We start from the raw sequence: 57,671 nt of genomic DNA, 5'->3' as shown, positions 1-57,671 counted from the left end.
ACGAAATGACCACCGAGGCAACGAGATACAGCGGGGCGACGATTGCGCGAAGCAGCGCGATCAAGGTCAGCAAGACCACGAGGAGGGTTACCGCGATGATGAACCGGATGTCGTGGTTGTAGTAGTCGCGGGTGTCCTGCAAGCCGACGGTGAAGCCTGCCATCGATATCGTGGCGTCCGCCAATGCGGTGTTCGGTTGCGCTCCGCGCGCGGTCGCACTGATCGCGTTGATCTGATCCATGGCTTCGGTACCGAATGGATTGAGTTTGGTCTGCACCAAGTACCGCACCGAGTGGCCGTCCGGGGAGATGAATGCTTTGGCGGCCTTCTGGAACTCCTGTAGATGGAGCAGCTGAGGCGGAATATTGAACCCGGCCATCGCCGGTTGTGCCGCGTCGCGTTTCAGCGACAACAGAAACGCCGCTGAATCACTGAGCCCGGCGCCGAGCTGTTTGACTTGGTCGACGAGTTGAGCCACGGCGTCGGCGATCTGCCGGCTGCCACCGGCGAATCGGTCTGCGCCCTGTTGCAGGGTGTTCAGGTTCGACTGCAGGCCGCCGGGTTTGTCCATTCCCATGGAATGCATCACCTTGGTGACGTTGGTCAGGGCGCCCCGCAGTCGGTCGATGGAAGCGTTCAGGGTTTGCCGGTCCGAAAAGGTCTGCATCTGCCGAACGAGATCGTCGATCGCGTCGAGGTCTCCTTGGTCGCGTGCCCCCATCAGTCGCTCGAACTGCCCGCGGGTGGCGCTGCAGGACGCGTCGATGTCACACACCGGGTTGCCCTGCAGCGCCGTCAGCACCGGGCCGATCCAGCCGAACATGTCTCGGACGGTGGAGAAGTTCCAGCCCATGGAGTTGCCGAGGGAGTTGACGTGGTCGACGAGCTTGGCTGCGGTGTCGACCTCCCTGACCAGCGTGTCACCACTGTGCTGGGCTTTCATCGACGAGAAGGCGTCGATGAGGCCCTGGATGCTGGTGGCCAGCATGCTGACTTGGCTGCGGACGGCGCCGAGGTTATCGGCCAGTGTGTCGGCGCCGTCGGTCAGCCGGTTGAGGTCATTGGTGTGGTCGTTGATCAGGTCGGAGCCGCTGGCCAGCAAGCTGCCGACAGCGCCTGCCTGATAGGTGGCTCGGAACTGTTCGGGCACGGTTCCGGTGGGCCGGGTGACGCCGGTGACGGCGGCGATGTTGGGCAGCTGGCTGACTCGGTCCGCCATCTGTTCCAAATCGGCGAGGGCCTGCGGGGTGCGCAGGTCATGCGGCGATTGGATGAGAATGTAGGACGGAATGGACTGGTTCACGGGGAAGTGGCGATCCAGCGTGGCATACCCCACCGAGCTGGGAGCAGAACTCTTCAGAGCCTTGCGGTCGTCATAGTTGTAGCGCACCAACCCGGCGCAGCTGGCCAGCACAACCAACACCAGCACGCTGGCCACCAGATGGGCCCGCGGCCTGCGCACAATTCGTATGCCCGACCGCCGCCAGAACCGGGCGGTCAGTTCGCGTCGCGGCTTGACCCAGCCGCGTGGCCCGGCGAGCACCAGGATTGCCGGTAGCAAGGTCAGCGCGGCCAGGAAGGCCACGCCGATCCCGATCGCCGACGACGCCCCGACCGTTTTGAACACGCCCATTCGGGCGAAGCTGATGAGCAGGAATGTGATTCCCACCGTGGTGGCCGATGCGGCGATCACTTTCCCGATGGACGTCATCGCCCGTCTGACCGCCTCGTCGCAATCCGCTCCCGACCTCAGGTAGTCGTGATAGCGGCTGATGAGGAAGACCGCGTAATCCGTGCCGGCGCCGGCCATGATGGCGCTCAGAAAAACGATGGACTGGTTGGAGACGCCGGTGCCGGTCAGTTGCGAGTAACTGGCCGCCAGCGCCTGCGCGATCACCAGTGACAAGCCGATCGTCAGCAACGGCAGCAACATGGTGATCGCGCTGCGGTAAACCAGCAGCAACACGATGAGCACCAGGACGGCGATGGCGAGTTCGATGGGCAGCCGATCATGATTGCCGGCGACGGTGAGGTCGGCGACCGTTGCTGCGGGGCCGGTGAGGTTTGCCGTCAAGGGTGTGCCAGCAACGGTGCGTGCGACGGTGTCACCGATCGTCTTGAAGGCCGCATATGAGCGCGGCGTCCCCAACTCGCCCGCGACGCCCACCGGTAGCACCCACGACTTGTGATCCTTGCTGGTCAACACCGAACGCAGGGGTGGCGTGCTGATGAAATCCTGCAGCATGACCACGTTGCGGCTGTCCGCGCGCAGCGCGTCCACCACTTTGCGGTACGCGGCTTCGTCGTCGGGGCCGAGCCCCTTCTCGTCGGTCAGTACCACCAAGAGCAGGTCCTCGGTGCCCGATTCGTGAAACGCTTCGGTCATCTTTCGGGCGGTGACGCTCGACGGAGCGTCGCTGGGCAGTATCGCCAGCGGATGCTTCTGAGCCATCTCGTTCAGCGATGGGCAACTCAGTGGTAGCGCGATCGCGACCGCAACCCAAAGTCCGATGACTGCCCAGGGCCACCGCACCACAAAGTCGGTTAGCCGTCGCATATCGCCCTCACCCCCGCTTCGCGCAGTCGTGTGCGCTCGCCGGCGAGCTTCGCCGACGTCCTGTCAAACCGCGCAATGTCACTTACGAGCCCCGGAACAATCACGCGCTACGCAACGCGTCCCCAATGCCCGCTGGCGGCGACGCGCGCACATACCGACCTCATCGCTTCCATATAGCGGACAACGGATTTCTGGGCAATTGGATTGTCCGGAAACATGATCGCCATTGCCGTGCCCTCGGCGTACCGGAATACGTAGATGGTCAGCTGATACGAGTACCTGCCGTCAGAATAGATCCCGATGTTGTTCGCATAGCCCAAGTCGGCCGCAGCAAGAACGGCGTTCAGCGGAGCCGCGCCGCCATGCAGGAAGTTGAACACCGGAAAGTTCGGCTGCGGCCACCTCAGCCACGGCGCCAATTCCAAGACGCGGTAATACGGCACTTTGGCCATGTGCAGGCCCGAGTCGAATCCGGTTTGCGCTGCCCAAGCGGCATCGGCGAAAGAGGCCGCAGCTATCGGCACGGTGATCGGGAGTAAGCCGGTAAACCAGCCCTGGGTCATGAAGTTGTCCGACGCTCTGCGGGAGTCTCGGGGAGTGAGGCCGTAATACGTGAGAGCGCCAGTGAACTCGTGCTCTACCAAGGCGAAGCAGGCCGACAAGCCGCCGACGAAGCGGGCGCCGACCGATGTGCAGGCCGCCTCGAATCGCTCCGTCTCTTGAGCATTCATCAGGAGTTCGGAAACCATGTCGCTGCGACTGGACTCCAGCGGGTTGCCCAGTGGCAACGGAAATTCCGGGAAGCCGCCATTGTTGTTCTCGGCGAAGTCAATCCACGCGCGGACGTGAGGCGAATCCACCGTCAACGTCGATGTGTATTGGCGCTCGCGGGTGCAGAAATCCTCGAAGCTGCCGGCATCGGGAAGGGCCAGAGGTGCACCGCCTCCGCTCAACGCCGCGTACATCCCGTTGGCCTCGAGCATCGTGGTGCCGATCAGCGTCGCGTCACCGTGAACATGGTCCATTGCGGCGAAGAACGTGAAATGACTCTCGCTTTGCACTATCCCGAAGGTGAAGCAAGCCCACTCCAGCGGATTCGGGATCGCCACCACATGGGCACGAATCTCGTCAGCGGTCATCTTGCCGTGGTCGATCGCCGTGAATTCGATATCAGCGGGGTCTTCGATGCTGTGCCGGATGAACTGTCCATCACCGGTGTGTTCGAACCAGCTGCGGAACGTGTCATGCCGGCGCAGATAGGCGTTGACCGCGTGATCCATCGCAGAAACATCGCACGTGCCGGGCACTTCACAGGTCGCGATGATTTGCCGCGAGAAGTTCAGCCCCGCCGCGGTCCGTTCGTGATAGTTACGAAGATGTTGGCTCTGCATGTAGCTGACCGGCACGGGACTGACCGGTGCTTGGCGGGCCTTCTCCCGGGCCTGCGGCGTCGGGTGCCAGGAGATGACCGACCCCGGCATCGGCTTCCAGTCCCCGAGCGAGCCGATTGTGATCTGCCCGATTCGCAATACGATTTCTCCCCAATGTCCGTGGACGCTGCTCGGCGGCAGTCCCGGCCGCTGATAGCCACATCAACATATCCTCTGCGGCGAGCACCGTCGGCGGTATCCGAGGATACGGGCTCGCCCACCAGGTCACTGGCCCGGCGGGTGGTGTGCTGGCGAGCGGCCCGCCGTCGGACACCCGTTCCGGCGGCACTCGCACCGCAGCGTGCGCGCGCGGCCGCGCAAGGACGCATCTTGGGCGTCGCGGTGATTCGGCTGCGACAATGGGCCCGCACTGTGTAAATTCGCCACGACGGTTGCTGGAGGCGTCACGCCCGGAGCAAGTCCGCCAATCTGGTGCTGGACGCGTGCAATGCTGCGCGACCCAGGATGTGCTTCGGAGCAACGATGGCCCCCGCCCACTAGGGTCGGCGGGCACAAATCTTCCGAGCGGAATAGGGGAGGACAACCGCATGACATCCGTCGAAGACCCGATGGAGCCCACATCGGGTTTTGCGATAGTTGGCTACGCGGCGCGTTTCCCGGGAGCCGCAGACGCAGACGAGTTCTGGCAGGTGCTGCGAGAAGGCCGGGAAGCGATATCGGAGGTCCCCCCGGACCGGTGGGACGTCGACGAATTCTTCGACCCGGACCCCGATGCGCCCGGAAAGGTCGTGACGCGTCGGGCAGGTTTCGTCGACGACGTAACGGGTTTCGACGCGCCGTTTTTCGGGATGTCGGCGCGCGAGGTGCGGTTGATGGACCCGCAGCACCGGCTCCTGCTGGAGACGGCCTGGCGGGCGGTGGAGCATTCGGGCACCGCGCCAACGGCTTTGGCGAACACCAACACCGGTGTGTTCATCGGCTTGGCCACCCACGATTACCTGGGCATGGCATCCGACGAACTGACGTATCCCGAGATCGAGGCCTATATGGCGATCGGGACGTCCAATGCCGCGGCGGCGGGCCGGATCAGCTACCGGTTGGGACTGCAGGGCCCGGCGGTCGCGGTGGACACGGCGTGCAGTTCGTCGTTGGTGGCGATCCACCAGGCCTGCCAGGCGCTGCGCTTGGGCGAATGTGACCTCGCGCTCGCCGGCGGCGCTAACGTGCTGCTCACCCCGGCGACCATGATCACCTTCTCGCACGCGCACATGCTCGCCCCCGACGGCCGGTGCAAGACGTTCGACGCTGCCGCGGACGGCTACGTGCGGGGCGAGGGCTGCGGTGTGATTGTCGTCAAGCGGCTCGCGGACGCGATCCGAGACGGCGACCGCATCCGCGCCGTGATCCGGGGCAGCGCAATCAACCAGGACGGCGCCTCGGGCGGTCTGACGGTGCCCAATGGCGTTGCGCAGCAACGTGTTATTGCCGAGGCGCTCAAGCGCGCCGGCCTCGCACCCGGCGACATCGGGTACCTGGAGGCGCATGGGACCGGGACATCGCTGGGTGACCCGATCGAGGTGCAGGCCGCCGGCGCGGCGCTCGGTGCCGGCCGCGAGGCGAACCAGCCGCTGCTGATCGGCTCGGTGAAGACGAACATCGGCCATCTGGAAGCCGCCGCGGGCATCGCGGGCGTCATCAAAGTCATCCTTTCGCTCGAAAACCAGCTGCTGCCGCAGCACCTGCATTTCCGCAACCCGTCGCCGCACATTCCGTGGGACCGGCTTGCGGTGCAGGTCGTGCAGGAGGCCACCGAGTGGGAACGCAACGGTCGGCCGCGGATCGCGGGCGTCAGCTCGTTCGGATTCGCCGGGACCAATGCCCACGTCATCATCGAAGAAGCTCCGGTGGCGGATCCGGTCGCGGCGGCACCGGCTCCGGCCGTGCGGCCGGGCAATCGGCGGTTCAGCCTGCTGCCTTTGTCGGCGCGCACCCCCGCCGCGCTCGTGCAGGTCGCCGATCAGTACCGCACCTGGTTGAGCGCGCACCCGGAAGCCGCCTTGGCGGATGTGTGCCTCACCGCCGGAGCGGGACGGGCGCACTTCGAGCACCGGGCCGCGCTGGTGGTCGATTCCAGGGAATCCGCGAGTGAGTTGCTCGGTGCGCTCGCCGATGACCGGCCGGCCCCTGGCCTGGTGCGTGGTGTATCCGACGACGCGCCGAAGACGGCGTGGCTGTTCACCGGTCAAGGCAGCCAGTACCCGGGCATGGCCCGCGAGTTGTTCGACACCGAGCCCGTGTTCGCCGAGACGCTGACCCGCTGCGCCGCGGTGGTCGCCGACGTCCTGGAAAAGCCGCTGCTGGACGTGATCTTCGATGCGGACAGCCCGGGCAGCGAGGAGACGCTGCGCCAGACTTCCTACGCGCAGCCCGCCTTGTTCGCGGTGGAGATGGGCTTGGCCCGACTCTGGCAATCGTGGGGCTTCGAACCCGACGTGGTGCTGGGCCACAGCGTCGGCCAGTATGCAGCGGCGTGCGTCGCGGGGGTGTTGAGCCTTGAGGACGGCGCGCTGCTGATGGCCGAGCGCGGCCGCCTTTTCGGCAGTCTGCCCGCGGGCGGACGCATGGTCGCGGTCTTCGCCGGCGCCGAACGCGTCGAAAGTCTCACCGACGAGTATCCCAACCTGTCGGTTGCGGCGTACAACGGCGCCAACACCGTGCTATCGGGACCCGCGCACGATCTGGACCAGGCGGTGGCCCGGTTGGCGGCCGACGGCGTGCGTTGTGACTGGCTGGACACCAGTCACGCCTTCCACTCGGCGCTGCTGGACCCGATCCTCGACGAGTTCGAGGCCTACGCGAATCAGTTCAACTTCGGTGCGCCGCAACGAGTTCTGGTGTGCAACCGCACCGGTGCCGCGCTGGGCCGCAGTGTGAAGCTCGATGGCGCCTACTGGCGTCGCCACGCGCGCCAGCCGGTGGAATTCGCCAAAAGCGTGCGTACGCTGGCCGAACTGGGCTGCAAGGTGCTGCTGGAAATCGGCCCGCAGCCGGTGCTGACCGCTGCGGCGCTGCGGGCGTGGCCCGATCCGGCCACCGCACCCAAGGCCATCGCGTCACTGCGCCGCAACACCACCGACCACCGGCAGATCACCGAGGCCCTCGCCGATGCCTACGTCCTCGGCCACCTGCCCGATTTCGGCGCTGTCAGCGGGGCCGCGCACAAGCTCGACCTGCCCACCTATCCGTTCCAGCATCGCCAGTACTGGTACCGGGACAACCGCGTCAGCCCCAACCAGCAACAGAACGCGCCCGCGCGGTCCGAAGCCGTCCGCCTTCTGGAGGACGGCCGGATCGAAGAACTCGCGGCCCTGCTCGACGGCGCGGACGCCGACGAGCAGACCATGACTGTGCTGACCAAGCTTGCTGCACAACACAATCAGCAGCGCAAAACCGAAGCGATCGCGGACGCCCGCTACGAGATCCGTTGGGATTTGGCCAAGTTCGCAGGCCTCGGCGCGGGTGAACCCGGCGAGGCCTCAGCCTGGCTCCTCGTCGGCGATGACGCCGGTGCGGTGCAGCCACTGGTCGACACGCTCACCGCCCACGGCCACCGGCATCGGTTCCTCGGGTTGCCGATGTCGGACTCCGACGAGGAACAACTCACCGCGGCGCTGCGCGTCGCGGTGGCAGAGGAACCGTCGCTGCGGATCCTGCACGTCGCGGCGTTGGGCCCGGACAGCGCAGCGTCGATGCAGTCGTTGTTGCGGATGCAGCACCGGGTCCTGGGCGGAACGCGGCGGCTCTTCCGCGCCGCGGCCGCCGCCGAACTGCGCACAGCGATCTGGCTGGTGACGCGCGGCGCGCAGCGAGTCACCGAGGCTGACACCGTGTCGCCGGATCAGAGCTGCCTCTGGGGATTCGGGCGGGCCACCGCGCTGGAGTATCCGCACCTGTGGGGCGGGCTGGCGGATCTCAGTGAAGGCAGCGGCGACGAGTGGTCGGAATTGATCACCGAGGTCATGGCGCCGCGCGAGTCGGCCGCCCGGGAAGACCAGTTCGCGCTGCGCGAGCACGCGGTCTATGTCCCGCGGCTGGTGCGCCGGGCCGAGCAGCCGATCGCCACACCATTGCAACTGCGAAGCGACGCAACGTATCTGGTGACCGGAGGGCTGGGATCGGTCGGGCTCGAGATCGCCGGCTACCTGGCCGCACACGGCGCCGGCCATCTGGTGCTGACCAGCAGGCGCGCGCCCGGTGACGTCGCGCAACGGCGCATCGATGCCATCCGCACAGCCCACGGCTGTGAAGTCCACGTAATCACGGCCGACGTCGCAAATGCGCACGACGTCGCGCGCCTGTTCGCCACGGTCCAGGCCGAACTGCCGCCGATCGCCGGCATCGTTCATGCCGCGGGTGAGATCGGCACCACGCCCCTACGCACCCTCGAGGACACCGAGGTGGACCGGGTGTTCGCCGGGAAGGTCTGGGGTGCTTGGCATCTGACGGAGGCGGCGGCGGACCTGCAGCTGGACTTCTTCCTGAACACGTCTTCCATCGCTTCGGTGTGGGGCGGTTACGGTCAGACTGCCTATGGCGCTGCCAACGCCTTCCTCGACGGGCTGGCCTGGCGGCTGCGCGAGCAGGGCGTCACCGGGATCAGCGTCGATTTCGGTCCCTGGTCGGCGGGCATGGCCGACCAGGAGGCTCGCGCCCGCCTCGACCAGCGCGGGGTGCGGACCCTGTCCCCGGCCGATGCGCTGGCGGGTATGGCCGATCTGCTGGGGGCTGCTTTGGCGCACGGTGCGGCACAAGGTCCCGCGCAAGGCGTGGTGGCCCGCATCGACTGGGCTCGCTTCCTGCCGCTCTATCAGCAGGCGGGGCGGCGGGCGTTCCTGGCCGAAGTAGAGCGCGAGGTGCCCGAGGCGGCGCCGGCGCTCGGGACAACTCTGCCGTCCGGCAAGACCCAGCTGGTCGAGCAGCTCACCAAAGCTCCGGTGCAGCAACGCAAAAAGATCCTGGCGGATTTCCTGCGCCAGGCGGTGGCAGAGGTCACGCGGGTCGACACCGCGGAAATCCGGGCCGACGCCGGATTCTTCGATCTGGGCATGGATTCGCTGATGGCCATCGAATTGCGGCGCCGCATCGAGCAAGCGGTGGGCAAGGAGGTGCCGGCCACCCTGGCGATGGACCACCCGCGGCTCTCCGACGTGGTGGACTACCTGCTCGGCGACGTGCTGGGGCTCGGTGAGCAGGCGGCCGGTTCGGGAACCCAGCCGGCAACCGTGACGACTCGAACGGACGAACCGATCGCCATCATCGCGGTGGCGTGCCGTTTCCCCGGCGCGCCCAACCTCGAGGCATTCTGGGACGTGTTGTCCGAGGGTGTGGATGCGATCCGGGAGATCCCGGAGGACCGGTTCGACGTCGACGAGTTCTACGACCCCGATCCAGAAGCTCCGGGCAAGATCTACAGCCGCTTCGGCGGGTTCCTCGACGAGATCGACGGATTCGATCCGGAGTTCTTCGGTATCTCGCCGCGCGAGGCGATCTGGATCGATCCGCAGCAGCGATTGGTGCTCGAGACCGTCTGGGAAGGCCTGGAACGGGCCGGCTATTCCCCGGCGTCGTTGCGCGGCAGCCGAAGCGGCATCTTCGTGGGGGTCGGTGCCAACGAGTATTCGCACCTGCTGTCCGCCGGCTCGATCGAGAAAATCGAGCCGCACTTCATCACCGGCAACGCGCTGAACGCCATCTCGGGCCGGGTCGCCTTCGCGCTCGGGCTCGAGGGGCCGGCGGTCGCGGTCGACACGGCGTGCAGCTCGTCGTTGGTGGCGGTCCACCAGGCCACCCAGGCCCTGCATTCCGGTGACTGCGACTTGGCGCTGGCCGGCGGGGTCAACGTCCTGCTGAGCCCGGTGACCGTCATCGCCGCGTCGCGCGCCCGGATGCTGTCGCCGGTCGGGCGGTGCAAGACCTTCGACGCCTCCGCCGACGGGTACGTCCGCAGCGAAGGTTGCGGGTTCTTGGTGCTCAAGAGGCTCAGCGACGCGACGCGCGACGGTGACCGCGTGTGCGCGGTGATCCCGAGCACCGCGGTCAACCAGGACGGCGCCTCCAGCGGTTTGACCGTGCCCAACGGTGGTGCGCAGCAACGTCTTATCGGCGCGGCGCTGGCCCGCGCCGGCCTTGTCGGCGGCGACGTCGACTACCTCGAGGCGCACGGGACGGGCACCCCGCTGGGCGATCCGATCGAGGTGCAGGCAGCCGGGGCCATCTACGGTGCGGACCGCGACGCGGACCGGCCGCTGCTGATGGGATCGGTGAAGACCAACATCGGCCACCTCGAGTCGGCATCGGGTGTCGCCGGTCTCATCAAGGTCGTGTTGTCGCTGCAGCACGAAATGCTGCCGCCGAGCCTGCATTTCGACAACCCGTCGCCGCACATCCCCTGGGATTCGCTGCCGGTTCGAGTCGTCGACAAGGCCACTCCGTGGCAGACCAACGGAAAACTGCGACGCGCCGGCATCAGTTCGTTCGGGTTCACCGGCACGAACGCGCACGTGTTGATCGAGGAGGCGCCGGCACGAGCGGCGCACCCCGACGAATACTCGACGGGCGACCCCTCCCCGGATGCCGCCGCGGCACCGGAGTCCGACGTCCAGGACGAACCGGTCGGCGTGCTGCCGCTGTCCGCGCGGTCACCGCAGGCCCTGATGGCGTTGGCGGAGCGCTACGGGGAATGGTTGAACACCCACCCGAAAGTCGACATCGCCGATGTGTGTTTCACGGCCGGAACCGGCCGTTCGCATTTCGAGCATCGGGCCGCACTGGTCGTGGATTCGGTGCAAAGCGCCCGAGAGGCGCTGGCGGAATTGGCCGACAACCGGGTCAGACCGGGCGTGCTGCGTGGCGAGTGCACCGACCCGCCGACCACGGCGTGGTTTTTCACCGGGCAGGGCAGCCAGTATCCGGGGATGGCGCGCGAGCTGTTCGACGCTGAGCCGGTTTTCGCCGACACAGTGACCCGCTGCGCGGACGCGATCAACGGGATGCTGCCGCGTCCGTTGCTCGAGGTGCTGTTCGCCGCCGACCGCGAGGCCGGAGAACTGTTGCGCCACACGTCGTTTGCGCAACCGGCGTTGTTCGCCGTCGAGATGGGCCTGGCCCGGCTGTGGCAGTCGTGGGGTATCGAACCCGACGTGGTGCTGGGGCACAGCGTGGGCCAGTACGCCGCGGCGTGCGTGGCGGGGGTGTTCAGCATCGAGGACGGCGCACGGCTGATGGCCGAGCGCGGCCGGCTGTTCGGCAGCCTGCCCGAAGGCGGGCGGATGGTCGCGGTGTTCGCCGACCCCACCTACGTCGAGGAGGCCGCCAACGAGTGCCCGCGGGTGTCGGTCGCGGCCTACAACGGACCCAACACGGTGCTGTCCGGTCCCGGCGCGGACCTCGAGCAGATCGTCGCTGGGTGCGGCAATGACGGCATTCGCTGCACCTGGCTGGAAACCAGCCACGCTTTCCACTCCGAGTTACTGGAGCCGGTGCTGGACGAATTCGAGTCGTACGCGGCGCGGATGCAGTTCGCTATGCCGACATTGCCGCTGGTGTGCAACCGCACGGGCGCCGTACTCACCGCGGAGACCCCGCTGGACGCGCAATATTGGCGGCGTCATTCCCGTCAGCCGGTGCAGTTCTCCGAAAGCGTGCGCACGGTCGCGGCCCTGGGTTGCTCGGTGTTGATGGAGATCGGTCCACAACCAGTTCTGACCGGGGCCGCGGTGCAAGTCTGGCCCGAACATCTGGCCTCACCGCGTGCCATCGTCTCGTTGCGCAAAGGCATTGCCGACCGGCGTCAGGTCGCCGAGGCGCTGGCCGGGGCCTATGTCAGCGGCCATCGACCCAAATTCGCCGCCTTGCACGGCCAACCCCGCCGCAAGCTCGAACTGCCCACCTATCCGTTTCAGCGGCGCCGCTTCTGGCCCAAGATGTCCGGTGTCGCGGGTGTCGACGGACAGGGTGCCGCCGTTTCCGGAATTCTCGGTGGCGCCAAGGATCTCGCTTCTGGTGACTCGGTCTACACCAGTCGGCTCTCGGTCAAGACGCAGCCGTGGCTTTCCGATCACGTCATCTATGGCACCGTTGTCGTTCCCGGGGCGACATATGCGGCGATGGCCCTGGCGGCCGTCGGCCCGCCGGGGCGGGTCCAAGACGTCTTCTTCTATGAGCCGATCATTCTGCCGGAGAGAGCTTCTCGTGAGGTGCAGTTGACCCTGCATCCGCTGGACGACGGCGGTTGGAGTTTCCGGGTGCACAGCCGCCCATACGGCGTCCGGGACGCCGATTGGTCGTTGAACGCCGACGGCACCGTTATCGCCGGCGTCGAGGACGAGCCGGCCGCGGAACCAGGGGACCCCATCGACGCGGTTATCGAGCGGATGAACCGCATGCGTCCGCAGCAGCTGTTCGAGACTTTCGCCGACATGGAGCTCTCCTGGGGTCCCAACTGGTCGGGTTCGTTGAAGTCGCTGTGGCTCGGCGAGGGCGAGGCGGTAGGGGATATCACCGTCGGCGACGAACTGGCCGAACATCTCGGAACCGAACCGATGCATCCGGTGCTGCTCGACCTGTGCACCGGCGTCGCGTTCCCGGCGTTCCCGGCGCTGCTCGCGGCCGAACAGGGGGTGAGCGATCTGTTCCTGCCGCTGCGGTACGGGCGGGTCGAGTTGCAGGAGAAGATGCCGCGACGGTTCTATTGCCGCGCGCGGTGGCATGCCAACGCTCTGGACAACGAAACCCAGGTCTTCGACTTGGATTTCGTGGATCGGGACGGCCGCCGCCTGGGTGGTATCCGCGAGTTCACGGTCAAACGCGCGCCGCGGGAAGCGTTGCTGCGGGGACTCGGCGGCGACGCCACCCGGCTGCTGTACACCCTCGGCTGGCACGAGGTGCCGCTGCCGACAGCCGATGACGATGCCGGAAACGCGACGGGAACCTTGCTGATCGCCGGCTTCGACGAACTGGCGGCCAACGTGCCCGGCTGCGTCTCTATAGATCGGGCGTCGCTCTCGACGGAGTCGGAGCCCCTGGGACGGCTGCTGGCCCAAGCGCACGAACGCGGGATGCCGTTCTCCGGCATCGTCTGGCGCAGCGCGGGACCGACGGCAGCAGAAACGAGCGCTGAGTCCGCAGCGCGGCTAGAGGATGAAATCGCCCAGCTGCTCAGCGCCGTCCACACTCTGCAGGCCGACGGGTCGTCGCGGCTTCCCGGCGGTTTATGGATCGTCACCGAACGGGCCGTTGCCACCGAATCGGGCGAATCGGTCGACCCGGTGCAGGCGGCGTTGTGGGGACTGGGGCGCACCATCGTCAACGAGGAACCGGGCCTGCGCTGCCGGCTGGTCGATTACGACGGGTCGGGGGAGGCCGTGCACTCGTTGGCCGCACTTCTGCGCGCTCCGCTGAACGAACCGGAACTCGCAGTGCGCCAAGGGAAGTTCCTGGCATCCCGGCTGCTGCAATGGTCGCGCAGCGGTCATCTCGCGGTACCGCGGGCAGCCGATTATGTGCTCGCGCCCACCGAACGCGGCGCGATAGACAACCTACGGCTGACCGAGGCCGAAGTGCCGCCGCCGGGCGAGGGTTACGTGCAGGTGCGGGTGGAGGCCGCCGGGTTGAACTTCCGGGACGTGCTTAACGTGCTGGGGCTTTACCCGGGTGATCCGGGCCCGATCGGCGGTGACTTCGCCGGCGTCGTCACCCAACTGGGCGAGGGCGTCTCCGGACTCGAGATTGGCCAGCGCGTCTATGGCTTCATGCAGGGCGCGTTCTCCAGCAGGTTCAATGTGCCGGCCCATTTGCTGGGGCCGATACCCGACGGGGTGAGCGCGGTGGACGCGGCCACGATCCCCGCGGCGGCGCTCACCGCCCGGCTGGCGTTCGACTGGGCACAGCTGAAGCCCGGCGACCGGGTGCTCATCCACGCCGCCAGCGGCGGCGTCGGATTGGCCGCCATCCAGATGGCGCAACAGCACGGTGCCACGGTCTTCGCCACCGCCAGCACGTACAAACGTGCGACGCTGCGCAAGCTGGGCGTGCAATACGTCTACGACTCGCGCAGCACCGATTTCGCCGACCAGATCCTGGCCGACACCGACGGTGCGGGCGTCGACGTCGTGCTCAACAGCCTGACCAATGAGGGGTTCGTCGAAGCGACAGTGCGGGCCACCGCCCAGCACGGCCGTTTCGCCGAAATCGCCAAGCGCGACATCTGGACACCCGAACAGATGGCTGCCGCCCGTCCCGATATCGCCTACGAGATCGTTGCGCTGGACGTGACCACCCTGCAGGAGCCCGAACGGATCCGTGCGCTGCTGGGTGAAGTGTCGGAGGGGTTGGCCACTGGCGAGTGGGCGCCGCTGCCCGCCGAGATCTATCCGCTGACCGAGGCAAAGACCGCATTTCGCCGGATGCAGCAAGCACGGCACATCGGCAAAATCGTGCTGCGGATGCCGAACCCGCTACAGCCACGCGGTGATCGGAGCTATCTCATCACCGGTGGACTGGGTGCGATCGGCCTGCACACGGCGGCCTATCTGGCCCAACTCGGTGCCGGTGACATCGTATTGACCAGCCGGCGCGCGCCCGATGCGGACGCACAACGAGCAATCGACGACATCACCGAGCGCTACCGGTGCCGCATCCACACCTTCCCGGCCGATGTCGGTGACGAGTCCGAGGTCGCGACCCTGCTGGAGCGGATCCGCGCAGAGTTGCCGCCGCTTGCCGGGGTGGCCCATCTGGCTGGCGTGCTCGACGACGCGCTGCTGTCGCAGCAGAACGTGGAGCGCTTCCGAAACACGTTGGCGCCCAAGGCGTTCGGCGCTTGCTACCTGGACCGGTTGACCAAGGACGACAACCTCGACTTCTTCATCGTGTCGTCCTCGGTGTCCAGCTTGCTCGGTTCACCCGGCCAGGCCAACTACTCGACTGCCAATGCACTGCTCGACGGGCTGGTCGCCGCACGACAGGCGCGGGGCGTGCCCGCGACAGGCGTGAACTTCGGGCCCTGGGCCAAGGGCGGCATGGCGTCATCGGAGGCCGCACGCGCCAATATCGGTGCCCAAGGCCTGATTCCGCTGGAGCCATCGGCTGCGCTGAGCGCGCTCGCCGAGGTGGTCGCCAACGGAACCGCGCAGGCGACCGTGATCAAAGCCAACTGGCAGCGTGCCGCGAAGGTACTGGGCAGTTCTCGTCCACCGATACTGGACCTGGTGTTGCCCAGCGCCGTCACCGAGACAGCCGGTGACAGTGAGTTGCTTCGGCAACTGCAGGAGATTCCGGTGGCGCAGCGCGCCAGTCTCATCACCGAATTCCTGCAGCGTGAAGTGCAGGGCTTCCTGCGGCTGGCGCAACCGCCCGCGGCGACGAGCCGTTTCCTGGACCTGGGCACGGATTCACTGATGGCGGTCGAACTGCGTAACCGGTTGCACAGCCAGTTCGGTGGCGCGTTCACGCTCAATGCGACCGCGGTGTTCGACTATCCAACGATCGGCGGCCTCGCTGAGTACCTGGCCAGTCAGCTTCCCGACGCCGACGCAGCGCCGTCGGACAGGGTGGAGAGGTCCTCGGACGGGGCGGAATCCGGCGGTGCGCCCGAGGACCCGGAACCAGCGCCGGCGGTGGATTCAGTCGCTGATGTCGAACGCGGCGATGACCTTGGTGGGGCGTAGGCGAACCACGACTTCTTCGGGCACGGCGTTGCGGCGGCCGAACTCCTCGGCACGGTCGGCGCCCATGTACCGCCCACCGGTTCGAGTGGCGATGTCGAGAACGTCCTGCTGATCATCGGTCACGTTCGCCACCCCCTGTACCTGTACGAACGAGTACGGCGGATGGGGGTCGTCGACGCAGATGACGATGCGCGGATCCCGTTGAATGGCACGGCCTTTGGACGTGTCACGCCCGGTGGTGAAGACCAGCTCGCCGTTGTCGACGACGAACCACACCGGCGTGACCAGTGGACGGCCATCGGATGCGACGAACCCCAGCATGCCGGTGCGGGTGCCCTCGGACAGGAACGCGACAACTCGGTCCGACAGCTCGGCCATGGCTAGAGCCTGGCCAGGTCGTGATCGTCGATGTGCTCGCTGAGGAACCGGAGGTGGTCTTCGGTCGAACCAAGCGTGTGCTCGATCGCGGTCAACCGGGCGGTGTAGTGACCGACCGGATACTCCGCGGTCATGCCGATGCCACCGTGCAGCTGAATCGCTTCTTGCCCGATATGCCGGCCCGAGCGGCCGATCTGCAGCTTGGCCCGTGATGCGATCACCGGGTCGAGGTTGCCGTCGGCGATCGACATCGCGGCGTAGAAGTTCATGCTGCGCGCCAACTCCAGCGACACATACATGTCGGCGGCGCGCTGCGTCAGCGTCTGGAACTTGTTGAGCGTGACGCCGAACTGCTTGCGCGTCTTGAGGTAGTCGGTGGTCAGGCGCAGCGCTTCTTCCATCGCACCGACCGCTTCCGAACACAACGCCGACTGAATCCTGATGACCGCGTTGCGGATTGCCGGTGAAGCGTCGACCGCTTCACCCAGAGGTTCGGCCGGTGTCTGATCGAAGTCGATCTGAGCGCCGCGCTGCCCATCGAAGGTCCGGTAGGGGTGGCGGGTGAGGGCACCTGCTTCGGCATCGACCAGGAACAAGCCGGTGCCGCCGTCGGGCAACGCCGCGGTGACCACCAGCGTTTGGGCGCTGTCCCCGGCGAGCACCGGGTTCTTGCGGCCGCTCAACGCCCACGAATCACCTTGCTGCACAGCATTGGTGGTGACATCGGTGCCCAGCGTACGGTTGCCCGGCTCCAGGTGGGCGAACGCAAGCAAACGTTGGCCTGCGGCGACCTCGTCCAGCAACTGCACCTGGGCTTCGTTGCCTTGTTCAGCGATCACTGCGCCGGGTGCCAACGCGCCGTGCAGGATCGGCTCTGGCGCCAACCGTCGGCCGACCTCGTTCAGGACCACCATGATCTCGAGTTGGCCGGCTTCCTCCGGCTCGAACCCAAGCCCCAGGATGCCGGTGTCGGCGAGCTGGCTCCACACCTCGCGGTTCCAACCCAATTCGGTGTCGATGATCTTGTTGCGGCTCTCCGCGTCATAACTGCGGGACAGCAGGTCGCGGGTGGTGTCACGGAGCAGCGCCTGCTCTTCGCTCAACTGAAAGTCCATGACTGCCTCACAATCCCAGGATCGTCGACGCGATGATGTTGCGTTGCACTTCGTTACTGCCGCCGTAGATCGACGTCTTGCGGTAGTTGAGGTAATGCGGGGCGCTGGTCTGCGCCCACTCCGGCGTGGCGATCTGGTCACCGTCGACCGGCAGCGCTTCGGGACCGGCGACCTCGACCAGCAGCTCGGTGGCGATCTGTTGCAGTTGGCTGCCACGGAGCTTGAGCACGGACGAGGCCGGGTTCGGCTTTCCGCCCGAGGAGCTGGTCGCCACCCGCGACTGAGTGAGTTCCAGTGCCAGCACCTCGTTTTCGGCTTCGGCCAGGCGCGCCGCGAAAAGCGGGTCACTGAGCAGCCCGGTTTCGGCGGCGTGCCGCTTGACCTCGGCCAGGCGCACCTTGGTGCGGCCCACCCCGGCGATGCCGGTGCGCTCGTTGCCGAGCAGGAACTTGGCGTAGGTCCAGCCCTGATTCTCCTGTCCCACAAGCTGGTCCGCGGGCACTCGAACGTCTTCGAAGAACACCTCGTTGACCTCGACGCCGCCGTCGATCAGCTTGATCGGGCGCATCGTGATGCCCGGTGTGTCCAGGTCGATGAGCAGAAACGAGATTCCGGCCTGGCGCTTGGGTGCCTGCGGGTCGGTGCGCACCAGGCAGAAGATCCAGTCGGCGTATTGGCCCAGCGTCGTCCAGGTCTTCTGACCGTTGACGACGTAGCTTTCGCCGTCCCGCACCGCGGTGGTCCGCAACGAGGCGAGGTCCGAGCCGGCTTCGGGCTCGGAGAAACCTTGACACCACCAGATGTCGATGTTGGCCGTCGGAGGCAGAAAGCGCTCCTTGATCTCTTGCGAGCCGAACTCGGCGATCACCGGGCCCACCATCTTGGTGTTGAAGTTCAACGGCTCAGGCACGCATGCCAATTGCATCTCGTCGGCCCACAGCTGGTGCTGAACCAGGGTCCAGTCCTTGCCGCCCCACTCGACGGGCCAGTTGGGTACCGCCAGCCCGTGTTCGTTGAGGATCCGGTGGTTGGTGACGATTTGGTCCTTGGTGAGCGACCCGCCCTCCCGCACCCGCTCCCGGATGTCGTCCGGGATCTTGGTGCTGTAGAAGGTGCGAAGCTCGTCGCGGAACGCGGCTTCGTCGGGTGTCAGCGCCAGCTTCATCGGCAGCCTCCTTATGTCGGGGTGACTGCCGGTGAGCGCCTCACCGCGGCGGGGCCGGCAGTCCTGCCTTGCACGTTAGGCGTCCAGCGGCGTCACGCGTCAACCGGGTCTCCGGCACGCGGGCGCGACCGGCGATAGGGGTTTCAGCGGCGGCGCCGGCGCCACCAGACGACGGCCACGATCACCAGCCCACCGGCCGCTACCGCCAGCAGCGGTTTGGCGGCCTGCGCCTTCTCGCGGGCGGTCTCGCGGGCACGGTCGACGACGTTGACCTTGTCCGACAGGGCCTGAACGGTTTCACCGAGCTGGTCCCGGGTGCGCTCGATATCGGCTTGGATGTCGTCGATGCTGGCGTCGGAGCCGACTTCGGGTCGCTGGTCTCCGCCGCTCGCGGGGGTGCGTTCAGCTCCGGTCATGACGGGCGTCTTTCACTTCTTGGATGTCCTTTTTGATGTTGGCAGCGGTCTGCGGTGCGGCCGGGGTCACTTCCTTGGCCTGGCGACGACTGATGAGTGCCGCCGCACCGGCCACGGCGAACAACGCCGCACCGACGATCAACGCCGCGGCCCAGACCGGCAGCACCAGCGCGAGCGCAGCGATCGCTGCGGCTATCACGCTGGCCAGTCCGAAGAACGCGAGCAGTCCGGCCGCGCCGAACAGCCCCGCGCCCGCGCCCGCGTGCTTGGCGGACTGCTGAAGTTCCTTCTGCGCCAAGCGCATTTCGTCACGGATGAGCCGCGAGGTTTGCGACGAAAGCTGCGCCATCAGCTCGCCGATCGAGGCGTCCGACGTTCGGTTGGCTTCCAGGCTCATGGCACCCTCCAATCCTGTCTAATTGCCGGCCGGCACCGACATCACCCGGTTGGCCGCCGCTTTCACCGAGTCCGGCAGGAACCGGTTGCTGATCCCCATCACCTTGGTCATCACCGATTCGGCGACGACTTTGCGGTCACCGTTCATCAGCGCCTCGAAGCCCTGCTTGGCGACCGCGGTGGGATCGTCCTTGTGCTTCATCCGTCCCATCCGCGAGTTCGCCATGCCGGCGCGCCGGAAGAAGTTGGTCTCGGTCGGGCCGGGCATCAGTGCGGTGACCGTGACGCTGGTGTGCCGCAGTTCGTCGTGCAACGCCTGGGCAAGCGACTGCACGAAGGATTTCGACGCGGCATACACGGATTGGTGCGAACCGGGCATCGTCGACGCGATCGACGACGTGAAAAGCAGCTTGCCGCTGTTGCGTCGCACCATGTCCGGCAACACCAGCTTGGCCAGATGCACGGTGGACCGGACGTTGAGGTCGACGATGGACAAGTCGGCGTCCAGGTCGCTGTCCACGAAGGCACCGCCGGTGCCCACGCCGGCGTTGAGCGCCACAGCGTCCAGCTCCTGCCCGGATTCGGTGGCTTGCCGATAAAGGTCTTCGACGCCCTTGGCGGTGCGCAGGTCGACGCGCACCGGCCGGACCTTGACACCGGTCGATTTCAGCGACTCGGCCGCCTCCTGGATGCCGTCGTCCTCGGCGGCGATCACCAAGTCATACCCGTGCGAGGCGAATTGTTTGGCGAGCTCGAAGCCGATTCCGCTGGAGGCGCCAGTAATCAAAGCCAAACTCATGGCGACGGGGCTACCCGCACGATCGGTCATCAAACCTATTGGCGGCCGGCCGGCCGGGTTATCCACACCCCGTCGTTGCTGCACAGGCGACCACCCCCGATCGGTCGGCTGGGGCGGATATGACGGTCACCGAACCTACGGTCGGCACATGCGAACAGAACTTCCCGGCGAGCGACTGCATCGCCGGCTCAGCGCCGATCCGGCAACCGGCACGGCTGCGGAATCCGCCGCCGGCGAGGATGACGACGACGCCGAGGACGACCCGAATTCGCTGCTGCCGCGGTGGCTTCCCGACACGGCCGGCCCGCAAGGCTGGGCGGCGCGGCTGCGGGCCGACCCCGGCCGGGCCGGCGCCATCGCGCTGGCGGTCATCGCCGCGCTGGCGGTGCTGATCACCGTCTTCACCTTGCTGCGCAGTCATCCTGCTCCGGTGATGTCAGCGAAACTGCCTGCGGTAGAGCCGGTTTCGTCGATAAGCGCCAGACCTTCAGCCAGCGGCGGTCCGGACCGGCCGGTCGTGGTCAGCGTCGTCGGTCTGGTGCACAAACCCGGTTTGGTCACCCTGGCGCCCGGCGCCCGGATCGCCGATGCGCTGCAGGCGGCCGGCGGAGCCACCGACGGTGCCGACACCATCGGCTTGAACATGGCTCGCCAGCTCGGCGACGGGGAGCAGATCGTGGTTGGGCTGGCCCCGGTTTCGGGTCAGCCGCCCACCCTGGGCAGCTCGGTGAGCACCGGCGCCGCGGGTCCGGCACCGGCGTCTCCGGCGACATCGGGAACGTCGGGGAAGCCGAAACCGGGGCAGTTGGTGGACCTCAACACCGCGACGGTGGAACAGCTGGACGCGCTGCCCGGGGTCGGCCCGGTCACCGCCGCGGCCATCGTGGCGTGGCGGCAAGCCCACGGCAGATTCACCAGCGTCGACCAGCTCGCCGACGTCGAGGGCATCGGCGCCGCGCGCCTGGACAAGTTGCGTGCCCTGGTGCGTGTCTGACAGCCGTGCCGCACTGCGACGACCGCCCACGGCTGGATGTACGCCTGGTGCCGGCGGCGTTGACCAGCTGGACGGTCACCGCCGCCGGGATCGTGTGGTCGACGGGCAGGATGTCGGCTGTCTGCTGCGTCGTGGTGGCCACCGGCTCGGGTGTGCTGTGGTGGCATGCGAGGCGCCGGCCGGGCCCTGCGCTGCGACTGGCCGCCTTCAGCGCCGGCTTGGCGGCCGTCGGCGTGGTGGGCGCCGGTTACGGCGTGGCGATCGCCATGCGCACCCAGGCTGTCGCTCGCCACCCGATCACCGCCGCGTTCGGCAGCGTCGCTCCCGTCACGGTCATCCCCAGCGAAAGTCCGGTGCCGTTGGGGCGCGGCCGGCTGATGTTTCGAGCCACCCTGGCGAGGCTGCGCGGTGACCAAAGCTCCGGCCGCGTCGTCGTTTTCGGTCCCGCTGCGGAATACGCGGAGCTGATGGTGGGGCAGCCGATGCGGTTCAGCGCCCAAATCCGGCGACCGAGCCGCCATGACCTGACGGTGGCCGTCCTCAACGCGACGAGTCGCCCGGTTATCGGCACCGCCGGACCCATGCAGCGGGTCGCCCACACCGTCCGCGGCCGGTTCGCGGCCGTCGTCCGGGAGGTCTTGCCGCCCGATCAGGCCGCGATGCTGCCTGCTCTGGTGCTCGGTGACACGTCTCAGGTCACCACCGCGACCGGGCGGGAGTTCCGTGCCGCCGGGATGACGCACCTGACCGCGGTTTCGGGTGCCAACGTGACGATCGTGTGCGCGGCCGTGTTGTTTTCGGCGCGGCTGGTCGGGCCGCGGGTCGCGGTCGTGTCGGCGGCGGTCGTGCTGGTGGCTTTCGTCATCGTGGTACAGCCGACGGCCAGTGTGTTGCGGGCCGCGGTGATGGGTGCCATCGGCTTGGCGGGAATCCTCACTTCCCGTCGCAGACAAGCGATTCCGGCGCTGTCAACGTCGGTGCTGGTTTTGCTGGCCGTGGCTCCGCAGCTGGCCGTCGACATGGGCTTCGCCCTGTCCGTTGTGGCGACCGCCGCCTTGATCGTAATCGCGCCGGTGTGGTCCCAGCGCCTGACCGTCCGCGGCTGCCCGAAGCCGGTGGCGGACGCCCTCGCCGTCGCGGCGGCCGCACAACTGGTGACCGCGCCGCTGGTCGCCGCCATCTCGGGCCGGTTCAGCGTGATCGCCGCCGTCGCGAATTTGATGGTGGCGGTGGTGATTGCCCCGCTCACCGTCCTGGGCAGCGCGGCTGCCGTGCTGGCGGTCCCGTGGCCGGCCGCGGCGCAGCTGCTGATCCGCTTCACCGCACCGGAAGTGTGGTGGGTGGTGCACGTCGCGCACTGGGCCGCCGCTGTCCCGGCAACAACCGTCCCTGTCCCCGCAGGTATGCCCGGCGTCGTCGTAGTCGGGTGCACGAGCGTGTTCGTCGCCGCGATGTGGCGGTGGCGGTGGTTTCGCGCGGCGGTGCGTTCCGGCGGCGCGGTCGCTGGTCTGTGCTGGTTGGCCTGGTGGCTGTCCGGGCTCGTCGGAGCCTCGTGACACCATCGTGGGGTGACCGAGGTATCGCCGCTGCACCTGGTGCTGGGGGACGAGGAACTGCTGATCGAGCGGGCCGTGGCCGAGGTGCTCCGGGCAGCCCGCAAGCGGGCCAGTCGCGGCTCGGCCATCGACGACGTCCCGGTCAGCCGGATGCGCGCTGGTGACGTCAGCACCTACGAGCTCGCCGAACTGCTGAGCCCGTCGCTGTTCGCCGAGGAGCGCATCGTGGTTCTCGAGGCGGCGGGTGAAGCAGGCAAGGACGCGGCTGCGTTGATCGCCTCGGCCGCGGCCGACCTCCCTGCGGGAACGGTGCTCGTGGTGGTGCATTCCGGCGGCGGGCGGGCCAAAGCGCTGGCTGCTGAACTGAAGTCGCTGGGGGCTCAGGTGCACCCGTGTGCGCGGATCACCAAGGCCAGCGAACGGGCCGACTTCGTCCGCCGGGAATTCCGCGCACTGCGGGTCAAGGTCGACGACAAGACGGTGACAGCGTTGCTCGACGCCGTCGGCTCCGATTTACGGGAACTGGCGTCAGCGTGTTCTCAGCTGGTTGCCGACACCGGCGGCCAGGTCGACGCCGCCGCGGTGCGGCGCTACCACAGCGGCAAAGCCGAGGTGAAGGGCTTTGATATCGCTGACAAAGCCGTCGCCGGCGATGTCGAAGGAGCGGCCGAGGCGCTGCGCTGGGCGATGATGCGCGGTGAGCCGCTGGTGGTACTGGCCGATGCGCTGGCCGAGGCCGTGCACACCATCGGCCGGGTGGGTCCGCTGTCCGGCGACCCGTACCGGCTGGCCGGGCAGCTGGGGATGCCGCCGTGGCGGGTGCAAAAAGCGCAGAAGCAGGCGCGGCGCTGGTCGCGGGACTCGGTGGCGACCGCGATGAAGCTGGTGGCGACGCTCAACGCCGACGTGAAAGGGGCGGCCGCGGACGCGGACTATGCGCTGGAATCGGCGGTCCGCAAGGTCGCCGAACTAGTGGCCGACTGAACTCAGCGGGCTCAGCTGAGCTTGTTCAGGGACCGGGCCAGGGCCGACTTCTTGTTGGCGGCCTGGTTCTTGTGGATCACGCCCTTACTTGCGGCCTTGTCCAGTTTGCGGTTGGTCGACGCGAGCAGCTCGGTGGCCTTGTCCTTGTCGCCGGCGTGGGCGGCCTCGCGGAATGCGCGGATGGCGGTCCGCAGTGAGGACTTCACCGACTTGTTGCGCAGTCGGGCGCGCTCGTTCGTGCGGTTGCGCTTTTGCTGCGACTTGATGTTGGCCACGCGTGAGTTCCCTTTGTCCTTCGGTGTTGATTCGGCATGCGGTCAGGCGCCCCATCCGGCGCCCCTGCGACCTGACGGCCCAAGTTTGCAGTTGCCCAGGTTATCAGTCGGTTACGTTTTCGCCCAAAAGAGGAACCACTGGCCAGGTGAATTCGGCGACTGAGGCAGCATGGCAGAGGTGACTCGCGCAAACCAGCTCGCGGAGGCGAAGCGGCGGACACCGGCCCGCTTTGAACGCATCTTCGACGGTTACGACACGTCAGAGGTGTATTCCAAGGCTTTCGACGAGATGTTTGATGCCCACGGCAACGTTCGCGGACCCTACAAGGGCATCTACGCCGAGCTGGCGCCATCGGACGTCTCCGAACTGAAGGCCCGGGCCGAGGCCCTGGGCCGCGCGTTCATCGATCAGGGCATCACCTTCTCCCTGTCCGGCCAGGAGCGACCGTTTCCGCTGGACCTGGTGCCGCGAGTCATCTCCGCCGCCGAATGGACCCGGCTGGAGCGCGGGATCACTCAGCGCGTCAAGGCGCTCGAGATGTACCTCGACGACATCTACGGCGACCAGGAGATCCTGCGCGACGGCGTCATCCCGCGCCGGCTGATCACCTCCTGCGAACACTTCCACCGTCAAGCCGTGGGCATCGTCCCGCCTAACGGGGTGCGAATCCACGTCGCGGGCATCGACCTGATCCGGGATGACCGCGGTGATTTCCGGGTGCTCGAGGACAACCTGCGCTCGCCGTCGGGGGTGTCCTATGTCATGGAGAACCGGCGCACGATGGCCCGTGTCTTCCCTAACCTGTTCGCCACCCACCGGGTGCGTGCGGTGGACGATTACTCCTCACACCTGCTGCAGGCCCTGCGCAATTCGGCCGCCACCAACGAGGCCGACCCCACGGTGGTGGTGTTGACCCCCGGCGTCTACAACTCCGCCTACTTCGAGCACTCGCTGCTGGCCCGTCAGATGGGCGTCGAGCTGGTCGAGGGCCGCGACCTGTTCTGCCGCGACAACCAGGTCTACATGCGCACCACCGACGGGGAGCGGCAGGTCGACGTCATTTACCGGCGCATCGACGACGCCTTCCTGGACCCGCTGCAATTTCGCGCCGACTCGGTGCTCGGGGTCGCCGGACTGGTCAACGCCGCCCGCGCCGGCAATGTCGTCATCTCCAGCGCGATCGGCAACGGCGTCGGCGACGACAAACTCGTCTACACCTACGTGCCGACCATGATCGAGTACTACCTGCGCGAGAAGCCGCTGCTGGCCAACGTGGAGACACTGCGGTGCTGGCTCGACGACGAGCGCGAGGAGGTCCTCGACCGCATCCGCGAGCTGGTCATCAAGCCGGTCGAGGGTTCCGGCGGCTACGGCATCGTGTTCGGGCCCGACGCCTCCGACAAGGAGCTGGCCACCGTCAGCAAGAAGATCCGCGACGACCCGCGCAGCTGGATCGCGCAGCCCATGATGGAACTGTCCACGGTGCCCACCCGCATCGAGGACAAACTGGCGCCGCGCTACGTCGATCTGCGGCCCTTCGCGGTCAACGACGGCAACGACGTGTGGGTGCTGCCCGGCGGGCTGACCCGGGTGGCCCTGGTCGACGGTTCCCGGGTGGTCAACTCCAGCCAGGGCGGCGGCTCCAAGGACACCTGGGTGTTGGCGCCGCGGACGTCGACCAGCGCCCGGGAACTGGGTGCCGCGGAGGTGGTGCGCTCGCTGCCGGTGACCGACGGCCACCCTGACGGCGCCCGGCCGGACCAGACCTCCGCGCAGCATGGCGAACAGCCCAAGCAGCGACAGCAGCAGGCGATGCGCTGATGCTCGCTCGCAACGCCGAAGCGCTGTTCTGGATCGGCCGCTACGTCGAGCGCGCCGACGACACCGCCCGCATCCTGGACGTCGCCGTACACCAACTGCTCGAGGATTCCAGCGTCGATCCCGACCACGCATCCCGGCTGCTGTTGCAGGTGTTGGGCATTCAACCGCCCGACCACGAGCTCGACGTGTGGTCGTTGACCGACCTGGTCGCCTTCAACCCCAACACCCAGGGCGGTTGTTCGATCGTCGACGCGATCTCGGCGGCTCGGGAGAACGCCAGATCCGCGCGTGAAGTGACCTCCAGCGAGACCTGGGAATGCATCAACACCACCTACCACGCGCTGCCCGAACGGGAACGGGCCGCCAAGCGCTTGGGCCCGCACGAATTCCTGTCGTTCATCGAGGGCCGAGCGGCGATGTTCGCCGGTCTGGCCGATTCCACCCTGTCCCGCGACGACGGGTACCGGTTCATGGTGCTCGGTCGCGCGATCGAGCGGGTCGACATGACCGTGCGGCTGCTGCTGTCGCGGGTGGGGGACAGCGCGTCCTCACCGGCGTGGGTGACCCTGCTGCGCTCGGCCGGCGCGCACGACACTTACCTGCGCACCTACCGCGGCGTGCTGGATGCGGCGCGGGTGGTGGAGTTCATGATGCTCGACCGGCTCTTCCCGCGTTCGGTCTACTACTCGCTGAAGCTGGCCGAACACAACCTCGACGAGCTGATGCACAATCCGCAGAGCCGGATCGGGGCCACCACCGAAGCGCAGCGATTGCTCGGGCAGGCGCGCAGTGAACTGGAGTTCGTGCAACCCGGCGTCTTGCTGGAATCGCTGGAGACCCGGCTGGCCGGCCTGCAGCAAACCTGCCACGCCGTCGGAGATGCGCTGGCGGTGCAGTATTTTCACGTCGCGCCGTGGGTCGCGTGGTCAGATGTGGGCCAGCGCGGCCTGTCGGTCACCAAGCCGGGGGAGTCCTGATGTGGCGGATGCGGGTGGTTCATACAACCGGGTACGCCTACCAGTCCCCGGTGACCGCCTCCTACAACGAAGCCCGCCTGACCCCGCGCTCGAACACTCGACAAAACGTCATCCTCAACCGCGTCGAGACCGTTCCGGCCACCCGCTCCTACCGCTACGTCGACTACTGGGGCACCGCGGTCACAGCGTTCGACCTGCACGCTCCGCATCTGGAGCTGACCGTCACGTCGTCCTCGGTGGTCGAGACCGAGCGTCCGGAACCCCCGGCGGCCAAAGCGAGCTGGGCTGAGCTGGAATCGCCCGCGGTCATCGACCGGTTCGACGAGGTGTTGCGCCCCACTTCCTACACCCCGGCCAGTAAACGGGTCGCGGCCGTGGGCAAGCGGATCATGAAGGCACACGATCCCAGCGAAGCCGTCATCGCCGCGGCGCAGTGGGTCCGCGGCGAACTGGACTACCTACCGGGCACCACCGGAGTCAACTGGTCGGGACTGGACGCCCTGGAACAGGGCCAAGGTGTCTGCCAGGACTTTGCGCACTTGAACCTGATGCTGTTGCGCAGCATGGGAATTCCCGCTCGATACGTCTCCGGATACCTGCACCCCGTCGGTGACGCGGCCGTCGGCAAGACGGTTGAAGGGCGCAGCCACGCCTGGATCCAGGCGTGGACGGGAGGCTGGTGGTACTACGACCCCACCAATGACACCGACATCACCGAGCAGTACGTCAGCGTGGGGGCCGGCCGCGACTACGCGGACGTGTCCCCGCTCAAAGGCATCTACTCCGGGCAAGGGGCTACCGACCTCGACGTGGACGTGGAGATCACCCGGCTCGCATAGGAGCTTTCGGCGGCCGGTCGCCGGCTACTGGTGGCCGAGCAAGGACTGGACGGGCGCATTGACCGCCCCGGAGGCGATCTGCGCGGCGTTGGCGGCTTCGGAGGTGGCGTACGCACCCGCGCCGCTGATCAGGTTCTGCACGATCTGGTCGTGCACGGCCGCCATCTGGCTGCCGATGGCCTGGTATTCCTGCGCGTGCGTTCCGAACAGGGAGGCCACCAGCGCCGAAACCTGGTCGGCAGCCGCCGGGGGCACCTCGGTGGTGTCGGCGGCGATGTTGGAGTTCACCTCAGCGATTGAGTTGCCGATGCCAGCCAGGTCGGCAGCCTTCGCCAGCATTGCCTCCGGCCCCGACACTACGTAGGACATCCGGCACCTCTCATCAAGACAACCTGGCTTTGCCCGATTGTGAGCCCGATCATCAGATGGTATGGCGATACGGGCGCCCCGTCCCAGGTTTAACCGACATTCTACCGACGGATTGGCGTGGACACTTGCCTCAATCACAATCTGCCTCGGCCTGCTGTTCGACGGGCTGGCCGTCGGCGTCGCAATGGGCGGCATGCTGCCGCTGCCGTACGGCCCGGCGGCTGCGGTGGTGGGCTATGTGCGCGCCGAACCGGTCGCGGTGCAGACCATCGCGACCTCGGTGTTCGTGTCGTCGGTGCCGCTTGCGGTCTTCGCCGCAGCGGCTGCGGCCCGATTGCGCCAGCTCGGTGTCTGCGTGCCGCTGACGACGGTCGCCCTGGTCGGCGGGGCCCTGGCGGCGGGCGCGTTGGGTCTGACCGGCCTGCTGGGTTGGACGCTGTCGCGGCGCGACGTCACCACCGACGCGGCGCTAATTCGAGCGATCTATTACCTGGCGTTTCTCATCGGCGGTCCGGGTCACCTGGTCGCGCTGGGTCTGCTGGTCGCCGCCATCGCCCTGCCCGGACGGGCCCGGGCGCTGTTGCCCGCCCCGGTGGCCTGGGCGGGGCTGGCTGTTGCCCTGGGTGCCGAGCTGACCGCCCTGGTCCTGGTATGGCCGCCGCTGGGGCCGCTGCTGCCGGTGGCGCGGGCGTCGGCACTGGTCTGGCTCCTGGTGGCCGGCGCCTTACTGCCGCGGGCGCACTTGCACTCGGAGTAAGTCGTCGCCGAGTGCGATCTGGCCACTGAACTCGGTGGCGGCCAACGCCCGCCACTGCTCCTCTTGTCCGGGCGCCAGCGGCGGCACGTAATGGGTCAGGATCAACGTGCTGACCCCGGCTCGCTGCGCGGTTGCGGCGGCTTCCTGCACCGACGAGTGGTAATCGCACACGTCTTTGATGCGCTGCTGCGGTACTCGGCTCAGGATGTCTTTGCGAATCGCGGTGTGCACCAACGCATCCGCGCCGGCTGCCAATTGGTCGAGGGTGGCGCACGGCACCGTGTCGCCGGCCAGCACCACCGCCGCGCCGGCTGCTTCGACGCGGAATCCGATGGTCGGCGCCACCGGCCGGTGATCGGTGGGGGCCACCCGGATCGTCACGCCGTCGCGGTCCCAGGCCTGTCCCTCGGTGTACTCGTGCACGTCGATCGGCGGTGGGGCGGTCAGGTCGGCGTGGTGGGCGATGCGATAGCTGATGTCGTGCCCGAAAGCCTTGAGCATGGCCTGTACCACCTCAGTGGTGCCGGGTGGCCCGATGATGGGCAGGGGTGTGGGGTCAGGCGCGAAGTCGGTCACCCAGCGGGTGATGAGCAGATCGCCGAGTTCGGCGATGTGATCGCTGTGTAAGTGGGTGAGCAGCAGGGCCGACAGTCCCGCCGCACCCACGCCGGCGGCGGTGGCGCGTTGCAGCACGCCGCGTCCGCAGTCGACCAAGAACACCTATCCGCCGGCCCGGACCAGCGTCGCCGGTCCGGCGCGGTTGGCGTCGGGGATCGGGCTTCCGGTTCCCAGCAACGTGACCTCGATCATGGGCTTATCTTCGCAAGCCGCAGCGGTGCTCAGTGGCCGATCGTGGTGTTTGGTGGCTTCCGCGCCACGAGAGATAGCCGTAGCCTGGTGTGAACTAGGTCACCACCCGGGCGGGAGGGTTTGATGCGGATCGCGGACGTCTTGCGGAACAAGGGTGCGGCGGTGGTGACGATCAACCCGGATGCGACCGTCCGGGAACTGCTTGCCGGCTTGGCCGAACAGAACATCGGCGCCATGGTGGTGGTCGGCGCCGAAGGTGTGGTAGGCATCGTCTCCGAACGAGATGTGGTGCGGGAGCTGCATACACACGGCGCCAGCGTGCTATCGCGTCCGGTCTCGAAGATCATGACCAGTGACGTCGCCACCTGCACGAAAAACGACACCGTGGACGCCATCAGCGTGTTGATGACCGAGAACCGGGTGCGCCACGTGCCGGTCCTCGACGAGAACAAACTGATCGGCATCGTCAGCATCGGCGACGTGGTGAAGACCCGGATGGGTGAACTCGAGGCCGAACAACAGCAGCTGCAGTCCTACATCACCCAGGGCTGAGCCGCCCCGGGGTTCGGCCGGCGTCGACCGTGCTCTTGTGGCGTCGGGTGGGACGTGAGGGCGGCAAATGGGCCGACTGGCCGCCATGCGCGCACACTCGACGCCGCTGATACCCGCCCGAGCGAGCGGCTGACTAGCGCCAGGAGTACTCGGCGCGCAGTCGCGCGGCCACCACGTTGAACGTCTCCCGCGCCAGGACGGCGCCCTCGCGCCGGATGCTCTCCTCCGGCACGTCGAGCACCCGATCCAGCCGTACCCAGCTGGTCCGGCCCTCGTAATCCCAATCACCGGAACCTATTTCGACCCAGTTGCGGTCGGCGGCGTGGTCTTGCTGGCTGGACAGCATCAGGCCCAGCAGGACGTTGCGCTCTCGCCCCACCACCAGCACCGGGCGGTCCTTGCCGCGAGTGGGATCGTCCTCGTAAACCACCCAGGTCCACACGATCTCCCCTGGGTCGGCGCGGCCGTCGAGGTCGGGAGCGTAGACCACCTTTCGGGCCCGCTGCGCTGTCGGGAAGCTGGTCTTGGTCACCGGACGGCCGGCGGTGAGCTCGGCCGGCGGGGGCGGCACGGCCATGGCCATGACGTTCACCGTGACCTTGACGGCATGTTGCAGTTCACGCAGGACGGTGTGGGTGTTCTGGACGTGACGGACCAGCTTCGGAGCCTCGTTGAACACCAGGTTCTCCGCGAAACGCTGCACCGTCTTCCACTGTGACTTCCGGCTGGACGCCATGTTGGCAGCATAGACGCGCGCCGCGGACGCACCGGGACGCACAATTGTGTCCCGACTGCTCCGCGCGGATACGCTGGACATACGCACCAAGCGCCGGTTACCAGGCCGAGATCCGTCAACCAGGAGATTCCCATCAGCAGTTTCGCCGACAAAACTTTCACCCCGCCGGCAAAGATTCGGAATTTCTGCATCATCGCTCACATCGACCACGGCAAGTCGACGCTGGCCGACCGGATGCTGCAGCTCACCGGGGTAGTTGACGAGCGCTCGATGCGGGCTCAATACCTGGACCGAATGGACATCGAGCGCGAACGCGGCATCACCATCAAGGCCCAGAACGTCCGGCTGCCGTGGCGGGTCTCGGTTGATGGTCGAGACGAAGATCACGTGTTGCACCTCATCGACACCCCCGGGCACGTCGACTTCACCTATGAGGTGTCGCGCGCGCTCGAGGCCTGCGAGGGCGCGGTGCTGCTGGTGGATGCCGCCCAAGGCATCGAGGCGCAGACGCTGGCCAATTTGTACCTCGCGCTGGACCGCGACCTGCACATCATCCCGGTGCTCAACAAGATCGATTTGCCCGCCGCCGACCCGGACCGCTACGCGGGTGAGATCGCCCACATCATCGGCTGCGAGCCCGACGACGTGCTGCGCGTGTCCGGCAAGACCGGCGAGGGCGTGGCTGCGCTGCTCGACGAAGTGGTCCGACAGGTGCCGCCCCCGCAAGGCCAGGCCGACGCGCCGCTGCGCGCCATGATCTTCGACTCCGTGTACGACATCTACCGCGGCGTGGTCACCTACATCCGCGTGGTCGACGGCAAGATCAGCCCACGTGAACGGATTGCGATGATGTCCACCGGGGCCACCCACGAACTGCTCGAGGTCGGCATCGTCTCGCCCGAACCCAAGGCCAGTGAGGGGTTGGGCGTCGGCGAGGTGGGCTACCTGATCACCGGTGTGAAAGACGTCCGCCAATCCAAAGTGGGTGACACCGTCACAACGGCCCGCCATGGCGCCGCCGAGGCGCTCACCGGATACCGCGAACCCAAGCCCATGGTCTATTCCGGCTTGTATCCGGTGGACGGGTCCGATTACCCGGTGCTGCGCGACGCGCTGGACAAGTTGCAGCTCAACGACGCGGCCCTGACCTACGAGCCCGAGACCTCGGTGGCGCTGGGATTCGGGTTCCGGTGCGGCTTTCTGGGTCTGCTGCACATGGAGATCACCCGCGAACGGTTAGAGCGCGAGTTCGGTTTGGATCTGATATCGACCTCCCCGAACGTCGTCTACCGGGTGGTCAAAGAGGACGACACCGAAATCGTCGTCACCAACCCGTCGGACTGGCCGGAAGGCAAGGTCCTCACCGTGTACGAGCCCGTGGTGAAGACCACGATCATCGCGCCGAGCGAATTCATCGGCACCATCATGGAACTGTGCCAGTCGCGCCGCGGCGAGCTGGGCGGCATGGACTACCTGTCACCCGAGCGGGTGGAGCTGCGCTACACAATGCCGTTGGGGGAGATCATCTTTGACTTCTTCGACTCGCTGAAGTCGCGCACCCGCGGTTACGCCAGCCTGGACTACGAGGAAGCCGGCGAGCAGGCAGCGCAACTGGTCAAGGTGGACATCCTGTTGCAGGGTGAGGCCGTTGACGCGTTCAGTGCCATCGTCCACAAAGACGGCGCCTCGGCCTACGGCAACAAAATGACCACGAAGCTCAAAGAACTCATCCCGCGTCAACAGTTCGAAGTTCCGGTACAGGCCGCTATCGGATCGAAAATCATTGCCCGCGAGAACATCCGGGCTATCCGCAAAGATGTGCTGTCCAAGTGCTACGGCGGTGACATCACCCGCAAGCGCAAACTTCTGGAAAAGCAGAAGGAAGGCAAGAAGCGGATGAAGACCATCGGTCGGGTCGACGTGCCGCAGGAGGCCTTTGTCGCGGCGTTGTCCACCGATGCTGCGGGAGACAAAGGCAAGAAATAGCAATGGGTTTGGCCCGAACTCGCCGGCTTGCCGTGCTGGTGCTGCTGCTCGTCGTGACGCTCTGCGGCTGCACCGTCGCCATCGGCGGCGCCGCGCGTCCGGCGCAGGGCCTCAAGCCGCATCCGCTCCTCGGGGAGGCGATCAAGCCGGTGCTGCTGGATTCCGACGCGCTGACGAAGCTGTTGAACCAACCCTTCAAGGGTGACGCCAAGCTACCGCCGCGCTTCGGCGGACCGGAGAAGCTGCAAAACGGAATCGGCGCGGCCTCACCGCTGGAATGTGCCGGCGTCTCGACCATGACCGTCAAAAGTGCCTACTCGTCCGGCGACGTCAAGAACGTCGCGCGCGAATCCTGGTGGAACACAGGACCTTCGGCGAAGGTGATCAGCGTCGCCGAAGCCATCGTCGCGTTGCCCACCGCCGAGGACGCAGACACCGTCTTTGCGAAGTTCACCGAGCAGTGGAACGGCTGCAACGGCACCACCGTCACCATCGACGGTGGCACCCTGAGTTTCACCGACGAGGTCACCGACGTGCGCGTCGACAATTCTGTACTTGCGGCAACGGTTTTCGTTCAGTTGTCCGGGTCGCCAACGGGCAAGCGGCCTGAAGCGCGGGCCATCGGCGTCCGCAACAACTGCCTTGTGGAGGTAGAGATCTCGTTCTTCAGCACCCAAGACCCGTCGAGTCAGGGGTCTGGGGATCCGCATACCAGCGCAGTGGACCTTGCCCACGTCATGATGGACAAGATCAGCGCGCTGAGCTGAGGGTCCTATACGGGCAGATTGGCGGGCTGGAAAGATCCGGAACCGTCGGCTTCCTCTTCGGCCCGAATCACGTGCACCACCGCGTTGATCAGCGCCAGGTGGGTGAACGCCTGCGGGAAGTTGCCCAGGTGCCGCCCGGTGCGTGGCTCGATCTCCTCGGCGTAGAGGTGCAACGGGCTGGCGAAGGACAACAGTCGCTCGCACAACCGCTTGGCCCGCCGCACCTCGCCGATCTCGACCAGCGCTGACACCAACCAGAAGGAACAGATCGTGAAGGTGCCTTCTTCGCCGGACAAGCCGTCGTCGGTCTCCTCGACCCGGTAGCGCAGCACCAGGCCGTCCTCGGTGAGTTCGTCGGCGATGGCCAGCACGGTGTTGCGCACCCGCGGGTCGTCGGGCGGCAGGAACCGCGTCAGCACCACCAGCAGCAGCGAAGCATCCAACGCATCGTCGCCGTAGCGCTGGGTGAACACCCCCCGCGAGTCCACCCCGTGCTTGAGGATGTCGTCCTTGATCTCCTCGGCGATGTCGCGCCATTGCTGGGCGTAGCTCTTCTCGCCCTGCCGCTCGGCCAGCTTGGCCCCGCGGTCCAAAGCCACCCAGCACATCACCTTCGACGACGTGAAGTGCTGCGGTTCCCCGCGCACCTCCCAGATGCCGCGGTCGGGCTCACGCCAATGCTTGATCGCCTCTTCGACCTGCTTCTTCAGCACCGGCCACAACGTCTCGGGGATCTGTTCGCGGGATCTGGCGTGCAGGTAGAACGAGTCCAGGATCGAGCCCCAGATGTCGTGCTGCATCTGGTTGTACGCGCCGTTGCCGATCCGCACCGGACGGGCGTGGTCGTAGCCGGATAGGTGATGCAGGTCCTCCTCGATCAGGCTGCGCTCACCGCCGACCCCGTACATCACCTGCAGTGGATGGCGCTCATCGCTGTTGGCGCCCGACACGTCGGCGATGAACGCGAAGAAATCGTCGGCTTCGCGGTTCAGGCCCAGGGTGTACAGGCCCCACAGCGCGAACGTCGAATCCCGCACCCAGGCGTAGCGGTAGTCCCAGTTGCGTTCGCCCTGTGGCGTTTCGGGTAGCGACGTGGTGCTGGCCGCCAGCAGCGCCCCGGTCGGGGAGTAGGTCAATCCTTTGAGGGTGAGCGCGCTGCGCTGCAGGTAGGCCCGCCAGGGGTGGTCGGGGAAGTTGCCGATGTTGATCCACTGCCGCCAGCACTCGGTGGTCTGCCACATCTTGTGCGCGGCTTCTTCGTAGGTTTGTGGCGCCGGGTGCTTGGTCCAGCTCAGGGCGACAAACACGTCGTCGCCCTCCTTCATCCGGGTGCGGGCCCGGGCTTCGCGTCCTTCCAGGCCGATCCGCAGGTTGGTGGTCAGCCGCAGGGTCGGGTGCGCGTCCGGGTCTCTGCTGGCGCGGGCGATGGCCTCGCCGTAGGCGTGCGCCGAGTACTCCCAGGTAGCGCCCACCCGGTGGTAGTCGAACGCCGGTTCGCAGCTCATCATCAATTCGACGGTGCCGCTGACACACCGCACCGTGCGCAGCAGGATGTGCTCGGCGTCCCAGTCCATCGGGGTGCGCCGGTGGGTTCGTGAGCGCCGGTCGATGTCGTGCCAGGGGCCCATCACCAGCGCGTCGCGCACGATCAGCCAACCGGTGTGGGTTTGCCAGGTGGTTTCCATGATCAGGCTGCCCGGCAGGTAGCGCCGGGCCGACGGCACCGAGACGCCGTACGGGCCTAACCGGAAATGGCCCGCGCTGCGGTCCAGGATCGCGCCGAACACGCTGGGGGAGTCCGGCCGGGGCACGCACATCCATTCCACCGACCCGGCCGGCGAGATCAGGCAGGTCGTCTCCCAGTCCGACAGGAACGCGTAGTCGGCGATCGGCGGGAACGGGTTGCGCGACGACTGTGTGGCCGGGATGGGCGCCGGATGCGTCAAATCGACGTGGGTCGGTGGTGCGGCCTCCAACGCCTGATCTTCTGTTGTCTCAAGAGACTCGCTGGGCGGGTCGTCGGGCGCAGCATGCAGGACCATCCCGACATCATCATCTGTTTACCTGCCCGCCGTCCACCACAGCTACCGAGGTGTTACCTGCATGCCAACTGGCATAACTGCGCGGATTGGTTTCGATTGCCCCGCGGCATAGGGTGAGCCCGGTGAACGGGTTCTTGAATTGGTGGGACAGCGTAGAGCTGTGGCTGTCCGGGCTCCCGTTCGTATTGCAGGCGCTCGCGGTGATGCCGGTGGTGCTGGGCTTGGCTTTTGCCGCTGCGACTGCGCTGGACGCGCTGCTCGGTAAGGGGATCGCGCTGATGCGCCGCGCTCGCAACTCCGATGAGAGGGCCGGCTAGCGATGCCCCGCTCGCACGTCACGCTGATCCTGGTCGCGCTGGTGGCGTTGGTCATCGCCGCGTGGTTGCTGGCGCACTGAGCTTGCGCGCTCGAGCGGGCCGGCGCGCGCTCGAGATGACAGCCGGATGGATTCTGTTAGGCTTCGCGCCATGCACGCAGGAACCGTTGCTGCCGAGCGCAATGCCATCGCGCTCGCCCACGGTATTCACGCGACGGTGTGCTGCGCCGCGCTCGACGTGCACTGTTGTCGCTGAACCTCATCCCCCGTCTGGTGTGGACTTGGTGAGCTTTCGGCTTTTGTGATCCATCGCCTTCCGCAGCACCGGGGACAATCCGTCACCCCGCACCGAAAGGCCATCAATGGTTAACGACACCCGACGCACGTTGCGGTGGCGCTTCGCCGTCGCGCTCGCGCTGACCGTCGGTGTTGTGGCGGGGTGTCGCGGCGGGCCCAGTGATGTCGTGGGTGGCGGCGGACTGGCCGGTGCCCACACCACGATCACGCTGGTCGCGTACTCGGTTGCCGAGCCGGGCTGGAGCAAGGTGATCCCGGCGTTCAACGGGTCCGAAGAGGGCAAAGGCGTGCAAGTCATCACCTCCTTCGGAGCCTCCGGTGACCAGTCCCGTGGGGTCGCCGAGGGAAAGCCGGCCGACCTGGTCAATTTCTCCGTCGAACCCGACATCACTCGGCTGGTCAAGTCAGGCAAGATCTCGAAGGACTGGGATACCAACGTCACCAAAGGCATTCCGTTCGGATCGGTGGTGACTTTGGTGGTCCGCAAGGGTAACCCGAAGAACATCAAGGACTGGGACGACCTGCTGCGGCCGGGGGTCGAGGTGGTCACGCCCAGCCCGCTGAGTTCCGGTTCGGCCAAATGGAATCTACTCGCCCCGTACGCCGTCAAGAGCGAAGGCGGCCACAACGGTCAAGCCGGCATAGATTTCGTCAACCGATTGGTGCGTGAACACGTGAAGCTGCGGCCGGGATCAGGACGAGAGGCCACCGATGTCTTCGTCCAGGGTAGTGGCGACGTGCTGATCAGCTACGAAAACGAGGCGATCGCCGCAGAGCGGGCCGGCAAGCCGGTGCAGCACATCACCCCGCCGCAGACCTTCAAGATCGAGAACCCCCTGGCGGTGGTGAACACCAGCCCTCACCTTGCCGCCGCCGTCACGTTCAAGAACTTCCAGTACACCGCCCCGGCGCAGAAGTTGTGGGCCCAGGCCGGATTCCGTCCGGTCGATCCCGCCGTCGCGGGGGAGTTCCGGGACCAGTTCCCGGTGCCGCTGAAACTGTGGACCATCGCCGACCTCGGCGGCTGGGCCACCGTCGACCCGCAACTCTTCGACAAGAGCGCCGGCAGCATCACCAAGATCTACACGCAGGCCACCGGATGACCGGGTCATTGTCGGGCACCAGCGTCGGCCCTGAAGCGGTCAAGGCAAAGGGTGAGCAACCCGGGACCGAGACTGGCCGCGGCATCCGGTTCGCCGGTCGGACCAACACCACTTCACTTCGGGTGGGCGTTGCGATTGTATGGCTGTCGGTCATCGTGCTGTTGCCGCTGGCAGCCATCGCGTGGCAGTCGATCGGCGGGGGCTGGAACGCTTTCCGGTTGGCTGTCACCTCGCACGCGGCGCTGGAATCGTTGCGGGTGACTCTGACGATCTCCGTCGGTGTCACCGTGCTCAACACGGTCTTCGGTCTGCTCATCGCCTGGGTGCTGGTGCGCGACGACTTCATCGGCAAACGACTCGTCGACGCCATCATCGACCTGCCGTTCGCGTTGCCGACCATCGTGGCCAGCCTGGTGATGCTGGCGCTGTACGGGGCCAGCAGCCCGGTCGGTCTGCACCTGCAGCACACCGAATGGGGTGTGGGGGTGGCGCTGGCGTTCGTCACGCTGCCGTTCGTGGTGCGCGCGGTGCAGCCGGTGCTGCTGGAGATCGATCGCGAAACCGAGGAGGCGGCGGCGTCGCTCGGGGCGAACGGCCCCAAGATCTTCACCTCGGTGGTGTTGCCGTCGCTGACGCCCGCGTTGTTGTCCGGTGCGGGACTGGCTTTTTCGCGGGCGATCGGCGAGTTCGGGTCGGTGGTGTTGATCGGTGGCGCGGTGCCGGGCAAGACCGAGGTTTCTTCGCAGTGGATCCGCACGCTGATCGAAAACGACGACCGTACCGGTGCCGCTGCAATATCCGTTGTGCTGCTGTCGATTTCGTTTGTCCTGCTGCTGATCTTGCGGCTCATCGGCGCGCGGGCGGCCAAGCGCGAGGAGATGGAGCGGTGAAGTCGTCGACCGGGGTCCGCTATCTGTTGCGGTTCACCGCATTGGGCTACATCGGTGTGCTGCTCGTCATTCCGGTGTTGGTCATCTTGTGGCGCACGTTCTCCCCTGGTTTCGGTCAGTTCTATGCCTGGGTCAGCACTCCGGCGGCGATATCGGCGCTGAACTTGTCCCTCCTGGTGGTCGCCATCGTGGTGCCGCTCAACGTGATCTTCGGTATCCCGACCGCAATGGTGTTGGCGCGTAACCGGTTCCGCGGCAAGGGAGTATTGCAAGCGGTCATCGACCTGCCGTTCGCGGTGTCGCCGGTGGTCGTGGGTGTCGCGCTCGTCTTGCTCTGGGGCGCGGCCGGGGCGCTGGGGTTTGTGGAACGCGATCTGGGTCTGAAGATCATCTTCGGCTTGCCCGGCATCGTGCTGGCCAGCATCTTTGTCACCCTGCCGTTCGTGGTCCGCGAGGTCGAACCGGTGCTGCACGAAATCGGCACCGATCAGGAGCAGGCGGCCGCAACGCTGGGTTCTGGTTGGTGGCAGACCTTTTGGCGGGTCACCCTGCCGTCCATCCGGTGGGGGTTGACCTACGGCATCGTGCTGACCGTGGCGCGCACCCTGGGGGAATACGGTGCGGTGATCATCGTGTCGTCGAACTTGCCGGGGGAGTCGCAAACGCTGACGCTCTTGGTGTCGGACCGCTATAACCGCGGGGCCGAATACGGCGCGTACGCGCTGTCAACCCTGCTGATGGTGGTCGCGGTGGTGGTTTTGATCGTCCAAGTGGTTCTCGACGCTCGCCGGGCGCGAGCTAGCAAGCACGCGTGACAAGGAGGCTAGGGGAATGACTGCCAGCCCAAATGACTATGCGATCACGGTGCGTGATGCGTATAAGCAGTATGGCGATTTCGTGGCGTTGGATCATGTGGATTTTGTGGTGCCCAGTGGGTCGTTGACGGCGTTGTTGGGGCCCAGTGGGTCGGGTAAGTCGACGTTGTTGCGCACGATCGCCGGTCTTGATCAGCCCGATAGTGGGACGGTGACGATCAATGGCCGGGATGTGACGCGGGTGCCGCCGCAGCGGCGTGGGATCGGGTTTGTGTTTCAGCATTATGCGGCGTTCAAGCATTTGACGGTGCGCGACAACGTGGCTTATGGGTTGAAGATCCGCAAGCGGCCCAAAGCTGAGATCAAGGACAAGGTTGACCATTTGTTGGAGGTGGTGGGGCTCAGCGGTTTTCACACTCGCTACCCCAATCAGCTTTCTGGTGGTCAGCGCCAGCGGATGGCGTTGGCGCGGGCGTTGGCGGTGGATCCGCAGGTGTTGTTGCTCGATGAGCCCTTTGGTGCGTTGGATGCCAAGGTGCGTGAGGATTTGCGGGCGTGGTTGCGTCGGTTGCATGACGAGGTGCATGTGACCACGGTGTTGGTCACCCATGATCAGGCTGAGGCGTTGGATGTGGCCGATCGCATCGCGGTGCTCAATAAGGGCCGCATCGAGCAGGTGGGGACGCCCACGCAGGTGTATGACGCCCCGGCGAACGCGTTCGTCATGTCGTTTTTGGGGGCGGTCTCGGCGCTCAACGGGGCGTTGGTGCGCCCGCATGACATTCGGGTGGGCCGCCGGCCCGACATGGCCATCGCCGGCGGTGACGGCACTGCCGAGTCCATCGGCGTGGTCCGGGCTACCGTCGACCGCGTGGTCACTCTGGGCTTCGAGGTGCGTGTGGAGTTGACCAACGCGGCCACCGACACCCCGTTCTCCGCGCAGATCACCCGCGGCGACGCCGAAGCGCTGGCCCTGCGTGAAGGCGACACCGTCTACGTCCGCGCCACCCGCGTCCCGGCGTTGCCCAAGGAGTCCAAGAACGCCGGCGACGACGGTGTCGACGACAAGGATCCGAGCACGCTCACCTCCGCCTGATCACGGGATGTGAGCGAGAAGTCCGACTGCGACGGCGACGAACAGTGCCACGAACAGCGCCAGGCCGATCAGGCTCACGATCATCAGCGGACTGATCCGCCGCCGAGCGGGGGGATGAGGGTTGGCGACCCCGGACGTCTGACCAGAGTCCGGTGGAGTGTCGCCGGGCTGGACGCCGCCACCAGCGTCCAGACCGGGCGTTCGCGAGGGGTCAGGATCCGGCGGCTGGGCGGTCGGCGGCTGTGCAGTCATGGGCCCACGGGTACCCGGTCGTCTGCCGGTCACACGGCTTGGGCCCGTCAGGCCGCCATCGGCTGCGCCAGGGCTCGGTCGAAGCGATCGAGCACTGTCTCGGCGACCAACGGGTGAGCCCCTAGCGGCGCGGCCACGGTGATGCCGGCGTCGTCGGCCAACCGCTGCACTCGGTCGGGCAACCGTCCCGGCGCCAGGAACCACGGTGCGACGACCACCCGACGCGCACCTCGGCGCCGCAACTGCGCAACGCTTTCGGCGAAGGACGGTTCGGCGCGGGTGGCGAACGCGGTGGTCGCGGCCGCCCAACGCGTGCCCGCCAACAACTTCGGCGCGACCGCGGCGGCGGTGCGGGCGTTCGCCGCAAGGTTCGACGAGCCGATTGCCACCACGAGCACGCCCAGCGAGTCGTCGAGGCGCGAGATGCCGAGCTCGCACACTCGCTGACGCAGCACCGACACCAGCCGGTCGTCTTCACCGAGCACGTCGGCCTGGCGGACGACGAGTCCTCGTTCCGTCACACCGCACTCGGCCACCTGCCGGGGGATGTCGAGGCGGGCGTGATACGCGTTGGCGAGCAGCAGCGGCGCGATGACAGCTTCGCGCCCGGTCGGCAACGAGCAGAGCACGTCGACAGGACTCGGCGCGTTCAGTTCACAGAAGGCCAGCCGCACGTCGAGGTCGGGACGCAGGCGCGTCAATCGTCGGGCGACGGCGCGTGCGTTGGCCGCCGACCGGGGATCCGCACTTCCGTGCGCGGTCAGCAGGAGGGTCGTCACGACGCGTGCAGCCCACATTCGGTCTTGGCCAACCCCTGCCAGCGTCCGCTGCGGGGGTCAGCACCCTCGATGGGCTTGGCCGTGCAGGGGGCACATCCGATCGACGGATAACCTTCGTGCACAAGGGGATTGACCAACACATCATGCTTGTCGATGTAGTCCTGCATGTCCTGGTCAGTCCAAGCGGCCAGCGGGTTGATCTTCACCAGTTTGAACGCCTCGTCAAAGCTGACCAGCGGCGCGTTGGCGCGCGTAGGCGCCTCGACCCGGCGCAACCCGGTCACCCAGGCGGAGTAGCCGCGCAGCGACTTGCCCAACGGGACCACCTTGCGCAGGCGGCAGCATTCCCCGGGATCCCGGGCGAACAGGTCCTTCCCGAGCACGTCATCCTGCTCGGCCACGGACTGTTCCGGACGGACATTCAGCACCCGGATGTCGTAGACGGATTCGACCGCGTCACGGGTACCGATGGTTTCCACGAAGTGGTATCCGGTGTCCAGGAACAGGACCGGCACGCCCGGGCGCACCTTGGCGGCCATATCCACCAGCACGGCATCCTGCATGTTGGAGGCCACGATGTAATTGCATGTCGCCCAGCCGCGCGGCCCGTTCACCCCGCCGAACGTCTCTTCGGTCCACTGCAGCAGCTCGGCGGCGCTGGCACCGGCCAGTTCGGCGGCGCCGCGTTGCGCCAGCTCGCGTAATTGCGGTTCAGGCATCCTCATCGCAAGTCGTCCTCTTCGGCTCGCATGGCCCACTGCGCGAATCGTTCACCGTCGTTGCGGTGTTTGACGAAGTTGCGCACCACCCGTTCGATATAGTCACCGAGCTCGTCACTGGTGACCTTGTGCTGGCGCAACTTTCGTCCAAAACCGCTGTCGAGCCCGAGGCTGCCGCCCAAATGCACCTGGAAACCCTCGACGGAACCGCCGTTGCCGTCGTCGACCATCTGGCCCTTGAAACCGATGTCGGCGATCTGAATTCGGGCACACGAATTCGGACATCCGTTGATATTGATGGTGATCGGCACGTCCAGGCGGGAGTTGATGTCTTCCAGTCGGCGCTCCAGCTCGGGCGCCAAAGACTGCGCGCGCACCCGGGTTTCGGCGAAGGACAACTTGCAGTACTCGATTCCGGTGCACGCCATCAGGTTTCGTCGCCATTGCGACGGACGCGACTGCAATCCCAACTCGTCGAGACCGGCCAGCACGTCGTCGAGCTTGTCGTCGGGGACGTCGAGGATGACCAGCTTCTGGTAAGGGGTGAACCGGATCCGGTCCGATCCGGCCCGCTCAGCCAGGTCGGCCACCGCGGTGAGGATGGTGCCCGAAACCCGACCAGCGATCGGTGAGGCGCCCACAGCGTTGCGGCCGTTCTTGAGTCGCTGCACGCCAACGTGATCCAGCGGGTGCGCCAGGGGCTCGGGGGCCGGACCGTCGATGAGCGGGCGCTTGAGGTACTCCTGTTCGAGAACTTCCCGGAACTTCTCGATGCCCCAGTCCTTGACCAAGAACTTCAGCCGCGCTTTGGCCCGCAGCCGCCGGTAACCGTAGTCGCGGAAGATCGAGGTCACCGCGGCCCACACCTCGGGCACCTCCGCGAGCGGCACCCAGGCACCGACCCGCTGGCCCAGCATCGGGTTGGTGGACAGGCCACCGCCCACCCACAGGTCAAGGCCCGGTCCGTGCTCGGGATGGTTGACTCCGATGAACGCGATGTCGTTGACCTCGTGCACGACGTCCTGCAGACCCGAGATCGCGGTCTTGTACTTGCGCGGCAGGTCGGCGAAGTCGGGCTTGCCGATGTAGCGGCGGACGATCTCGTCGATGGCCCAGGTGGGGTCCAGAACCTCGTCGAGCGATTCACCGGCCAGCGGTGAGCCCAAGATCACCCGCGGGCAGTCGCCGCACGCCTCCGCGGTTTGCAGGCCGACCTCGTCGAGCCGCCGCCAGATCTCGGGAACGTTCTCCACCTCGATCCAGTGGTACTGCAGGTTTTCCCGGTCGGAGATGTCGGCGGTGTCGCGGGCAAACTCGGTCGAGATCTGGCCCAGCGTGCGCAGCGCCGCGACCGACAGGGCGCCGCCGTCGCAGCGCACCCGCATCATGAAGTACCGGGCTTCGAGCATGTCCATGTTCTCGTCGCCGGTGAACGAGCCGTCGTAACCTTGCTCGCGCTGCGTGTACAGGCCCCACCAGCGGAAACGGCCGCGCAGGTCGCTTTTCTCGATGCTGTCGAAGCCACCCTTGGCGTAGACGTTCTCGATGCGTTCCCGCACGTCCAGCGGCGCGCCGGCCTGCTTCATCTCTTCGTTCGGGTTGAGCGGTTCGCGATTACCCAGCGCCCACTGGCCCTCGTTGCGGGGCGCCTTGGCGGGACGTGCTGTGGTCATGCGGGTGATCTCCTTCGCGAACCTTGCCAGCCTCTGGAACGCGCGCAACACCGGTTCTCTTCCGGCGGCGCAGATCCGGCAGCCGGAAGTACAGGTGGGCTGGGTCTACGACATCAAGGCAGACAGCAACAGCTGCAAACGCGCTTGAGGTCGATATGCCGCCGTACCACGAGCGCGGTGCGCAGGTTCGGGCTAACAGCGGTCACGCTGCCATTCTGCCATGAATAGCGACCCACCACGCGACCAGGTCTGATTTCGTCTCACGGTGAGCAAAACTAGGCGGCAATTCTGGCTGCACCGGTAAGCAAAGCCGGGAATCGGCTGGGAATCACCAGGCCGGCGAACTCCGTGCGCACGCCCGCAACCATGTGTTCGTGGGATGATTTGGCATGACTGTTCGTGAGGCACCGGTAGAGCTGCCGGCCGTGCTGCCGACCGCCGGAGCGCCGTTCGGGTTGTACCTGCATGTCCCGTTTTGCGTCACCCGCTGCGGTTACTGCGACTTCAACACCTACACCCCGGCCGAACTGGGCGGGGTCAACCCGGACGCATGGCTGTCGGCGCTGCGCACCGAACTGGAACTGGCGGCCGCTCGCCTGCACGGCCCCACGGTGAATACGGTCTTCGTCGGCGGCGGAACACCGTCGCTGCTGGGCGGGGCGCGGCTGGCCACCCTGCTCGACATGGTGCGTGACCACTTTCCGCTGGCGCCCGACGCCGAGATCACCACCGAGGCGAATCCGGAATCGACGTGGCCGGAATTCTTTGCCGCGATTCGGGCGGCCGGATACACCCGGGTGTCGCTCGGTATGCAGTCGTCGGCGCCGCGGGTATTGGCGACCCTGGACCGGGTGCATTCGCCGGGCCGGGCGGTGACCGCGGCGGGCGAGGCGCTGGCCGAAGGGTTTGAACACGTCAGCCTGGACCTGATCTACGGCACCCCGGGGGAGTCCGACGACGACTTGCTGCGCTCGGTGGCGGCCGCGGTCGAATCCGGTGTCGATCATGTGTCCGCCTACGCGCTGGTGGTCGAGGAGGGCACCGCGTTGGCGCGGCGCGTCAGACGTGGTGAATTGGCCGCCCCCGACGACGACGTGCTGGCGCAACGCTACGAATTGGCCGACGCGCTGCTAACTCAGGCGGGATTCGACTGGTACGAGGTGTCCAACTGGTCCCGCCCGGGCGGGCAGTGCCGGCACAACCTCGGCTACTGGGACGGTGGCCAGTGGTGGGGTGCGGGACCGGGTGCCCATGGGCATGTCGGCACCACCCGATGGTGGAATGTCAAGCACCCCAACACGTATGCCGAGATGCTCACTGCTGCCGCGCTGCCGGTGGCCGGTTACGAACGGCTGGATGCCGACGCGCTGCACACCGAAGAAGTTCTGCTCGGAATCCGCTTGCGCCAAGGGTTGCCGCTGCAGCGGCTCAACGCCGCGGAACGCCAGCGCGCCGAAGGCGCGGTGGCCGACGGGTTGCTGACGTCCGAGGGCGACAGGCTGGTGCTCACCGACCGCGGCCGGCTGTTGGCCGACGGCGTCGTGCGCACGCTGCTGGGATAGCGAGGACCGTTCAAGCGGTGTGGAACCATTGGCCCATCATGCGGGCCAGCTCGATATACAGCGGGATACCGACCGTGACGTTGTAGGAGAACGTCAGGCCCAGCGACGCCGCCAAGGGCAAGGTCGGGCTGGCCTCGGGTATCGCCAGTCGCTGCACGGCGGGAACGGCGATGTAGGACGCCGCCCCGCACAACACCGCAAACAGCACGTAGGTGCCTGGCTTGAAGGTGCTGTCGGTGAGATGGGCGTAGCTGTGGGCGACGAAGATTCCCAGGGCGGCGAACAGGTTGGGCGCCAACAGGCCGAAGAAGATGAACCCCCGACCGGCCGTCCGGAGATCTTTCAACTTCCGGGAGGCGGTCATGCCCATCTCGAGCAAGAACAGCGCAAGCACGCCCTGGAAGGCGGTGACGAAGAAGGTGTCGTCGTCGTGCACCACCTTCTCGCCCTGCAATCCGCTGATCAGACCGATGATGATGCCGCCGATGAGCAGGCAGAGTCCCGGGTTGAGGAAAACCTCTTGGAACAACTCACGCGAGAACAGCGACGGCTTCTTGCCGGGGTTCGGCAGGTCCGCGGCGTCCGGATGCTCTCGTTTTTCCAGCGAGAACTCCATTTCTTGCTCGATCGCGCGCTCGTTCTCCGATTCCAGGCTGCGGCCGTTAGCGGGGCGGGCGGCCGTCCCGGGTCCGATGCTCACCTTGGGGGGCGCGGTGTAGCCGGGCTCGTCGGGCATGTATCCGGCTTCGTCCATGCCGCGGTGGCGCAGGCGCGCGACCAGATACAACGCGACCAGACAGCCCGGGATCTCCATGACGGCCAACATGACCGGCATGTAGGCGTCGAAAGCTATGCCGATACTGGTCAGCACGGCCACGCAGGTGGCGAAGGTGCCCGCCGAATCTGATCCGTAATAGCCTGCGACCGTCGCCCGGTCGACCCGGCGCATGGCGCTGAGGTATCGCAGCAGGAAGTAGGCGATCGCCCCGATGACGAAATTCAGCACGAAGCCCGCGATCATGAAGCCGACGATGGTGCCGATCGACGAGGGTTTGATCCTCGAGAGCTCTTCGCCGCCGTGCCAGCCGATGGCCAGCAACAGATACATGGTGAGTCCCTGGTAGATCACGTAGGGGAACTCGAAGCGGACCTTCAGGATCGGGATGAGGAAGCCGAAGTAGAAGAACAACAGAAGAGGCTTGAACAAGTTGTGGGTGAAGTTCTCCCAGAACTCATGCAGCATGGCACCTCCCGAGCGTCCTGCGAGATTTCGCTGCGAACTTAGCTGGGCCCCGCGGGCACCGCTACTCGGAATGTGCACAGACGCGTTAGGTTTTGCCGAGTTTTCATACTGTTCCGACGGGAAACATGCTGGTAACGCCGCAATTTCACAACACCCCTGGCCACGGCGCCAGACGGTCTTCGTTGTGGATTGGGTAGAGGTTTCCTGCCAGTTTGCTGGGAGAAGACGTGTCGGGTCGGCGGCCGGTCAATTTGCGACGGACACCAAAGCCGGCCGCGCGCCAGGAAGTAGGTTAGGCTACATTTACTTACTGTGATGGAAGCCAGCGTCGAGGCGAGTTCTTTAGGCACGGCGTCACTGTCCATTCCAATGCCCAGCCAAATCGAGCCGGCTGATCTGGCGGCCGAGCTGGCCGCGGTGCTATTCGAGCCGACTGGCGAGCAGTACCTGCTGTATGAGTTTGACGGCCAGTGGGTTGTCGGCGCAGGTGTGCAGGCGATGGTGGAACTGGATAGCGACGAGTTGCGGGTCATTCGCGATGGTGTGACTCAGCGTCAGCAGTGGTCGGGGCGGCCGGGTCCGGTGCTCGGTGAGGCTATCGACCGGCTCTTGCTGGAAACCGATCAGCTCTTCGGCTGGGTGGCTTTCGAGTTCGGGGTCTACCGCTACGGGTTGCAGCAGCGGCTGGCGCCGCGTACGCCGTTGGCGCGCGTGTTCTGGCCGCGAACCCGCATCGTGGTGAGCCGAAGCGAGGTCCGCCTGTTCGGCGCCGGGGACCGAGAGCGCGAAGCGGTGGAGCGATTACTCGCCGACGGACTACCCGACGTGCCGTCGCCGAGCCCGGTCGACCTCAGCGCAGACCCGTCCGGCTACCGGGATCGGGTAGCGGTGGCCGTCGGTGAGATCGTTGCCGGCGAATATCACAAGGTCATCCTTTCCCGTTGTCTGACACTGCCGTTCGAGATCGACTTTCCCTCGACCTACCGGCTTGGGCGTCGCCACAACACTCCGGTACGGTCTTTTCTGCTGCACCTCGGCGGGTTCCGCGCCCTGGGGTACAGCCCCGAACTCGTCGCGGCCGTGCGCCCCGACGGAACGGTGATCACCGAGCCGCTGGCCGGCACCCGCGCCCTGGGGCGTGGCGCCGTGCACGACCAGCAGGCTCGCCACGACCTGGAATCGGACTCCAAAGAAATTGTCGAGCATGCCATTTCGGTACGCACCTCGCTGCAGGAAATGGTCGAGATCGCCGAACCGGGGACCGCGGCGGTCACCGATTTCATGGCGGTACGCGAACGGGGCAGTGTGCAGCATCTGGGCTCGACGATCAGCGGTCGGCTGGACCCGTCAAGTGACCGGATGGACGCGCTCGAAGCGCTGTTTCCCGCCGTCACAGCATCCGGAATTCCGAAAGCGGGCGGCGTGGACGCCATATTGCGTCTCGACGACAGTCCGCGGGGACTGTATTCCGGTGCGGTCGTGATGTTCTCGGCCGACGGCGGATTGGATGCGGCCCTGACGTTGCGGGCGGCCTATGCGCGCGACGGCCAGACGTGGTTGCGCGCTGGGGCCGGCATCATCGAGGCCTCGAACCCCGAGCGGGAGTTCGAGGAGACGTGCGAGAAGCTCTCTACGTTGGCTCCGTATCTGATTGAGCGCCAATAGATTCTGTGGCAGGCGCGGTACCGGCTTCGGATGACCGTTCCAGGTAGTCCTCGAGCACGCGACTGACCAGCGACTCGATGGTCGACTCGATCGACGCGGCCAGGGTGGCGGTGACGGTCGCAACCGCCTGGGTACGGAACCGGACCAGCATGGTGATCAGTTCGGCAACCTCGGCGTCAGCGGGCAGCGCCTCGCCCGGCTTGATCCGGTTCCCGACGTGCTCGAATCCCGCTTGCACCAGCAGGTTACTGATCTCGTCGATCTTGGGCAGGATCTGCTCGTGCAGGTCGATGAGCTTATCGGCGCTCACTCCGTAGCCCCGGACCTCGTTGAAAGCCTCGACCAATTTCGGCCGGGTGATGGTGGCCTGGTCACCCTCGACCCGGATCACCTGTAGCCCGACCATCCGATCGAACGCGTGCGGGTCGTCGATGAGTCGTCGAGCTTCGTCCAGCGGCATGGTCTGTGCCTTCTCGGTGGTCCAGGTGCCGACAATGGCCGACTCGAGCCCGAGTACGTCGCCCAGGTTCTTCCCCTCCTCCCAGGCGCTGAGCATCTCGCGCACGTGCGCGATGTTGTAACCCCGATCGAGCATCGAGGTGATCAATCGCAGCCGCGTCAGGTGGGTGTCGTTGAACAGGGCAATGCGCCCGACCCGCAGCGGAGGTGGCAGCAGGCCCCGGTCGCGGTACACCCGGATATTGCGGGTGGTGGTGCCGGCCAGCCTGGCGAGGTCGTCGATGCGGTATTCCCCGGACGCCGCCAGGCCGTGGGGTTGGCGGACGGCCGCGTCGAAAAGCTGTGCCACCGCGGTTTCGATGAAGTCGCGCGACTGGCGCCGGACGCGCTTGGGTGCGCGCCTGATATTGAGCAGGACGCCGGCGATCGTGCCCGGTTCGGGCCGACCAGGTCGCTCGGATGTCATGTCATATGTCGTATCAGGCGGGAGCGACCGCCCGTGCATCGGCGTGGTGTACCACCGCCTCGTAATGGTCGTAGCGGAAGTCCTGCATCTGTCGCAGATACTGGGTTGCGAACCCGGGATACATGGACCCGTTGAACCCGTCGGGGGTCAGATACCAGCTGCGGCAGCCCGACATCCACGTCGTCTTGGTCAGTCGGCGCTGGAGGTCTTCGTTGTGCCGGCGTTGCACGTCTTGGCGCACGTCGAGATAGCGCAGGTCCTCGGTCAAGATGGTGGTGATCGCGCGCACCGCGTAGTCCAACTGGCCTTCGATATACACCAGTAGCGAGTTGTGCCCCGGCCCCGAGTTCGGTCCGGTCATGAAAAACAGGTTGGGGTATCCGTGTGCGCTGATGCTTTTGTATGCCGTTGCGCCGCGTGCCCATTCGTCACCCAGCGAGCGCCCCCCGAGGCCGGTGACAGCGAAAGGCGGTCCGGTGAGGTGCACGTCGTAGCCGGTGGCGAACACGATGCAGTCGAGATGGTGTTCGATGCCGTCGCTGGTGCGGATGCCGACCGGGCTCAGCGTGGCGATCGGCCAGTCGATCAGTTTGCAATTGTCACGCTGCAGGGCCGGGTAGTAGTCGCTGGAGACGAGCATGCGTTTACATCCCGGCCGGAAGTCCGGCGTCAGTTGCCGGCGCAGCCACGGGTCTTTGACCTGGGCCCGCAGGTGTGCCTGTCCGAGCCGGGCCACCACCGAGGTCAGCGGGGTGTTCCACACCAACGCCGTGGCACTGGCCTCATGCCCCCAGAAAAGTGCTTGGCGGGCGAGGGCTTGGGTGGCCGGCACTTTGGCGAACAGCGCTTGCACCGCCGGTGGTGTCGCGACATCCAGGCGGGGCAGCACCCAGCAGGGTGTGCGCTGGAAGACTTTGACGAAGCCGGCGTGCTTGACCAGTTCGGGAACGATCTGGACGGCGCTCGCGCCGGTGCCGATGACGGCGACCCGTTTGTCGGTGAAGTCGTAGTCATGGTCCCACCGTGCGCTGTGGATCTTGTGGCCTCGGTAATCATGGAGCCCACGGATGTTGGGGTAGCTGACGTCCGACAAGGGGCCGGATGCCAGGACGACGGTACGGGCAGTGAATCGCTTGCGGTTCTTGGTCGTTGCCGTCCAGATGCCGGCGTCTTCGTCGAACCTCAGCCCGCTGACCTCGTGACCGAAGCGGATGTGGCGCCGGATGTCGAATCTGGTCGCCATGTCCTCGAGGTGTTGATAGATCTCCGATGCCGGTGAATACGTCCGCGACCACGTCGGGTTCTTGACGAACGAGAAGGAGTACAGCAGCGAGGGCACGTCACAGCTGGCACCGGGATACGTTGTGTCGCGCCAGGTTCCACCCACGCGGTCGCCGCGCTCGAGGATCACGATGTCGGTGACGCCGGCCTCGGCCAACCGGATTGCCGCGCCCAGCCCGGTGAAGCCTGCGCCGACGATCAGGGTCGCATAAGTGTGATCGTTCGCCATGGTCACGCCGCCGGCCGGTAGGTCAGTTCCTTGAACCAGCTGGGCACCGGTTTGAGCAACGGGCGGGGGTAGCGCTCCGACAGCCACACCATGGAATTGGCCAGCAGGTGGTAGGGGTGTTGGGGGTTGACGACCATCGCGGCGTGGCGTCTGAGGACTCGATAGGCAGGTACCCGCGGGGTGCTCTCGCCGCGCTCACCCAATTGCTTGAAGCGCTTCACCGCGCTGTAGAGCCGCTCAGCCTCCATGCCCATCGCCGCCATCTCGTTACGGATGCGATTGAGCAGCGGGATGTACATCAGCGCGCCGATGATGAGCCCGGGCGTCGCTACCGTGCCGACGAATTCGATGGCGAGGCGACGCGCCGTGGCGTGACCGATCATGTCCAGCACCGCGAAATCCACTGCGATGTGCCGTGATTCGTCGTTGTTGATCTTCTCGAATACCTGATGGCAGACCGGGTCTTCCACCGTGTCCAGCAGGAACTTGAGCAGCGCCCCGTCGAGGGCCACTTCGAGCATGGGAATGACGGTGCCCAGCACCGACAGCGGCATGCTGTCGGAGTAGGTGTCCAGCCATTGGATCGCCAACCGGATGTTGACGTTCGGCTCGGGAAGCTCGCCGTCATCGAGCATGCCCCAACGCTTCATCAAAGCCAGCTCGGCATTGGCGTGCCGTTGCTCCTCGGCATGGAAGTATCGGTATATCTCCGCCACCGTGGCATTGGGCGCCTTCTTGGCCAGCGCGGCGAATCCGCGGGCCCCGATGTTTTCGATCCAGCACAGATCTGCCATGAAAGCTTTCAGCTTGGGCCGGAATTCGGGTCGGATCGTTTCCGCACCCGGTGCGTCCCAGTCGATATCGGCGAGCGCCCATTGGCGATCCTTGATCTTGGCGAGCATGGCTTCCATTTCGATGGCCATCGCGTTCCCCTCCTGGTTGTCAGTGCAGGTTCGACCGGGCGACGAAACCAGCCGCCCGCGTATATGCCGCCGGTGCAAGGCGTTTGATGTTCCAGCCGATCTTGGCGTCGAACTGCGGCAGGCAGTACAGCTCGCCGCGGTCGTGAGCGTCGAGGCAGATCCGGGCGACTTTGGCCGCGGAAAATCCGGTCCAGCGCATCAGCCTGGCCGCCCGTTCGCTGGCACCCTCGCTGATCCGGCCGGATTGGACGATATTGGTCTTGACGAAGGTCGGGCAAAGGGCCGTCACTTTCACTGCGCTGCCGGCTAATTCGGCCGAGAGTGTCTCCGACAGGGAGAGCACGCCGGCCTTGCTGACGTTGTACGCGGCCATGCCCGGAGCCGAGCCGAACGCCGCTGCGGAGGCAACGTTGATGATGCCGCGCGGCGCGTTGACCGGTTCGGCTTCGCGCAGGATCGGGGTGAACACGTGACATCCGTGGATCGGCCCCCAGAGGTTGATTCCGAGCGTCCACATCCAGTCGTCCAGCGGGATCTGACCGATCGGCGCCCCGCCCGCGCCCACGCCCGCGTTGTTGATCACCAGGGTGGGCGGTGCGCCGAACCACGACTGCGCCTGTTCAGCCAAGGCGCGTACGTCGTCGATCTGGGAGACGTCACAATGCACGGCAACGGCTTTGGCGCCTTGCCCGGTGATGGTGTCGACCGTCCGCTGGGCGGCGAGGTCGTCGATGTCGCTACAGACCACCGCGCCTGCGCGACGGCCGAGCTCGATGGCGAAGGCAGCGCCGATTCCGCTACCGGCGCCGGTGACCACGGCCGACGCGCCATGACTGGTCCTGGCTCTGTTCAGTAATCTGTCCAGCGGCTTCAGCACGGTTCAGCCGGCCTTTTCCGTCGCCGTGACGTTGTCCGCCAGCGCCTTAGCGATGAACCGCGCGGCATACTGCATTGCTTCGGACGCTTCCGGTGACAGACGCGGCAGGGCCTGGAACACGTGTAATTGGTCGGGCCAGATCTGCAGCTCACACTCCCCGCCGGCGGCGTGAATGTCGGCGGCGAGTTGGCGTGCATCCCCTTCGAGCATTTCTGCGCCGCCGGCCTGAACGAGGGTCGGCGGAAGTGGCAACCCGCCGGCGACATCGAGCTTGAGCCGACGGTGAGCCGGGTCGACCCCCATTGAGTACAGCGCGACCAGCTTGGCGGCTGCGGCGGCGCGGATGGCCGGGTCCGGCCGGTGCAGTTCTCGGGCCGCGCACAATGCGAACGTCAGGTCGATCAGGGGTGAGAAGAGCACCAGCGCCGCGGGCGGATTCGCGGCGACCTCTGGTTGCAGCAGCATGTCCACCGACAGATGCCCGCCTGCCGAATCACCGGCCACCACAATGTCTTTCGCACGTAGTTCACAACCATGCAACAGCCAGTCCCAACCCGCGCGGACGTCCTGCGCGGCGGTGGGGAAGCGGTGCTGTGGCGCCAGTCGGTAGTCGACGCAGAACACCGGTAGTCCGGTGAGCGAGGACAACCAGGAGGTCAGTCGCCGGTGCGTCTTCGGCGAACACATGGCGTAGCCGCTGCCGTGGACGTAATACACCGCAGCATTGCGGGTTGGCGATACGTTCGGGCCGTACACCCATTCGCCGACGACGCGGCGTCCGTCCGGCAGCACGCGGTCGACGTGATCGATGCGGCTGCCCGCCATGGCGGGCCCGAACGTGCGCATCAGGCCGGCGATCAGCTGGCGGGACGCCCAGATGCCCCAAGCTCGCTCGACCGGGATGAGTCCGGTGATGGGCCGAAGCAGCAGGGTGCTCATCGCCACCGCGGCGCGCGATCGCAGGGACCCGCGCACCGGAACGCCGTCGTTCATGCAACGCAGTCAATCCCAAATGGTGACATTAGTCAATGGCATTGTTGACAGGCTTGGCGATCTGAGCTCGCTGGGTCACTGCCGGAGCAAGGCCATCGCGAAGGCGCTTGGGACCACGCGACGAAGTCTCAGTCAGCCCAATCCTGATTGAGTGCGGCGACGTGATCGAGGTTCTCCTCGGCCCAGGTGCGCAGCAGTCGCAGGGGAACAGCGGCGCTCGCACCCAATTCGGTCAGCTCGTACTCAACTCGTGGTGGTACGTCGGCATAGACGGTTCGCGTGATCAATGAGGCTGCTTCGAGGCGTCGCAGCGTGCGGGTCAACATCTTGGAGCTGATGCCGGGCAACTGATCCCGCAGCCCGCTGAACCGCAGGGGTCCCGGCTCGAGGAGGCCGATCAACAACGCCGACCACTTGTTGGCCAACAGATCCAGCAGGGTTCGGCATGGACAAAGCGCGGCGTACACGTCGTGATCGTCGTGCTGGCCCGTCCGGCAAGTGTGAGTCATGACTGTGCTCGTGGCTTCCTCGCGGGGGCTTTGTTATTTCGGCGTGCCTCGGGCGCGCGGGTCAACCCTACGAGCAGAACCTGCACCGCCTTGGCGCGACCGGCATGATCGTCTGCGGCGACGGTCATGCGGATTCGCCTTCGCTGTTGTGAGGTGCAATGGTTTCAAATAGAGAGCAGTATCCCTTGCATGTCACCCGGATCGCTCGATTAGCCTCGCGGCGTTCCCCGCTCACCCCCTAGGAGCTACCCGTGACCGCTGGCCGCCTAACCCTCGTCGTGAATGCCGACTGTCTATGAACCACCCACGAATGACGGTGCAGCGCACGTCTGTGCGTGCCGTCGTGGTTCCGTTGCGGCATCCGATCATCGCCGCCATTGGAAGGTACGAGCACTGGCCGCTGGTCCTCGTCGACGTGGAGATGGCGGACGGTGTCGTCGGGTCGAGTTATATCGCGCCGTATCGCGCCAAGTCGCTGCCGGTGGTGACCGGCGTGATCCGCGACCTGCTCGACGGCCTGCCCGGTCGTGACGTCGCACCCGGTGACGCTTTCAGCTCAGCCCTGAAGTCACTCAATGTTGTTGGCGTATCGGGCCTCACCACCATTGCGGTGTCCGCCGTCGACATGGCTGTGTGGGACGCTCTTGCCAAGACCGCAGGTTTGCCGTTGGCCCAATTGCTGGGCGGGTCGGTCGGACCGGTGCGGGCGTACAACAGCAACGGCTTGTGGCGGCATGAAGTTTCCACGCTCGCCTCCGAAGCCGAGATGTTGATCAACGAGGGCGGCTTCACCGCGGTGAAGATGCGTTTGGGCAACCCGCATCTACGCGACGACTTGGCGGCCATCGATGCCGTCCGGCAGGGGATCGGTGACGAGGTCGACCTCATGGTCGATTTCAATCAGGCCCTGGGCGCCGGTGATGCGATACGGCGTTGCCATGAACTCGACGAGCGGGGCCTCTACTGGTTCGAAGAGCCCATCGCTTACGACGACGTTCGGGGCTATGCCCAACTCGCGCAGCAGATCCGCACTCCACTGCAGGCCGGCGAGAACTTTTATGGCGCCCGCGATCTACTGAACTTCCTGGATCGCGGTGCCGTCCACTACGCAATGGTCGATCTGATGCGGATCGGCGGCGTCACCGGGTGGCTGCGAACCGCCGGGGTCGCGGCCGCCGCCGGGGTTCAGTTGTCCAGCCATCTGTATCCCGAGTTCGCCGCGCACCTGCTTCGCGTAACTCCCACGGCCCACTGGCTCGAGTGGGTGGACTGGGCGTATCCGATTCTGGCCGACCCGGTGCTGCCAGAGGCGGGTATGGTCACCGCCTCGGATCAGCCCGGTGCTGGACTCGTCTGGGATGAACGTGCGGTCCAGAAGTACACCATCCATATCTGACACTGGTCACACCGCAGCCGAGAGGTCGCCATGCCCGCCGTACGAGACGCCTTCTTCCGACATAGCGCGCCAACGCGGGCTTACCTACGGATGCCCCTGATTTAGCCAAGAGAGGTAGGAATGCCAATGCGAGCAGCAGTTCTCACCGAATTCGGTGCACCGCTTCAGATCCTCGAGACGGAGGTGCCGTCGCCGGGCCCAGGACAGGTGCTGGTGCGGGTGATGGCCAGCGGGGTGAATCCCCTCGACACAAAGATTCAGCGGGGCGAGGCGGCACACGCGCGAACCGCTGTTCCCGCGGTGCTCGGCATCGATATGGCCGGCGTGGTCGAATCGGTCGGCGATGGCGCCGGCGAATACCGGCCCGGGGACGAGGTTTTCGGGATGACCGGCGGAGTGGGCGGCATTCAGGGAACGCTCGCCGAATTCGCCGCCGTCGATAGCCAGCTGCTGGCGCCGAAGCCCCGGGCGCTGTCGATGGTCGAGTCCGCGGCTCTGCCGTTGGCTTTCATCACCGCGTGGGAGGCGCTCGTCTGTCACACACATATCCGCGACGGTGCCTTGGTGCTTGTGCACGGAGGGGCGGGAGGCGTAGGTCACCTCGCCGTCCAGCTGGCGCGGTATCTGGGTGCGAAGGTGTTCGCCACAGGCAGCCCGGCGAGCCAGGAGATCATCGCCGCGGGCGGCGCAGTCGGCATTGACTACACGACGACTACGGTGCCCGAGTACGTCGCTGAGCATACGGCGGGCGACGGTTTCGACGTCGTCTTCGATACCGTCGGTGGGGCGACATTGGATGACTCGTTCGCCGCGGTCAAGCGCTACACGGGCCATGTCGTAAGCGCACTTGGCTGGGGCACCCACAGCTTGGCGCCGCTGTCGTTCCGGGCAGCGACCTACTCTGGTGTGTTCACTCTGCTGCCACTGCTCACCGGACAGCACCGCGAGCGTCACGGACGGGCTCTTCAGCTGGCGACGGAAATGGCCGACTCGGGTCAATTGGTTCCGCGGCTGGACCCCGGGACCTACACCTTTGCGAACCTGCACGAGGCCTACGCAGCTGTCGAAAGCCATTCCGCCAAGGGGAAAGTCGTTGTCCAAGTCGGTTCCAGTTAGGCCGCAGCCGGCGGCGGGGAGGCAGTCATGACCAACGCTTCGCCGCGTCCGCTCGGTAGCGACGCCCAACCCGAATACGAAGTGGTGGCCGAGTTCACCGACCTGATGCCCACCGGCGTGACAGTCAGTGATCACCGCCGGATCTTCGTCTCCTTTCCGCGGTGGGGTGACGACGTGGCCTACACCGTCGCGGAGGTCATCAACGGCCGAGCCGTCCCTTTTCCCGGCGCGCAGGTGAACGCGTGGCCCGCGCCGGACCCTCGGGAGCGGCTCATCTCGGTCCAGAGTGTGATCGTCGACCCCGACGGGTACCTGTGGCTACTGGATACCGGTGCGCCCTCGTTCTCGCCGTACGTCAGCGGTGGCGGACCCAAGCTCGTCCGGGTTGACCTGACTCGCAACGAAATCGACCGGGTGTTTCCCATCGACGACACGGCAATGACGCCGACAACCTATCTGAACGATGTGCGTTTCGATTTCTCTGCCGGTCACTACGCCTACATCACGGACTCACAGTCCACGGGTGCCCTCATCGTCGTCGACCTTGACACCGGTGATTGCTGGGATCGACTTCGGGGCCACCCGAGCACGCAGGCGCAGAATCAATTCCGCGCCGTGGTCGAGGGTGTGGTACGTGATCAATACCAAGTGGGCGCCGACGGGATCGCGATCAGCCCCGACGGCACCCGGCTGTTCTACTGTCCCCTCTCGTCACGGCGGCTCTACAGTGTCGACACAGCCGCGTTGCGCGACCGGGACCTCAGCGACACCCTGGTCGCCGAGACCATTCTCGACCACGGTGACAAGTGTGCCTCCGACGGTCTTGAATCAGACACGGCCGGAAACGTTTACGCCACCGCCTACGAGCACGGCGCGGTGTTACGCCGCAGTCCCACAGGACAGTGGGCAACGGTGTTGCAAGCGAAAACGCTGCTGTGGCCCGACACGTTGGCCCTGGCCTCGGACGGACATTTGTATGTCAGTGTCAACCAGTTGCCGCGAACCCCGCTGTTCAATCACGGAACCGACGACCGCATACCGCCGTACCTGATCGTGCGAGTCAACGTCGGCGCCCAACCGATTCGACTGAAGCCATGAACCACTGCGGGTCGTCGAATTTCGCCAACGTCGAGGTCTTGGCACAACCCATGAAAGGAAGCCGATGAAGTCGATCGTATACACCCATACCGGTGACCCGTCCGTGCTGAAGCTCGTTGAAAGGCCGATGCCCGCGGTGGACGCTGGTGAGGTTAACGACAACAACCATTGGCCTACCTATCACCGCCGCTCGTTGCCGTCCGGTCGGACACCTTTGTCACTACCCTGGCTATCGGACATGCCAGCCGGGTCGCGAGCTTGGAGGTGATTGCCGCGGTCTAGGCGGTGCAGGGCCAGGGCGGCGATCACGCCAACCAGAACCAGTCCACCCCAGAGCAATTCACCGGCGCCCAACCGTCTTGCGGCACTCATGGCCGCACCGGTAGCCAGATTCCCGATGAGAATTCCGGCTCCCACGATGGTGTTGTAAAACCCGTAATGAGTGGCCACAAGCCGGCCCCCGGCCAGCACAACGACGGTCTCCATCTCGAAGGGGAAGACGGCA

Annotated in this window: 46 protein-coding genes and 2 pseudogenes (2 of these 48 only partly in view); 22 read left to right on the top strand and 26 right to left on the bottom strand. The window is 66.3% G+C overall.

Annotated features, from left to right (window positions below):
• Both I2456_RS18030 and I2456_RS18025 read right to left on the bottom strand, forming a co-directional pair.
• On the bottom strand, positions 1-2,557 hold the 5' portion of the coding sequence (locus I2456_RS18030) for an MMPL/RND family transporter (protein ID WP_085073356.1). Its footprint begins 443 nt before the window's first position; 2,557 of the gene's 3,000 nt are visible here — the first part of the coding sequence; it begins with the start codon at positions 2,555-2,557; its stop codon lies off the left edge, out of view.
• Between the two features lie 107 nt (positions 2,558-2,664).
• On the bottom strand, positions 2,665-4,086 hold the full coding sequence (locus tag I2456_RS18025; protein ID WP_085073355.1) for a condensation domain-containing protein: 1,422 nt from the start codon (positions 4,084-4,086) through the stop codon (positions 2,665-2,667).
• Positions 4,087-4,535: 449 nt separating this feature from the next.
• On the opposite strand from I2456_RS18025, the gene I2456_RS18020 reads away from it, so the two are divergent.
• Positions 4,536-15,674 (top strand): type I polyketide synthase, encoded by an 11,139-nt coding sequence (locus I2456_RS18020; protein ID WP_085073354.1) that lies wholly within the window; start codon positions 4,536-4,538, stop codon positions 15,672-15,674.
• On the opposite strand, the gene I2456_RS18015 is transcribed toward I2456_RS18020, so the two are convergent.
• The 6 genes from I2456_RS18015 to I2456_RS17990 form a co-directional block, all read right to left on the bottom strand.
• Entirely contained in the window at positions 15,630-16,052 is a 423-nt protein-coding gene (locus I2456_RS18015) for a PPOX class F420-dependent oxidoreductase (RefSeq protein ID WP_085073353.1), read from the bottom strand. The two genes, I2456_RS18020 and I2456_RS18015, sit on opposite strands and share 45 nt — an antisense overlap.
• A gap of 2 nt (positions 16,053-16,054) precedes the next feature.
• The gene (locus I2456_RS18010) at positions 16,055-17,167 is read right to left on the bottom strand and encodes an acyl-CoA dehydrogenase family protein (RefSeq protein ID WP_085073352.1); all 1,113 of its coding nucleotides are present in this window, start codon (positions 17,165-17,167) and stop codon (positions 16,055-16,057) included.
• Between the two features lie 7 nt (positions 17,168-17,174).
• Positions 17,175-18,332, bottom strand: a complete 1,158-nt coding sequence (locus I2456_RS18005) for an acyl-CoA dehydrogenase family protein (RefSeq protein WP_085073351.1) — start codon at positions 18,330-18,332, stop codon at positions 17,175-17,177.
• Between the two features lie 143 nt (positions 18,333-18,475).
• On the bottom strand, positions 18,476-18,748 hold the full coding sequence (locus I2456_RS18000; RefSeq protein ID WP_068033511.1) for a DUF3618 domain-containing protein: 273 nt from the start codon (positions 18,746-18,748) through the stop codon (positions 18,476-18,478).
• Complete coding sequence (locus I2456_RS17995) at positions 18,735-19,145, bottom strand: phage holin family protein (RefSeq protein ID WP_068033510.1); 411 nt, start codon at positions 19,143-19,145, stop codon at positions 18,735-18,737. Before I2456_RS17995 ends, I2456_RS18000 begins: the two co-directional genes overlap by 14 nt.
• Before the next feature lie 18 nt (positions 19,146-19,163).
• Positions 19,164-19,943: an SDR family NAD(P)-dependent oxidoreductase gene (locus tag I2456_RS17990; RefSeq protein WP_085073350.1), complete on the bottom strand. Its 780-nt coding sequence runs from the start codon at positions 19,941-19,943 to the stop codon at positions 19,164-19,166.
• A 148-nt stretch (positions 19,944-20,091) separates the two neighbouring features.
• On the opposite strand from I2456_RS17990, the gene I2456_RS17985 reads away from it, so the two are divergent.
• From I2456_RS17985 to holA, 3 genes are read left to right on the top strand one after another with little or no spacing between them, the layout of a single operon-like run.
• The gene (locus tag I2456_RS17985; protein WP_085073349.1) at positions 20,092-20,937 is read left to right on the top strand and encodes a ComEA family DNA-binding protein; all 846 of its coding nucleotides are present in this window, start codon (positions 20,092-20,094) and stop codon (positions 20,935-20,937) included.
• A gap of 5 nt (positions 20,938-20,942) precedes the next feature.
• The gene (locus tag I2456_RS17980) at positions 20,943-22,493 is read left to right on the top strand and encodes a ComEC/Rec2 family competence protein (RefSeq protein ID WP_241007753.1); all 1,551 of its coding nucleotides are present in this window, start codon (positions 20,943-20,945) and stop codon (positions 22,491-22,493) included.
• 30 nt (positions 22,494-22,523) lie between these two features.
• Positions 22,524-23,477, top strand: coding sequence for a DNA polymerase III subunit delta (gene holA, locus I2456_RS17975; protein ID WP_139823075.1), 954 nt, complete (start codon positions 22,524-22,526; stop codon positions 23,475-23,477).
• Between the two features lie 11 nt (positions 23,478-23,488).
• Here the strand turns inward: holA and rpsT are convergent, their stop codons facing one another.
• A complete protein-coding gene (rpsT, locus tag I2456_RS17970) occupies positions 23,489-23,752 on the bottom strand; it encodes a 30S ribosomal protein S20 (protein ID WP_068033505.1) in 264 nt (87 codons plus the stop codon).
• A 169-nt stretch (positions 23,753-23,921) separates the two neighbouring features.
• Between rpsT and I2456_RS17965 the strand changes: the two genes are divergently transcribed.
• From I2456_RS17965 to I2456_RS17955, 3 genes are read left to right on the top strand one after another with little or no spacing between them, the layout of a single operon-like run.
• Complete coding sequence (locus I2456_RS17965; protein WP_068161420.1) at positions 23,922-25,574, top strand: circularly permuted type 2 ATP-grasp protein; 1,653 nt, start codon at positions 23,922-23,924, stop codon at positions 25,572-25,574.
• Positions 25,574-26,551 (top strand): alpha-E domain-containing protein, encoded by a 978-nt coding sequence (locus I2456_RS17960; RefSeq protein ID WP_068033503.1) that lies wholly within the window; start codon positions 25,574-25,576, stop codon positions 26,549-26,551. The genes I2456_RS17965 and I2456_RS17960 overlap by 1 nt, the downstream gene beginning before the upstream one ends.
• On the top strand, positions 26,551-27,390 hold the full coding sequence (locus I2456_RS17955; RefSeq protein ID WP_085073347.1) for a transglutaminase family protein: 840 nt from the start codon (positions 26,551-26,553) through the stop codon (positions 27,388-27,390). The genes I2456_RS17960 and I2456_RS17955 overlap by 1 nt, the downstream gene beginning before the upstream one ends.
• Positions 27,391-27,414: 24 nt before the next feature.
• Here I2456_RS17955 and I2456_RS17950 read toward each other — a convergent pair whose 3' ends face one another.
• Complete coding sequence (locus I2456_RS17950; protein ID WP_068033501.1) at positions 27,415-27,759, bottom strand: PE family protein; 345 nt, start codon at positions 27,757-27,759, stop codon at positions 27,415-27,417.
• 112 nt (positions 27,760-27,871) lie between these two features.
• On the opposite strand from I2456_RS17950, the gene I2456_RS17945 reads away from it, so the two are divergent.
• The gene (locus tag I2456_RS17945) at positions 27,872-28,516 is read left to right on the top strand and encodes a hypothetical protein (protein WP_241007752.1); all 645 of its coding nucleotides are present in this window, start codon (positions 27,872-27,874) and stop codon (positions 28,514-28,516) included.
• On the opposite strand, the pseudogene I2456_RS17940 reads toward I2456_RS17945, so the two are convergent.
• Positions 28,484-29,326: pseudogene (locus I2456_RS17940) on the bottom strand (ribonuclease Z). The gene I2456_RS17945 and the pseudogene I2456_RS17940 sit on opposite strands and share 33 nt — an antisense overlap.
• Before the next feature lie 123 nt (positions 29,327-29,449).
• Between I2456_RS17940 and I2456_RS17935 the strand changes: the two are divergent.
• On the top strand, positions 29,450-29,878 hold the full coding sequence (locus tag I2456_RS17935) for a CBS domain-containing protein (protein ID WP_068033499.1): 429 nt from the start codon (positions 29,450-29,452) through the stop codon (positions 29,876-29,878).
• A gap of 133 nt (positions 29,879-30,011) precedes the next feature.
• Here the strand turns inward: I2456_RS17935 and I2456_RS17930 are convergent, their stop codons facing one another.
• On the bottom strand, positions 30,012-30,614 hold the full coding sequence (locus I2456_RS17930) for a type II toxin-antitoxin system PemK/MazF family toxin (RefSeq protein WP_085073397.1): 603 nt from the start codon (positions 30,612-30,614) through the stop codon (positions 30,012-30,014).
• On the opposite strand from I2456_RS17930, the pseudogene lepA reads away from it, so the two are divergent.
• Positions 30,593-32,600: pseudogene (gene lepA, locus I2456_RS17925) on the top strand (translation elongation factor 4). The gene I2456_RS17930 and the pseudogene lepA overlap by 22 nt on opposite strands.
• Positions 32,601-32,602: 2 nt before the next feature.
• Positions 32,603-33,367 carry a sensor domain-containing protein gene (locus I2456_RS17920; protein ID WP_085073344.1) on the top strand — a complete coding sequence of 255 codons (765 nt, stop codon included), beginning with the start codon at positions 32,603-32,605 and terminating at the stop codon, positions 33,365-33,367.
• 5 nt (positions 33,368-33,372) lie between these two features.
• Here I2456_RS17920 and I2456_RS17915 read toward each other — a convergent pair whose 3' ends face one another.
• Positions 33,373-35,343, bottom strand: coding sequence for a glycoside hydrolase family 15 protein (locus I2456_RS17915; protein ID WP_371869975.1), 1,971 nt, complete (start codon positions 35,341-35,343; stop codon positions 33,373-33,375).
• Between the two features lie 179 nt (positions 35,344-35,522).
• Between I2456_RS17915 and I2456_RS17910 the strand changes: the two genes are divergently transcribed.
• From I2456_RS17910 to I2456_RS17890, 5 genes are all read left to right on the top strand, one after another.
• Positions 35,523-35,726, top strand: a complete 204-nt coding sequence (locus I2456_RS17910; protein ID WP_116645769.1) for a hypothetical protein — start codon at positions 35,523-35,525, stop codon at positions 35,724-35,726.
• A gap of 361 nt (positions 35,727-36,087) precedes the next feature.
• The gene (locus I2456_RS17905) at positions 36,088-37,125 is read left to right on the top strand and encodes a sulfate ABC transporter substrate-binding protein (protein ID WP_085073343.1); all 1,038 of its coding nucleotides are present in this window, start codon (positions 36,088-36,090) and stop codon (positions 37,123-37,125) included.
• On the top strand, positions 37,122-38,015 hold the full coding sequence (gene cysT / locus I2456_RS17900; protein ID WP_085073342.1) for a sulfate ABC transporter permease subunit CysT: 894 nt from the start codon (positions 37,122-37,124) through the stop codon (positions 38,013-38,015). Before I2456_RS17905 ends, cysT begins: the two co-directional genes overlap by 4 nt.
• Positions 38,012-38,830, top strand: a complete 819-nt coding sequence (gene cysW, locus I2456_RS17895) for a sulfate ABC transporter permease subunit CysW (RefSeq protein ID WP_068033493.1) — start codon at positions 38,012-38,014, stop codon at positions 38,828-38,830. The genes cysT and cysW overlap by 4 nt, the downstream gene beginning before the upstream one ends.
• 16 nt (positions 38,831-38,846) lie before the next feature.
• On the top strand, positions 38,847-39,926 hold the full coding sequence (locus I2456_RS17890; RefSeq protein WP_085073341.1) for a sulfate/molybdate ABC transporter ATP-binding protein: 1,080 nt from the start codon (positions 38,847-38,849) through the stop codon (positions 39,924-39,926).
• Here the strand turns inward: I2456_RS17890 and I2456_RS17885 are convergent, their stop codons facing one another.
• From I2456_RS17885 to I2456_RS17870, 4 genes are read right to left on the bottom strand one after another with little or no spacing between them, the layout of a single operon-like run.
• Positions 39,927-40,178, bottom strand: a complete 252-nt coding sequence (locus I2456_RS17885) for a DUF6480 family protein (protein ID WP_068161399.1) — start codon at positions 40,176-40,178, stop codon at positions 39,927-39,929.
• Between the two features lie 47 nt (positions 40,179-40,225).
• Positions 40,226-40,957 carry a sirohydrochlorin chelatase gene (locus I2456_RS17880; protein WP_085073340.1) on the bottom strand — a complete coding sequence of 244 codons (732 nt, stop codon included), beginning with the start codon at positions 40,955-40,957 and terminating at the stop codon, positions 40,226-40,228.
• Positions 40,954-41,682 carry a phosphoadenylyl-sulfate reductase gene (locus tag I2456_RS17875; RefSeq protein WP_068029422.1) on the bottom strand — a complete coding sequence of 243 codons (729 nt, stop codon included), beginning with the start codon at positions 41,680-41,682 and terminating at the stop codon, positions 40,954-40,956. The genes I2456_RS17880 and I2456_RS17875 overlap by 4 nt, the downstream gene beginning before the upstream one ends.
• Positions 41,679-43,349: a nitrite/sulfite reductase gene (locus I2456_RS17870; protein WP_085073339.1), complete on the bottom strand. Its 1,671-nt coding sequence runs from the start codon at positions 43,347-43,349 to the stop codon at positions 41,679-41,681. The genes I2456_RS17875 and I2456_RS17870 overlap by 4 nt, the downstream gene beginning before the upstream one ends.
• On the opposite strand from I2456_RS17870, the gene I2456_RS17865 reads away from it, so the two are divergent.
• Positions 43,348-43,497, top strand: coding sequence for a hypothetical protein (locus I2456_RS17865; RefSeq protein WP_156746368.1), 150 nt, complete (start codon positions 43,348-43,350; stop codon positions 43,495-43,497). The genes I2456_RS17870 and I2456_RS17865 overlap by 2 nt on opposite strands.
• Here I2456_RS17865 and I2456_RS29205 read toward each other — a convergent pair.
• Positions 43,463-43,555 carry an Ms4527A family Cys-rich leader peptide gene (locus I2456_RS29205; protein WP_372516535.1) on the bottom strand — a complete coding sequence of 31 codons (93 nt, stop codon included), beginning with the start codon at positions 43,553-43,555 and terminating at the stop codon, positions 43,463-43,465. The two genes, I2456_RS17865 and I2456_RS29205, sit on opposite strands and share 35 nt — an antisense overlap.
• A 183-nt stretch (positions 43,556-43,738) precedes the next feature.
• Here I2456_RS29205 and hemW point away from each other — a divergent pair, with 183 nt between their 5' ends.
• Positions 43,739-44,911 carry a radical SAM family heme chaperone HemW gene (hemW, locus tag I2456_RS17860; RefSeq protein ID WP_085073338.1) on the top strand — a complete coding sequence of 391 codons (1,173 nt, stop codon included), beginning with the start codon at positions 43,739-43,741 and terminating at the stop codon, positions 44,909-44,911.
• Between the two features lie 10 nt (positions 44,912-44,921).
• Here hemW and I2456_RS17855 read toward each other — a convergent pair whose 3' ends face one another.
• Positions 44,922-46,154: a sodium-dependent bicarbonate transport family permease gene (locus I2456_RS17855; RefSeq protein ID WP_085073337.1), complete on the bottom strand. Its 1,233-nt coding sequence runs from the start codon at positions 46,152-46,154 to the stop codon at positions 44,922-44,924.
• Between the two features lie 315 nt (positions 46,155-46,469).
• On the opposite strand from I2456_RS17855, the gene I2456_RS17850 reads away from it, so the two are divergent.
• Positions 46,470-47,819 carry a salicylate synthase gene (locus I2456_RS17850; protein WP_139823070.1) on the top strand — a complete coding sequence of 450 codons (1,350 nt, stop codon included), beginning with the start codon at positions 46,470-46,472 and terminating at the stop codon, positions 47,817-47,819.
• Here I2456_RS17850 and I2456_RS17845 read toward each other — a convergent pair.
• The 6 genes from I2456_RS17845 to I2456_RS17820 form a co-directional block, all read right to left on the bottom strand.
• Positions 47,785-48,744 carry a MerR family transcriptional regulator gene (locus I2456_RS17845; protein WP_085073335.1) on the bottom strand — a complete coding sequence of 320 codons (960 nt, stop codon included), beginning with the start codon at positions 48,742-48,744 and terminating at the stop codon, positions 47,785-47,787. The two genes, I2456_RS17850 and I2456_RS17845, sit on opposite strands and share 35 nt — an antisense overlap.
• A 13-nt stretch (positions 48,745-48,757) precedes the next feature.
• Entirely contained in the window at positions 48,758-50,260 is a 1,503-nt protein-coding gene (locus tag I2456_RS17840; protein WP_085073334.1) for a flavin-containing monooxygenase, read from the bottom strand.
• Complete coding sequence (locus I2456_RS17835; protein WP_085073333.1) at positions 50,257-51,177, bottom strand: reductase; 921 nt, start codon at positions 51,175-51,177, stop codon at positions 50,257-50,259. The genes I2456_RS17840 and I2456_RS17835 overlap by 4 nt, the downstream gene beginning before the upstream one ends.
• 19 nt (positions 51,178-51,196) lie before the next feature.
• Positions 51,197-52,054 carry an SDR family NAD(P)-dependent oxidoreductase gene (locus I2456_RS17830; RefSeq protein ID WP_085073332.1) on the bottom strand — a complete coding sequence of 286 codons (858 nt, stop codon included), beginning with the start codon at positions 52,052-52,054 and terminating at the stop codon, positions 51,197-51,199.
• Between the two features lie 3 nt (positions 52,055-52,057).
• The gene (locus I2456_RS17825; RefSeq protein ID WP_085073331.1) at positions 52,058-53,047 is read right to left on the bottom strand and encodes an alpha/beta hydrolase; all 990 of its coding nucleotides are present in this window, start codon (positions 53,045-53,047) and stop codon (positions 52,058-52,060) included.
• A 128-nt stretch (positions 53,048-53,175) separates the two neighbouring features.
• Positions 53,176-53,556, bottom strand: coding sequence for a winged helix-turn-helix transcriptional regulator (locus I2456_RS17820; protein ID WP_068029448.1), 381 nt, complete (start codon positions 53,554-53,556; stop codon positions 53,176-53,178).
• A 310-nt stretch (positions 53,557-53,866) separates the two neighbouring features.
• On the opposite strand from I2456_RS17820, the gene I2456_RS17815 reads away from it, so the two are divergent.
• The 3 genes from I2456_RS17815 to I2456_RS17805 all read left to right on the top strand — a co-directional run bounded on the left by I2456_RS17815 (position 53,867) and on the right by I2456_RS17805 (position 57,166).
• Entirely contained in the window at positions 53,867-54,952 is a 1,086-nt protein-coding gene (locus I2456_RS17815; RefSeq protein ID WP_169717187.1) for an enolase C-terminal domain-like protein, read from the top strand.
• 126 nt (positions 54,953-55,078) lie between these two features.
• Positions 55,079-56,068, top strand: a complete 990-nt coding sequence (locus tag I2456_RS17810) for a zinc-dependent alcohol dehydrogenase family protein (RefSeq protein ID WP_085073329.1) — start codon at positions 55,079-55,081, stop codon at positions 56,066-56,068.
• Positions 56,069-56,095: 27 nt separating this feature from the next.
• On the top strand, positions 56,096-57,166 hold the full coding sequence (locus I2456_RS17805) for an SMP-30/gluconolactonase/LRE family protein (RefSeq protein ID WP_085073328.1): 1,071 nt from the start codon (positions 56,096-56,098) through the stop codon (positions 57,164-57,166).
• 180 nt (positions 57,167-57,346) lie between these two features.
• On the opposite strand, the gene I2456_RS17800 is transcribed toward I2456_RS17805, so the two are convergent.
• On the bottom strand, positions 57,347-57,671 hold the 3' portion of the coding sequence (locus tag I2456_RS17800; protein ID WP_085073396.1) for an MFS transporter. The gene runs 932 nt beyond the window's last position; 325 of the gene's 1,257 nt are visible here — the last part of the coding sequence; its start codon lies beyond the right edge, outside the window — the gene reads right to left on this strand; the stop codon is at positions 57,347-57,349.

This window comes from Mycobacterium kubicae (assembly GCF_015689175.1).
Lineage (GTDB): Bacteria > Actinomycetota > Actinomycetes > Mycobacteriales > Mycobacteriaceae > Mycobacterium > Mycobacterium kubicae.
The sequence above is the reverse complement of the archived record's forward strand: the minus strand, read 5'-3'. Positions and strand labels throughout refer to the sequence as shown.

Bases quoted from the DNA above. Each gene is read 5' to 3' on its own strand.
- I2456_RS17805 (WP_085073328.1), top strand. From the start codon at position 56,096: ATGACCAACGCTTCGCCGCGTCCGCTCGGTAGCGACGCCCAACCCGAA.
- I2456_RS17955 (WP_085073347.1), top strand. From the start codon at position 26,551: ATGTGGCGGATGCGGGTGGTTCATACAACCGGGTACGCCTACCAGTCC.
- hemW (WP_085073338.1), top strand. From the start codon at position 43,739: ATGACTGTTCGTGAGGCACCGGTAGAGCTGCCGGCCGTGCTGCCGACC.
- I2456_RS17985 (WP_085073349.1), top strand. From the start codon at position 20,092: ATGCGAACAGAACTTCCCGGCGAGCGACTGCATCGCCGGCTCAGCGCC.
- I2456_RS17890 (WP_085073341.1), top strand. From the start codon at position 38,847: ATGACTGCCAGCCCAAATGACTATGCGATCACGGTGCGTGATGCGTAT.
- I2456_RS17995 (WP_068033510.1), bottom strand. From the start codon at position 19,145: ATGAGCCTGGAAGCCAACCGAACGTCGGACGCCTCGATCGGCGAGCTG.
- I2456_RS17870 (WP_085073339.1), bottom strand. From the start codon at position 43,349: ATGACCACAGCACGTCCCGCCAAGGCGCCCCGCAACGAGGGCCAGTGG.
- I2456_RS18000 (WP_068033511.1), bottom strand. From the start codon at position 18,748: ATGACCGGAGCTGAACGCACCCCCGCGAGCGGCGGAGACCAGCGACCC.
- I2456_RS17960 (WP_068033503.1), top strand. From the start codon at position 25,574: ATGCTCGCTCGCAACGCCGAAGCGCTGTTCTGGATCGGCCGCTACGTC.
- I2456_RS18010 (WP_085073352.1), bottom strand. From the start codon at position 17,167: ATGGACTTTCAGTTGAGCGAAGAGCAGGCGCTGCTCCGTGACACCACC.
- I2456_RS17905 (WP_085073343.1), top strand. From the start codon at position 36,088: ATGGTTAACGACACCCGACGCACGTTGCGGTGGCGCTTCGCCGTCGCG.
- I2456_RS17990 (WP_085073350.1), bottom strand. From the start codon at position 19,943: ATGAGTTTGGCTTTGATTACTGGCGCCTCCAGCGGAATCGGCTTCGAG.
- cysT (WP_085073342.1), top strand. From the start codon at position 37,122: ATGACCGGGTCATTGTCGGGCACCAGCGTCGGCCCTGAAGCGGTCAAG.
- I2456_RS17920 (WP_085073344.1), top strand. From the start codon at position 32,603: ATGGGTTTGGCCCGAACTCGCCGGCTTGCCGTGCTGGTGCTGCTGCTC.
- I2456_RS18020 (WP_085073354.1), top strand. From the start codon at position 4,536: ATGACATCCGTCGAAGACCCGATGGAGCCCACATCGGGTTTTGCGATA.
- I2456_RS18005 (WP_085073351.1), bottom strand. From the start codon at position 18,332: ATGAAGCTGGCGCTGACACCCGACGAAGCCGCGTTCCGCGACGAGCTT.
- I2456_RS17935 (WP_068033499.1), top strand. From the start codon at position 29,450: ATGCGGATCGCGGACGTCTTGCGGAACAAGGGTGCGGCGGTGGTGACG.
- I2456_RS17810 (WP_085073329.1), top strand. From the start codon at position 55,079: ATGCGAGCAGCAGTTCTCACCGAATTCGGTGCACCGCTTCAGATCCTC.
- I2456_RS17965 (WP_068161420.1), top strand. From the start codon at position 23,922: ATGGCAGAGGTGACTCGCGCAAACCAGCTCGCGGAGGCGAAGCGGCGG.
- I2456_RS17835 (WP_085073333.1), bottom strand. From the start codon at position 51,177: ATGGCCATCGAAATGGAAGCCATGCTCGCCAAGATCAAGGATCGCCAA.
- I2456_RS17815 (WP_169717187.1), top strand. From the start codon at position 53,867: ATGACGGTGCAGCGCACGTCTGTGCGTGCCGTCGTGGTTCCGTTGCGG.
- I2456_RS17865 (WP_156746368.1), top strand. From the start codon at position 43,348: ATGCGGGTGATCTCCTTCGCGAACCTTGCCAGCCTCTGGAACGCGCGC.
- I2456_RS17845 (WP_085073335.1), bottom strand. From the start codon at position 48,744: ATGACATCCGAGCGACCTGGTCGGCCCGAACCGGGCACGATCGCCGGC.
- I2456_RS18015 (WP_085073353.1), bottom strand. From the start codon at position 16,052: ATGGCCGAGCTGTCGGACCGAGTTGTCGCGTTCCTGTCCGAGGGCACC.
- I2456_RS17875 (WP_068029422.1), bottom strand. From the start codon at position 41,682: ATGAGGATGCCTGAACCGCAATTACGCGAGCTGGCGCAACGCGGCGCC.
- I2456_RS17825 (WP_085073331.1), bottom strand. From the start codon at position 53,047: ATGAACGACGGCGTTCCGGTGCGCGGGTCCCTGCGATCGCGCGCCGCG.
- I2456_RS17820 (WP_068029448.1), bottom strand. From the start codon at position 53,556: ATGACTCACACTTGCCGGACGGGCCAGCACGACGATCACGACGTGTAC.
- I2456_RS17930 (WP_085073397.1), bottom strand. From the start codon at position 30,614: ATGGCGTCCAGCCGGAAGTCACAGTGGAAGACGGTGCAGCGTTTCGCG.
- I2456_RS17855 (WP_085073337.1), bottom strand. From the start codon at position 46,154: ATGCTGCATGAGTTCTGGGAGAACTTCACCCACAACTTGTTCAAGCCT.
- I2456_RS17850 (WP_139823070.1), top strand. From the start codon at position 46,470: ATGGAAGCCAGCGTCGAGGCGAGTTCTTTAGGCACGGCGTCACTGTCC.
- I2456_RS17950 (WP_068033501.1), bottom strand. From the start codon at position 27,759: ATGTCCTACGTAGTGTCGGGGCCGGAGGCAATGCTGGCGAAGGCTGCC.
- I2456_RS17885 (WP_068161399.1), bottom strand. From the start codon at position 40,178: ATGACTGCACAGCCGCCGACCGCCCAGCCGCCGGATCCTGACCCCTCG.